General features: G+C 40.6%; 36 protein-coding genes, 1 pseudogene and 1 CRISPR repeat array. Of the genes and pseudogenes, 21 read left to right on the forward strand and 16 right to left on the reverse strand.

Annotated elements, in window-relative coordinates; genetic code table 11:
* Positions 1 to 39: 39 nt before the first annotated feature.
* The 3 genes from AACS98_RS06450 (at position 40) to AACS98_RS06460 (ending at position 3658) form a co-directional block, all read left to right on the forward strand.
* Positions 40 to 1683, forward strand: coding sequence for an ABC1 kinase family protein (locus AACS98_RS06450; RefSeq protein WP_066377577.1), 1644 nt, complete (start codon positions 40 to 42; stop codon positions 1681 to 1683).
* A gap of 175 nt (positions 1684 to 1858) precedes the next feature.
* On the forward strand, positions 1859 to 2839 hold the full coding sequence (locus AACS98_RS06455) for an ABC transporter ATP-binding protein (RefSeq protein ID WP_066377499.1): 981 nt from the start codon (positions 1859 to 1861) through the stop codon (positions 2837 to 2839).
* 30 nt (positions 2840 to 2869) lie between these two features.
* Positions 2870 to 3658 carry an ABC transporter permease gene (locus tag AACS98_RS06460; protein WP_066377502.1) on the forward strand — a complete coding sequence of 263 codons (789 nt, stop codon included), beginning with the start codon at positions 2870 to 2872 and terminating at the stop codon, positions 3656 to 3658.
* 36 nt (positions 3659 to 3694) lie between these two features.
* Here the strand turns inward: AACS98_RS06460 and AACS98_RS06465 are convergent, their stop codons facing one another.
* Positions 3695 to 5371 carry a serine/threonine protein kinase gene (locus AACS98_RS06465; protein ID WP_066377504.1) on the reverse strand — a complete coding sequence of 559 codons (1677 nt, stop codon included), beginning with the start codon at positions 5369 to 5371 and terminating at the stop codon, positions 3695 to 3697.
* 83 nt (positions 5372 to 5454) lie between these two features.
* Entirely contained in the window at positions 5455 to 6291 is an 837-nt protein-coding gene (locus tag AACS98_RS06470) for an alpha/beta fold hydrolase (protein ID WP_066377507.1), read from the reverse strand.
* Positions 6292 to 6652: 361 nt separating this feature from the next.
* Here AACS98_RS06470 and AACS98_RS06475 point away from each other — a divergent pair, with 361 nt between their 5' ends.
* Together AACS98_RS06475 and AACS98_RS06480 are read left to right on the forward strand one after the other, a co-directional pair.
* Positions 6653 to 8473: an ABC transporter ATP-binding protein gene (locus AACS98_RS06475; RefSeq protein ID WP_066377512.1), complete on the forward strand. Its 1821-nt coding sequence runs from the start codon at positions 6653 to 6655 to the stop codon at positions 8471 to 8473.
* A gap of 60 nt (positions 8474 to 8533) precedes the next feature.
* The gene (locus AACS98_RS06480; protein WP_066377513.1) at positions 8534 to 10099 is read left to right on the forward strand and encodes a metallophosphoesterase; all 1566 of its coding nucleotides are present in this window, start codon (positions 8534 to 8536) and stop codon (positions 10097 to 10099) included.
* A 309-nt stretch (positions 10100 to 10408) separates the two neighbouring features.
* Positions 10409 to 12359: a CRISPR direct-repeat array (repeat unit 37 nt; unit sequence GTTGCAACATTAACTAATCCCTATTAGGGATTGAAAC).
* A gap of 966 nt (positions 12360 to 13325) precedes the next feature.
* Here the strand turns inward: AACS98_RS06480 and AACS98_RS06485 are convergent.
* Positions 13326 to 14924, reverse strand: a complete 1599-nt coding sequence (locus tag AACS98_RS06485) for an Hsp70 family protein (protein ID WP_066377515.1) — start codon at positions 14922 to 14924, stop codon at positions 13326 to 13328.
* 58 nt (positions 14925 to 14982) lie between these two features.
* Positions 14983 to 15930 (reverse strand): UV DNA damage repair endonuclease UvsE, encoded by a 948-nt coding sequence (uvsE, locus tag AACS98_RS06490; RefSeq protein ID WP_066377579.1) that lies wholly within the window; start codon positions 15928 to 15930, stop codon positions 14983 to 14985.
* A gap of 487 nt (positions 15931 to 16417) precedes the next feature.
* On the opposite strand from uvsE, the gene AACS98_RS06495 reads away from it, so the two are divergent.
* Positions 16418 to 16636, forward strand: a complete 219-nt coding sequence (locus AACS98_RS06495) for a hypothetical protein (protein WP_066377516.1) — start codon at positions 16418 to 16420, stop codon at positions 16634 to 16636.
* A gap of 193 nt (positions 16637 to 16829) precedes the next feature.
* Positions 16830 to 16985 carry a hypothetical protein gene (locus tag AACS98_RS06500; protein WP_156481552.1) on the forward strand — a complete coding sequence of 52 codons (156 nt, stop codon included), beginning with the start codon at positions 16830 to 16832 and terminating at the stop codon, positions 16983 to 16985.
* Here AACS98_RS06500 and AACS98_RS06505 read toward each other — a convergent pair.
* The 3 genes from AACS98_RS06505 to AACS98_RS06515 form a co-directional block, all read right to left on the reverse strand.
* Positions 16948 to 17220, reverse strand: a complete 273-nt coding sequence (locus AACS98_RS06505; protein ID WP_066377517.1) for a cupin domain-containing protein — start codon at positions 17218 to 17220, stop codon at positions 16948 to 16950. The genes AACS98_RS06500 and AACS98_RS06505 overlap by 38 nt on opposite strands.
* A gap of 22 nt (positions 17221 to 17242) precedes the next feature.
* Positions 17243 to 17557: a Mo-dependent nitrogenase C-terminal domain-containing protein gene (locus AACS98_RS06510; protein WP_369815955.1), complete on the reverse strand. Its 315-nt coding sequence runs from the start codon at positions 17555 to 17557 to the stop codon at positions 17243 to 17245.
* Positions 17558 to 18291: 734 nt separating this feature from the next.
* A complete protein-coding gene (locus AACS98_RS06515; RefSeq protein ID WP_066377520.1) occupies positions 18292 to 20784 on the reverse strand; it encodes a CPBP family glutamic-type intramembrane protease in 2493 nt (830 codons plus the stop codon).
* A gap of 377 nt (positions 20785 to 21161) precedes the next feature.
* Between AACS98_RS06515 and AACS98_RS06520 the strand changes: the two genes are divergently transcribed.
* The gene (locus AACS98_RS06520; RefSeq protein ID WP_066377521.1) at positions 21162 to 21635 is read left to right on the forward strand and encodes a hypothetical protein; all 474 of its coding nucleotides are present in this window, start codon (positions 21162 to 21164) and stop codon (positions 21633 to 21635) included.
* 110 nt (positions 21636 to 21745) lie between these two features.
* Here the strand turns inward: AACS98_RS06520 and AACS98_RS06525 are convergent, their stop codons facing one another.
* The 4 genes from AACS98_RS06525 to AACS98_RS06540 form a co-directional block, all read right to left on the reverse strand.
* Entirely contained in the window at positions 21746 to 24427 is a 2682-nt protein-coding gene (locus tag AACS98_RS06525; protein ID WP_066377523.1) for a hypothetical protein, read from the reverse strand.
* 684 nt (positions 24428 to 25111) lie between these two features.
* Positions 25112 to 26206: a hypothetical protein gene (locus tag AACS98_RS06530; RefSeq protein ID WP_066377526.1), complete on the reverse strand. Its 1095-nt coding sequence runs from the start codon at positions 26204 to 26206 to the stop codon at positions 25112 to 25114.
* Positions 26207 to 26308: 102 nt separating this feature from the next.
* A complete protein-coding gene (locus AACS98_RS06535; RefSeq protein WP_066377527.1) occupies positions 26309 to 29680 on the reverse strand; it encodes a virulence factor SrfB in 3372 nt (1123 codons plus the stop codon).
* Between the two features lie 69 nt (positions 29681 to 29749).
* Complete coding sequence (locus AACS98_RS06540) at positions 29750 to 32287, reverse strand: proteasome protein (RefSeq protein ID WP_066377528.1); 2538 nt, start codon at positions 32285 to 32287, stop codon at positions 29750 to 29752.
* A gap of 546 nt (positions 32288 to 32833) precedes the next feature.
* Between AACS98_RS06540 and AACS98_RS06545 the strand changes: the two genes are divergently transcribed.
* The 3 genes from AACS98_RS06545 to ylqF all read left to right on the forward strand — a co-directional run bounded on the left by AACS98_RS06545 (position 32834) and on the right by ylqF (position 36477).
* Positions 32834 to 35101 (forward strand): PAS domain-containing protein, encoded by a 2268-nt coding sequence (locus AACS98_RS06545; RefSeq protein WP_066377529.1) that lies wholly within the window; start codon positions 32834 to 32836, stop codon positions 35099 to 35101.
* A gap of 1 nt (position 35102) precedes the next feature.
* On the forward strand, positions 35103 to 35480 hold the full coding sequence (locus tag AACS98_RS06550) for a VOC family protein (protein WP_066377530.1): 378 nt from the start codon (positions 35103 to 35105) through the stop codon (positions 35478 to 35480).
* A gap of 109 nt (positions 35481 to 35589) precedes the next feature.
* The gene (gene ylqF / locus AACS98_RS06555) at positions 35590 to 36477 is read left to right on the forward strand and encodes a ribosome biogenesis GTPase YlqF (protein ID WP_066377581.1); all 888 of its coding nucleotides are present in this window, start codon (positions 35590 to 35592) and stop codon (positions 36475 to 36477) included.
* Here the strand turns inward: ylqF and AACS98_RS06560 are convergent.
* Positions 36457 to 37200 carry a hypothetical protein gene (locus tag AACS98_RS06560; RefSeq protein ID WP_066377532.1) on the reverse strand — a complete coding sequence of 248 codons (744 nt, stop codon included), beginning with the start codon at positions 37198 to 37200 and terminating at the stop codon, positions 36457 to 36459. The two genes, ylqF and AACS98_RS06560, sit on opposite strands and share 21 nt — an antisense overlap.
* A 453-nt stretch (positions 37201 to 37653) precedes the next feature.
* On the opposite strand from AACS98_RS06560, the gene AACS98_RS06565 reads away from it, so the two are divergent.
* From AACS98_RS06565 to AACS98_RS06585, 5 genes are all read left to right on the forward strand, one after another.
* A complete protein-coding gene (locus AACS98_RS06565; RefSeq protein WP_066377533.1) occupies positions 37654 to 39300 on the forward strand; it encodes an adenylate/guanylate cyclase domain-containing protein in 1647 nt (548 codons plus the stop codon).
* Positions 39301 to 39436: 136 nt separating this feature from the next.
* A complete protein-coding gene (locus AACS98_RS06570; protein WP_066377534.1) occupies positions 39437 to 39976 on the forward strand; it encodes a DUF1622 domain-containing protein in 540 nt (179 codons plus the stop codon).
* Positions 39977 to 40221: 245 nt separating this feature from the next.
* Complete coding sequence (locus AACS98_RS06575) at positions 40222 to 41589, forward strand: NAD-dependent succinate-semialdehyde dehydrogenase (protein WP_066377536.1); 1368 nt, start codon at positions 40222 to 40224, stop codon at positions 41587 to 41589.
* A gap of 106 nt (positions 41590 to 41695) precedes the next feature.
* Positions 41696 to 43339 carry an acetolactate synthase large subunit gene (locus AACS98_RS06580; protein ID WP_066377537.1) on the forward strand — a complete coding sequence of 548 codons (1644 nt, stop codon included), beginning with the start codon at positions 41696 to 41698 and terminating at the stop codon, positions 43337 to 43339.
* A 224-nt stretch (positions 43340 to 43563) separates the two neighbouring features.
* Entirely contained in the window at positions 43564 to 44514 is a 951-nt protein-coding gene (locus AACS98_RS06585) for a class I SAM-dependent methyltransferase (RefSeq protein WP_066377538.1), read from the forward strand.
* A 25-nt stretch (positions 44515 to 44539) separates the two neighbouring features.
* Here AACS98_RS06585 and AACS98_RS06590 read toward each other — a convergent pair whose 3' ends face one another.
* Positions 44540 to 46096, reverse strand: a complete 1557-nt coding sequence (locus AACS98_RS06590; protein ID WP_066377539.1) for a phytoene desaturase family protein — start codon at positions 46094 to 46096, stop codon at positions 44540 to 44542.
* A 131-nt stretch (positions 46097 to 46227) separates the two neighbouring features.
* Here AACS98_RS06590 and AACS98_RS06595 point away from each other — a divergent pair, with 131 nt between their 5' ends.
* Positions 46228 to 47421, forward strand: a complete 1194-nt coding sequence (locus tag AACS98_RS06595; protein WP_066377541.1) for a serine/threonine protein kinase — start codon at positions 46228 to 46230, stop codon at positions 47419 to 47421.
* Positions 47422 to 47571: 150 nt separating this feature from the next.
* On the opposite strand, the gene msrA is transcribed toward AACS98_RS06595, so the two are convergent.
* Together msrA and AACS98_RS06605 are read right to left on the reverse strand one after the other, a co-directional pair.
* Positions 47572 to 48240 carry a peptide-methionine (S)-S-oxide reductase MsrA gene (msrA, locus tag AACS98_RS06600; protein WP_066377542.1) on the reverse strand — a complete coding sequence of 223 codons (669 nt, stop codon included), beginning with the start codon at positions 48238 to 48240 and terminating at the stop codon, positions 47572 to 47574.
* A gap of 106 nt (positions 48241 to 48346) precedes the next feature.
* The gene (locus AACS98_RS06605; RefSeq protein WP_066377543.1) at positions 48347 to 50500 is read right to left on the reverse strand and encodes a hypothetical protein; all 2154 of its coding nucleotides are present in this window, start codon (positions 50498 to 50500) and stop codon (positions 48347 to 48349) included.
* A gap of 93 nt (positions 50501 to 50593) precedes the next feature.
* Here AACS98_RS06605 and AACS98_RS06610 point away from each other — a divergent pair, with 93 nt between their 5' ends.
* From AACS98_RS06610 to AACS98_RS06620, 3 genes are all read left to right on the forward strand, one after another.
* Positions 50594 to 51985 carry a proton extrusion protein PcxA gene (locus AACS98_RS06610; RefSeq protein WP_066377545.1) on the forward strand — a complete coding sequence of 464 codons (1392 nt, stop codon included), beginning with the start codon at positions 50594 to 50596 and terminating at the stop codon, positions 51983 to 51985.
* 765 nt (positions 51986 to 52750) lie between these two features.
* The gene (locus AACS98_RS06615; RefSeq protein WP_066377583.1) at positions 52751 to 53194 is read left to right on the forward strand and encodes a hypothetical protein; all 444 of its coding nucleotides are present in this window, start codon (positions 52751 to 52753) and stop codon (positions 53192 to 53194) included.
* A gap of 332 nt (positions 53195 to 53526) precedes the next feature.
* The gene (locus AACS98_RS06620) at positions 53527 to 53865 is read left to right on the forward strand and encodes a helix-turn-helix transcriptional regulator (protein WP_066377547.1); all 339 of its coding nucleotides are present in this window, start codon (positions 53527 to 53529) and stop codon (positions 53863 to 53865) included.
* Between the two features lie 70 nt (positions 53866 to 53935).
* Here the strand turns inward: AACS98_RS06620 and AACS98_RS06625 are convergent, their stop codons facing one another.
* Positions 53936 to 54625: a polysaccharide deacetylase family protein gene (locus AACS98_RS06625; RefSeq protein WP_066377548.1), complete on the reverse strand. Its 690-nt coding sequence runs from the start codon at positions 54623 to 54625 to the stop codon at positions 53936 to 53938.
* Positions 54626 to 54943: 318 nt separating this feature from the next.
* On the opposite strand from AACS98_RS06625, the pseudogene AACS98_RS06630 reads away from it, so the two are divergent.
* Positions 54944 to 55959 (forward strand): annotated as a pseudogene (locus tag AACS98_RS06630) (DUF2157 domain-containing protein); the annotation flags it as partial.

The following is a 55959-nucleotide window of genomic DNA, read 5'->3' on the forward strand; positions in this document are numbered from 1 at the left end:
CCCCACTCCCCCCACTCCCCCATCTCCCCACTCACCCCCATGTTCCTGACCCAAACAGTTCCCCGTCAACGAGAAATTATTGAAGTTGTCCTCCGCCACGGTTGGGATTATATGCGGAGACTACTAACAGGTGGCAAAGCTGATGAACCACAGCTACCCACCCCGGCAGTGTTAAAAAATATCCTGGTGGATTTAGGGCCTGTGTATGTCAAACTTGGTCAGTTGATGTCTACCCGTCCAGATTTACTCAGCGCGCCTTACATTGAAGAACTTTCCACACTGCAAGACGAAGTACCGCCTGTTCCTTGGGCAGAAATTGAAATTGTCATTCGCAAACAACTAAAACGTCCTTTAGAAGAAACTTTCAAACAGATTAATCCTATCCCTGTGGCGGCGGGATCAATTGCCCAAATTCATCGCGCTACATTAGCCGATGGACGAGAAGTAGCAATGAAGGTGCAACGACCAGGGATCGATATCACCGTGGCTCAAGATATTGCTTTAATTCAAGGGATTGCCGATTTGGTAGCGCGTACCGATTTCGGGCAGAATTATGAAATTAAATCGATTGCGGAAGAATTTACCAGAGCTTTAGAAGCTGAGTTAGATTTTACACGGGAAGCTAGTTATACAGACCAATTACGGCGTAATTTATCTCACAGTCGTTGGTTTGAACCCCAAAAAATAGTAGTGGCTGAAATTTACTGGCACTTAACTACAGAAAAATTAATGGTGATGGAATGGCTAGAAGGAGTGCCAATACTATCAGCCAATTTCAGCAACAATAACGGTACAGAACCAGTAGCCGAGCGTCAAGCAATCACCACCCTACTATTTCGGGCTTTCTTTCAGCAGTTATATATTGATGGCTTTTTCCATGCTGATCCCCATCCGGGTAATATCTTTTATCTCAACGATGGTCGTGTTGCCCTGATAGATTGTGGCATGGTGGGCAGACTTGATCCCCGGACTCAGCAGATATTAACAGAAATGCTGTTAGCAATTGTCGATTTAGATGCGGGAAGATGCGCCCAATTGACTTTACAACTAGCAGATTCAGCACAACCGGTAATTGTGGCGCGGTTAGAAAGTGATTACGACCGGATGCTGCGGAAGTATTATAACGTCAGCTTGACTGAGATGAATTTTAGTCAAGTATTTTATGAAATTTTGCAAGTCGCCCGGAATAATAAAATTCGCTTACCCAGTAACATGGGCTTGTACGCCAAAACCTTAGCGAATTTGGAAGGGGTAGCGCGGATATTTAACCCAGAAGTAAATTTATTTGAAGAAATCCAACCTTTAATTACAGACTTATTTCGGCGGCAATTATTAGGCGATAATCCCGTGCGATCGCTCCTCAGAACCGCCTTAGATATCAAAAGCCTCTCCTTACAATCGCCCCGACAAATCGAACTCTTATTAGACAGAGTAACATCAGAAACCTTACGCTGGAACTTATCACTACATGGTTTAGACGGTGTACGCCGCACAATGGACGATGCAGCCAACCGCCTCTCATTTAGTATATTAGTAGGTTCGCTGATTATGGGGGCAGCAATTATCACAACTAAGGCACAGACAACCCAACTGTCATTTTTAAGCAGCTTCTTATTTGCGGCGGCGAGTTTGTTGGGATTGTGGCTAATTATCAGTATCTTGCGCTCCGGGCGTTTAAAATAAAACAATTGTTTGTAGTGAGGACTTTAGTCCTCTCATCTCTACCAGAGGCAGGTTTTCGGCAGGCTAGCAAAAAAGAAAGAAACGCATTTAAATTTATTATTCAATAAAAACAGAATTAATCGTGTTTTTACACGAGTAATTAGTTTCTTCCTCTCCCCATGTTTCTTGAGATAATATGTCAATCATCATCGCCGAAAATCTCAGTAAATCCTATCCTGTAGCGGTGAAAGAACCCGGAATTAAAGGCACAATTACCCACTTTTTCCGCCGCACCTACCGCTCAATTAAAGCAGTTCAAGACGTTACTTTTGAAATTGCACCCGGTGAAGTAGTGGGGTTTCTAGGGCCAAATGGTGCTGGTAAAACTACCACACTTAAAATGCTCACAGGACTAATTTATCCTACTAGCGGTGTAGTTAGAGTAGCTGGACATATTCCCTTTAAACGCCAAGAAGCATTTTTGCAAAAAATCACCTTGGTAATGGGACAAAAACAACAATTACTCTGGGATTTACCCGCCCTAGATTCCTTAAAAATTAACGCTGCTGTCTACAACATTTCAGATAAAGAATTTCACCGCCGCGTCGGGGAATTAACAGAAATGCTGTCTTTAGAAGGGAAGCTAAATCAACCAGTGCGGAAACTGTCTTTAGGTGAACGCATGAAGGCGGAACTATTAGCAGCACTGTTACACCGTCCCCAAGTCTTGTTTTTAGATGAACCCACACTAGGGTTAGATGTTAACGCTCAAGTAGCAGTCCGCGATTTTTTGCGTGAGTACAATCAACGTTATCAAGCAACAGTTTTGTTGACTAGCCATTACATGGCAGATATTACAGCTTTATGTCAACGAGTGCTGTTAATTCACCAAGGAAAACTGATGTATGACGGTAGCTTAGATGGGTTGTTAGAACGTTTTGCCCCCTACCGAGAAATTTATGTAGAGTTAGCCCAACCTCTATCAATGGAAACACTCAAACTTTATGGTGATGTGCAACTTTTAGAAGGGCGAGCCGTGCATTTTATAGTCAAGCAAGATTTACTTACCCGCACAGTATCCCAGATTTTAGCTAATTTAGAAGTCATAGATTTAACCGTAACTGAACCACCTGTAGAAGATGTAATTGCACGAGTTTTTCAGGCAGGAGTGGTTTAATAAATTCAAAATTCTCTCATTCAAAAATAAATGAAACGAATTATTAGAAAAACTCTAACTTTACTGACAGTTTACTATGCCTACATGGTGGAGTATCGAGCCGAATTAATTTTATGGGTTTTATCTGGCTCTTTACCAATTATTTTGATGGGGGTTTGGATAAAAGCAGCGCAAGGTGGGCAGTTTGGTTTAACACCTGTAGATTTTGCCCGTTACTTTTTGACAGTTTTTATTGTCAGACAAATATCAACTGTTTGGGTAATATGGGAGTTTGAAAAGGAAGTATTAGAAGGTAAACTATCACCTAAATTATTGCAACCTTTAGATCCAGTATGGCATCATGTGGCATCCCATTTGTCTGAAAGAGTGGCTCGTATACCATTTGCAGTCTTACTTATAGTCTTGTTTTTTGTTCTCTATCCCCAGGCTATGTGGTTGCCCAGTTTGGGACAATTATTATTATTTTCTGTGGCGGTGGTGCTAGCGTTTATTTTGCGGTTTGTAATTCAGTATACCCTTGCCATATTCGCTTTTTGGACAGAAAGGGCTAACGCTTTAGAAAATTTTTGGATGTTGTTTTACTTGTTTTTGTCTGGTTTAATAGCACCATTAGAAGTCTTCCCGGAAGCTGTAAGACAGATAGTTTTATTTACACCTTTCCCCTACTTAATCAATTTCCCTGCTAGTATTTTGGTTGGCTTACCTGTGGATATAACACGAGGGTTTTTGTCCCTACTAGCTTGGATATTAATATTTTTAGGAGCAAATCGTTGGTTATGGCGTGCAGGATTGAAAAAATATTCGGGAATGGGGGCATAAAAAAGAAGATTTTTTTAACTTGTGCTTCAGATTCATTTACGATTGGTTAACTATGGTTCTAAATTGATCGACAGAACCTAAAGAATAATCTTCTAATTTAAAATCAGCAAAAGGTTTATTTGCTAATCTATCTCGTAGTGCTTCATCTAGAATTACACCTGCTGATTGATTTCTTACACCAATAATAATGACGCTACTTTGATATCTGGTAACATCTTGATTTGGTTTACAATCGCGGCGTTGAAATTGCCCAAGATTTAACAAGCGATAACTTTGAACACTGGGGGTATTTTTAAATAATTTTTCTGATAAATTTTGGATGTTTTGGGAACGTTCCAATGCTCTTTGTTGTGCAATGGCTAATTTACTATCACAAGTAGCTATACCTACAGAGATAATCTCATTTGGTTCTTGCATTATTTGTTGTATGCCTGATTGTTCTAAGATTAATTTTAAAACATCTAGACTAATAATTTGATTATTATTAGTAATTTGAAAGTTACTTTCAGCAAGCCATTTGTATTCTACTGATAAAACAGCTATGTTAAATTCAGCTACCCTCCCTTGACTATCCCTGCCTTCTTGATAAGGAAAATAATCAATTTTATCTTTTCTTTGTGGTGATTGATTTGGGGATGGCAATAAACTTGTCAAGGTGGGAACACTTGACATTAAAGATAATACACTGAGTAAACCTAATGAGACTAGCAAGGCTGCAAACAACGCCATTAAAGGTATTTTGGCTGTAGGTTTGGCTGATGGTGATGGAGGAGATGGAATTTTGGGTTGGGCAAATTCTACAGTTTGTGATTTTTTGGCAAGGTGAATATTGGGATTTTCAATAATAGTGAGCCGTTGCCAAATTTCTTGAGCTTTAGCGGGGCGTTGATTTAATTCTGGTGTCATTAACCAGTCAATTAAATCTAATAGTGCAGGTGGAATATGATGAACAGAACTACGCCATTGCAATAAATTATGGCGTGCATCATACATATCTAGAGGATGTTTTCCTGTTAGTAAAAAAGTGAAAGTGCGTCCTAAAGCAAAAAAATCTGATTGTGGTGTAACTTTTTCGTGCATTTGTTCTGGCGCACTGTAACCAGATGACATAGTGGGTGTGGTGCTGCGGTTTTGGTAATTTCTGGCTATTTCTTTGGCTGTACCAAAGTCAATTAAAACTAATTGTTTATCTGGTCTGAGGATGATGTTAGATGGTTTAATATTTAAGTGGAAATATTCCTGGTTATGAACTACGTCTAAAATTTCTAATAATTGTTTTAACCAATTTATAGCTTGTGTTGGGGTGAGAGGTTTTTGTTGCTTTTCTAACCATTGTTCTAAGTTCAAACCGTCAATTTTTTCTTGGACGATGCAGTGCAGAATTAAACTGTTTCTAGTTTGATGCTGAAAATACTCATCTACTTTGGGAATACCGACATGATTTAGTTTTCCCAAGATGACGGCTTCTTGGCGAAATAGTTCTACGGCTTTAGTGTTGCTGCCAAGATTTGCTTGTAGTACCTTGAGAACTTTTACTGTGTCTTTTTCTCTGACTTGATAAACTTTACTAAATCCATTTGTATCACTCAGTAAGCGCATCACCCGATAGCGTCCGATTAATTCTAATTGAGAACCACAACTTTGACAAAAGCGGTTTTTTTCATTGTGGGGATGATTAGGTTTGGGACAAACTGGATTGATACAAAGGGTCATGATATGATGTGAAACGTCAAATTGCAAAAGAGTAAAACTGAGCTTTACTCTTTTGTTGTTGTTGATTAATAATCAGATGGGTTTTAGTTAAATTCTGCTAAGAATTTTGCAACTGTCTGGTTAAATGCGGCTGGTGCTGTCAAGAAAGGCCAATGATTGCCAGGAACTTGACACAGACGCAGGTTTTTCAGATAAGTTTTATAAGGTTTAATTTGCCAATCTAGACGATTTACACCTTTTTCTGGCTGGATGAATAAGGTAGGAGTTTCTAGAGGAACAGTGAAACCAGGTACGCACATCACATCTTCAAAAATGCCATCACGGGCGGCGATAGTGAATTTACTTCCCCAGCTACCATCAGCTTTTTGTTCTAACCCTGCTTGAAAGACTTGCTGTTGTAAGCTACTCCAACCCTGATATTGATTTAATTGCTTTGCTTGTTGTTCGGCAACTTCGTAGCTGGTAAATGGCCCCATGCCTTTGAGAAACGAGAGGTAGCGGTACAATAGGGGGAAAGTCAGTCTTAAGACGCTGGGCATTTTCCAGATAAAGATGGGATCGACTAAAACCATACTCCGCAAACGTTGGGGATTTTTTCTAGCCCAGATGGCGGCTAGTTTACCTGTCCATGAATGGCTGACAATATGAGCAGATTTCCACCCTAAAGAATCCATGAGTGCTTCTAGGTCAGCGATCGCACTTTCAAAAGTATAGTCTGTTTCTGGCTTACTACTCTCACCATGACCGCGCATATCCGGCGCAATTATATGATAATCTGCCTGTAATTCATCTGCTAAACTCGACCACACCAAAGCATGGTCAGCTAAACCATGTAGTAGCAGTAAAGGTTCTGTGCCTTGATTCCACTCCAAATAAGATAACTGGATATCAGGGGTTGATAAAGTGTGACGAATAGGCATCTTTCGTTTTCATCCATCCTGAGAGATAGCTTCGCGCTTCTTATCGTACTGCGAAAGTCTAAAGCTAGATAGCAATTCCAAATTCACGCATAGCCTACAGGAAACAAGGGACAAAATTCAAAATTCCCAAACGGATAAAATACAGACTCATCCGCGTTTATCTGCGTTTATCTGCGTTTATCTGCGTTCAATTATTTTTATTCACATCCTCGAAAAACCCCTCTCCAAACCTCTCCCCTGCAAGGAGAGAGGCTTTAAAAGCTTTATTTTTCGTCGAAAACGCAGCATATTTTAGCCCCTCTCCGTGTCGGAGAGGGGTTGGGGAGAGGTTGATCAAATTCGAGTTAAAATAAAATGAATAATGAAGAGTAAAAAGCAACCTAACCCCCTGCGTCAATCACTGGGTGTTTTCCGTTATAGCGGACGAGCGATAAACTTAGTGTGGACGACTAGCCACAGTTTGACAATGATTCTGGCTAGTTTAACCTTATTGGCTGGTTTATTACCGGCAGCGATCGCCTATATTGGTAAGTTAATAGTTGATGCTGTGGTATTGGCATCACAGACAAATACTAACAGCAACATTTACCAACCATTATTGTATGTCAGCCTAGAGGCGATCGCAGTAGCATTACTCGCTGGCAGTCAACGCGGTTTAACCATCTGTCAGTCACTTCTACGCGCCTTACTTGGTCAACGAGTTAATGTTTTAATCCTCAAAAAAGCCTTAACTCTCAACTTAACCCACTTTGAAAACTCAGAATTCTATGACAAACTAACCAACGCCCGCCGAGAAGCGTCAGTACGTCCCTTATCATTAGTTAATCGTACCTTTGGCTTAGTACAGAATGCCCTCTCCCTAATTACCTATGGGGCTTTACTGGTAAGATTTTCAGTCTGGGCTGTAGTAGTCTTAATCTTAGCAGCCATGCCAGCCTTCATTGCTGAAACTCGGTTTGCTGGCGAAGCTTTTCGGTTATTTAGTTGGCGTGCGCCAGAAACAAGACAACAACATTATATAGAAACACTCCTAGCTAGAGAAGACTATGCAACAGAAGTCAAACTCTACCAACTAGGGGAAATGCTGCTGGGACGCTATTATAACATATTTGAGCAATTATATCAAGAAGACCGAAAATTAACCATCCGCCGGGGAACTTGGGGATATATATTGAGTTTGGTGAGTACCACCGCCTTTTATATTGCCTATGGTTGGATTGTAATAGAAACAGTCATCGGCAAAATTTCGTTAGGCGACATGATCATGTATATTACCGTGTTTCGCCAAGGACAGACGACATTTGCTAACGCCCTGACATCGATAGGGGGAATGTACGAAGATAACCTATATCTTTCCAACCTGTACGAATTTCTCGAAGAAAAAGTCACCCCACCCAGAGGAAAAGTCACCAGAGGAAACAAACCCGAAGACGGTATCCGGTTTGAAAAAGTCAGTTTTACCTATCCAGGTAACACCCAACCGACATTGAGAAACATCACCCTACATTTAAAACCCGGCGAAAAACTCGCCATTGTCGGTGAAAACGGTTCAGGAAAGACGACATTAATCAAACTGCTAACAAGACTCTACACCCCAAACACAGGTAGAATACTGTTAGATGGCGTAGACTTACAAGAATGGGATGTAGACGTACTGCGCCAACGTATCGGCGTAATATTCCAGAACTTTGTGCGTTATCAGTTCACCGTCGGCGAAAACATTGGCGTAGGGGATGTCAACAACATCAACAACAACAACAGATGGCGAACAGCAGCGCAAAAAGGTAAAGCAGATAACTTCATTGAAAACCTACCCCAACAATTTCAAACCCAACTAGGGAAATGGTTCAAAAGCGGACAAGAACTATCTGGGGGACAATGGCAAAAAATAGCCCTAGCCCGTGCATTCATGAGAACACAAGCAGATATTTTAGTATTAGACGAACCCACATCAGCCATAGATGCCCAAGCCGAATATGAGATATTTAATCATTTTCGCACCCTCACCCAAAACCAAATGGTATTTCTAATCTCACACCGCTTCTCAACAGTGAGGATGGCAGACAAAATCATAGTCATCGACAACGGCGAAATAGTCGAACAAGGAACTCATCAACAACTGCTAGCAGCAGACAGACTATATGCCAGACTATTTACCATACAAGCAGCCGGCTATCAATAAACCACAACTTTGCGTACCTCCGTGTTTACCTCCGCGCCCCTCTGCGTTTTTAAACAACCTATGAAACTAATTTCCGATCCATCAATTGCCATCAAAATCCAGAAAATGAAACAAAGGGTACGATGGCAACATCCGAGTATAATAGAAAGAAGCATCGATCAAACCAGAATGGTGATAGACCAGCATGATCACCCAGACTTTTCATTTATCGTACTGGGGGATAGCGGCACAAAATCCCATTATGGATACCATCCCCAAAGACTCGTAGCAGAATTGATGCTCAAACATAAAGACGAATGCAGCTTCGTGCTACACACAGGGGATGTCATCTATGTAGTTGGTTCTCGTGAATATTACCCAGCGAACTTTATCGAACCTTACCGAGAGTTTATCGTCGGTGGAGAACAGCCCGAAAAAATCGCCTATGACAGCATGGTGTTTAACCTACCATTTTTACCAGTGCTAGGCAACCATGATTATTATGACGTACCGTTTTTCTACCGTTTAATTACAGGTAGTACCTTAAGCTTGCGGCGAATGCTGCGGTATAAAGATTTTGAGATTGGTTGGCATGGTTCTAATCAAGGAGATGCCTATGCTAGAGCCTTTATTGATTATCTCACAGGTATTGCTGCACCGCAAGAACTCAACCAACATTTAGACAAACACTACACTGGGAAAACAGACACCGGAAGATGCTTACATTACCTACCGGGAGAATTTACCCGTGTACCGAACCGATATTATAGCTTTCGTTACGGTGGGATAGATTTTTTCGCCCTAGATTCTAACACCTTTAACACACCTGCGCCGTTGCCGCACACTGCCGCCGGAGATGTGTATCGCCGGGAATTACAAAAGCGTCGCCAAGAAATAGATAGAGAAGAAGAATTAATTTTAGCTGAATGCGATAAACTCAATCCAGAAGTAGCTGCCGATGCGGAATTACTGGATGATTTCAGCGCGAAGTTAGACCAAATCAACGAAATCAAACTCGACATCGAGAAACAATTAGCATCAGACGACAGCCCGGTGATAGACTGGGAACAATTAGACTGGTTACGCAGCAGATTAATTGAATCTTGGCACTGTTCCGAAGTGCGGGGAAGAATTTTGTTTTTTCATCATCCCCCCTACGTCACCGAAGCGACAAAATGGGATCAAGCGCAAACATTAGCAGTGCGTCAGCGTTTGCGGTGGGTGTTTAATCAAGTGGCGGAAACCGTGGGGGATGGAGTGAAAGAGCGTCCCATAGTAGATATAATTTTCAACGGACACGCCCACTGTTTAGAATATCTCCGCACCGTGGATACTGGACACGCAGACTCGCACATTAATTGTATTGTATCTGGTGGTAGCGGTCGCCGTCCCCGTCGTCAGCGAGCAGAGGGGACAGTGTTAATGGAGATGTTTCAGGATAATTCTGGTAAATCTATCCGTAAAGTCGCCCATTCCCAGCTTTACGTCGGTCGTAGTGGTCATGGTGTAGAAAAGCAGCTATCATACTCTTGTGTGCGTATTGATGTAAAAGATGGCAATCCACCTAAGTTTATTGTCAGACCTTTGGTAGCGGAACGGGTGGGGGATGAGTGGTTTGAGCGGGAGTTGGATAAGATTGTGATTTAGTAAGCTGTTGATGAGCGCAGTTTTACGCTTATGAGTGATTTAGAGGCTGAAAAGCTTGTGACGCAAGGATTTTTTAGACTGACTGCGCGGAGGGGTAGGTGTACAAAATTGTGTTTGGGGAAAAATGGCTGTATTCCTTATTCCGTCAGCTTTTGCAGATTTTTTTAAAAAAAACCACCCGCGCACCTTGCCCTGTCTGGGTTTCAGCGATTTTGCCCTCTTGCCAGTCACTTTTCTCGTGCTATGATAGACCCATCCGCGAATCTGAACCTTGAAAACCTTATATACATTGGCTTTCGGGCTGCCGCAGTTGCAACATTAACTAATCCCTATTAGGGATTGAAACGCCTGAAGTAGATATACTTTGAAGTTTCCAAGTAGGTAAAGTTGCAACATTAACTAATCCCTATTAGGGATTGAAACATAAGCTGATAGTCTTGCTGTGATTGAGTCAGGTTGCAACATTAACTAATCCCTATTAGGGATTGAAACTACGGATGGTAAAAGCGGTAAGGACTTCCGAAAGGTTGCAACATTAACTAATCCCTATTAGGGATTGAAACCTCTCTTTTATATTCTTTGCACCCTCTCAAAAAGGTGCCGTTGCAACATTAACTAATCCCTATTAGGGATTGAAACAGGTGATACTCGTGGGCAAGTAGGTAGTGCCCTGAGGTTGCAACATTAACTAATCCCTATTAGGGATTGAAACAACACCAACGTTACAGCCTATTTGACTCCATCAGAAAGGGAAGTTGCAACATTAACTAATCCCTATTAGGGATTGAAACTTAAAGCCCCCATAAACAACACATCTTTGTTGAGTTGCAACATTAACTAATCCCTATTAGGGATTGAAACCTTATGCCCTGCATCCCAGTTGAAGTCTGGGAGACCGCCTAGCGTTGCAACATTAACTAATCCCTATTAGGGATTGAAACCTTGTTATTAGAGTGTTAGCTTTTGTCTTTTTTTCAGGTTGCAACATTAACTAATCCCTATTAGGGATTGAAACGGATAGATACCATCTTACCTTTAATTTAACGATATCGTTGCAACATTAACTAATCCCTATTAGGGATTGAAACTTGAAATAACCTCAAACACCGCAACAGAATCTTCGTTGCAACATTAACTAATCCCTATTAGGGATTGAAACTCAGAAGTCTACGCCATCATCGAAGCCTTGAAAAATGAGCGTTGCAACATTAACTAATCCCTATTAGGGATTGAAACTATTTTCATCAGAGAGGATGCCAGTAAAATTCTGGTTGCAACATTAACTAATCCCTATTAGGGATTGAAACTGGTAAATCCATCAGGATTCCTCCTTGAGCCAGCTAAGTTGCAACATTAACTAATCCCTATTAGGGATTGAAACGTGGCTGTCCCGGTTGGGGTGCTGGCCCTAGTAAATGTTGCAACATTAACTAATCCCTATTAGGGATTGAAACATTACTAAAATAAGCTTTTAAATTACTAGCCTTAAGTTGCAACATTAACTAATCCCTATTAGGGATTGAAACTTTAACTATGATGGTAAATGCTTCATCTGTAGGAAGTTGCAACATTAACTAATCCCTATTAGGGATTGAAACTAATTGCGATCGCTGCTTGTTGGGGACAGACTGCGCGGGTTGCAACATTAACTAATCCCTATTAGGGATTGAAACTACAACCGTGATAATGACTTTGGATTTTTCAGTTTGAATTGTTGCAACATTAACTAATCCCTATTAGGGATTGAAACTCTTTTCCCTTCTTATTTCCTTATGCTTACCTATCCGTTGCAACATTAACTAATCCCTATTAGGGATTGAAACAATTATACTACAATCCACAACCGTACAGAATTGTGTTGCAACATTAACTAATCCCTATTAGGGATTGAAACTTCTGCGAAACCGTGCCGAGCAACCCGGTAGACCGTTGCAACATTAACTAATCCCTATTAGGGATTGAAACAAATGGGATTCAAGCGCAATCAGGCGGGGATAAACGAACGTTGCAACATTAACTAATCCCTATTAGGGATTGAAACAGAGAAATTCTGCAAAATAAAACCCTGGGATGAAGAAGGTTGCAACATTAACTAATCCCTATTAGGGATTGAAACCGTTCATGAATGCTGCTAAATCAGCGTCAGTAGCAGTTGCAACATTAACTAATCCCTATTAGGGATTGAAACTTGATTAACCCACTTAAACACTTCCGCTAAGTTGCGTTGCAACATTAACTAATCCCTATTAGGGATTGAAACAGACATTACATCCATGCTCCCGCTTTGTAAATTTGTTGCAACATTAACTAATCCCTATTAACCCAAGTTGCTAGTTATCAAAAAGCACCTTGTTTTAAGTAAAAAATCTAATTTTTAGGTATTTTAAAATACTTAAAGATTAAATTTTAGCATCAAAGAAATACAGTTTAGGGGTACTAACTAGCAACTTACGTTATTAGGGATTGAAACAGGTATCTTTTATCAATTCCAAACTGTATTAAGTAGGTCAACATTAGACCTCTTGCATAAATATTTTTCTGCCTCACACAAAGGCGCAAAGACGCAAAGAAAGACGCTAGAATCATGACTTTTGCAAGAGGTCTATTGAAAAAGGTAAAATAGAGTCTTTGCGATTGCTTCGCTTCACTGCGTTCCGCTCGTAATGACATTTCACATTTAATTAGGTTGAGCTACTTATTTGCTTGGAGTTGCAACATTAACTAATCCCTATTTTCATATCTTGCACCTTTCTCAATAAGCGTCAGCCGATGCACTGCCAATGACGCAAAACTAAGGCTTTCAGGAAGTTGCAAGCAATGCCCACCCTACAAAAATTATTATCAAGGAACAGGTGCAAGATGTGTGTATTAGAGATTGAAACACTACACAGTTATAGAAAATTAGCGTTCTTCTTTGCGCCTTTGCGCCTTTGCGCGAGACAAAAAAAGATATAGTTAACCCACGAAAATACCTGTAAAGAAAGCATTTCCCCACAAGCCCAAAATTGATATAACGGTGCGTTAGGCGCGAAGACAAGACGCAATGAAACATCGAAACAGACGCGCCTAACAAACCCTACTGAACTGACACAGCTAATTTAGTGCATTAGGAAACTCTTGTGGGATGGTCATCTTGACCGTCCCGTGCAGGCATCTTGCCTGCACCACAAGAAATTTTGTATTATGTTTGTGCATCATTTTAGTCGTGTCAGTCCACTACAAGCTATTAACTCAACTGGGCGACGAGTTGATTTTCTAAGAGCGTATCACTGGTTAACAAATCCTCAACGGTGATTCTTAAAAACCGTTGCTCATCTACTTGAAACATTACCTTAATACGATCGCTCCCCGGAAACCCAGGAGGTGTCAATTTAGCGATACTTCTGGCCCCTTCCTGATCATTCAACGGTTTCACGCTAGTTACACCATTATCCAGCCGACGAGTAATTAAGCGATCGCCATCAAAATAAACTTCTGTTCCGCCTGTTTCCGCCCCTAATTCCCCGATAATCAACTCTATACTCGGTTGATTCTCCAAGGAAGCCCCCAAATATAACTCTACAGGCTGATTCATCGGGTAAGCTTGTCCTTCCTTAATTATCGGATGCCAAGAGTGACGCTGATTCCGCCGATCCCAATATCGTACACCGTAACTGTGATAGAGAAAGTCCTTAATTTCTACCCCTTGGGATAGTTGCAATGCACCTTGAGCGATCGCCTCAAATGGACGTTGACAACGAATCTTGTCTGTGGTAAAATAACCTTCAATCCATTTCTGAACTGCTGGTAATTGTACAGTTCCACCGACCAATAACACGGCATTAATATCTGTAACTTCAATACCTTGACGGCGGGCTTGCTGTAAGAGATTCGTCATACACTCATCCAACTGCTGAAAAAATCCCCGTTCGGTGAGGATATTTTCCAGATTGTCCCGATTTAGACTGAGTTCGTAGGTTTCAAAACTTTCGTCATCAAAATAAACTTCACTAGCTTGATTTTGACTTGATAACTGAATCTTGAGTTTTTCCGCCAGTCTCATTGTCAAAGGGCTAACCGCCAACCCTTGATGTTTGGCAAAATAATCAACTAACCAGTTATCAATATCTGTACCGCCTAAATTCTGCCCAGCTTTGGCTAGTACACGGGCGGTTTTGACTTTTTGTTTTGAGTCTTCCGCAAGAGATTTGTTACCCCATTTGAGCAGAAATCCTACAGGTTTATTATTTGCCTGTCCAGTTTTCTGCAACTGCACAAGGGATAAATCTAATGTTCCCCCGCCAAAGTCAACGACTAACAAAATTTCTTGATCAACTAAACCATAACCCAAAGCGGCGGCGGTGGGTTCGTCTAACATCCGCACTTGTTCCACGGGCAGGGCTTGACAAACTTTCCCTAACCAGTGACGATAAGCTTCAAAGCTATCTACAGGTACGGTTAAGACGAGTGAATCTAAGCCGCCTTCTTGGGGTGCTAGTTGTGTGATGATGTGAGACAAATACCATTGTCCGACTTGTTCAAAGCTGATGATTTGTCCGTCGAGTTCTGGTAAAAAGCCTTGAATATCTGCGGCTATTCCCCGTTTAAAGCTGCGGAAAAATCGGCTATCATTTTTTAGGTCAAGGCCGCGATCGCGTACTTGTTGACCGACGATGATTTTACTCTGGTTAGCGTCTTCAACGTACACCAAACTGGGAATTAATGGTGGGTTGAGGCTTTGTTGGATTGATAGGTTTGCTAGGCTGACGGTTTCTGGTTGTTGGGTGACTGGGTTCCAACGGGCTATTACTGTGTTACTTGTACCAAAATCAATTGCGATCGCCATAGTCTGATGATTGTATCGCGCAAAGGCGCAAAGGCGCAAAGTGTTTGTTTGAGTGAGACTATTTTCCCATAAGCCACCAACTACGCAAATGTGCGATCGCTGTTTCTTTGTGTTTGGCTTCTATTTCTATCCAGGGGGCTTGATGGTAAACTTGGGGCATGGCGGTTATCAGGGTGCTGTGTTTGCGGTCGAGAAAAGATTGTTCACCGTTGGAGATGTGGACTAATTGCCAGTCTGGATTTTTCCAGGTTGTTTTGGCTGCTTCAAACATGGATGTGACGCTGGGGTGGTTGTAGCTGTCTAATTTTTCATAGCAAATATGATGATGGGCATCAAATACCATTGGAATTTGTGCTTGTTGACATACTGCTAAAATTTCACTGGCACTATAGGCGTATTCGTCGTTTTCTAGGGTTAAACGGTTTTTGATGGCTGGTGGTAGTTCGGAGATGACTTTGATTAGTTGTTCGCTACGTTGAGATTTGCCACCGTGTATATTCATTAATGACCAAGGTGAACGAGGTAAGCCGAGTAAGTCTAAGTTGAGGGCGTGTCTGGCTAAGATTTTGATGCTGTTTTGTACGACTTCGGGCGAGTCGGAACTGAGGACTACGTATTGATCAGGGTGTAGTACCATTCTAATGTTGAGGGATTGGGAGCGATCGCCAATGGTAGCTAGTTCAGCCTTCATGCTGTTTAATATCTTCGCCCCAATTTCGTCTTCCATATCACTTAAGGGAAACAAGGCTGAAGTCATGCGATACAGTTTAATATTGTTGGCATCGCAAAAGGTTAAGGCATCATGTAGTCGCTGTAAGTTATGCTGGTAAATCTCCCTTAAAGCTGTTTCCCGTTGACTCAGGGAAAGTTGTAAATAACGTGTGCGTGTCATTGTCCGAAACCGCACTGTTTTATCAAAGGTAATGCAAACCAGCCCTAACCTTGGCGGCTCATTTTTTGGTAATTTTGCTGTGTTAGGCAGTGTGTTTAACTGGGTTGCAGTCATGAATTTAGTTTGCTTTGTTTGCCACTCTTTCATTTAACTGAATTTTCTACAAAGCTGTGGAGTATCTAAAGCTTGATTTTTTACGGGTTTCAACACCTACAAGGAAGAGATTTAGAACTTATCAGACATTGTAGAGACGTTGCATGCAACGTCTCTACACACATTTTGCACTATTCTCAATAACCGTGGGGCGATGCACAGCCTACAAGGTAAAAATAAGGGTTTAAGCGAATTTTGAGGAGTGCATCGCCGCCCTGTAATCGCAATCAAGCAGCTGTTGCAAAATGTGAGCCTCCAATGTGGCTCAGAACTAAAGTCTGAATATCAAATTAGGTATATGTACCTTTTGGTAGTGTTGTCAAGTAAATGAAATATTTATTAATATAAGTAGAAATTCAACTTTGGGAGTTCACGCAAATCAAGGTAACAAGAATTTCTTCACAGGGGGGTTCCCAGTTCCCAGTTTTTTAGTAAGGGAGTAGAAGAGATGAAAGACGAGCAAAATAATAACTCTCAGGAATTTATCGACAATCTCAAGAATGGAATTTGGCTATTTGGTTTGTCTTCTTGGGTATTTGGGATTACCGATCGCAGTATTGCATCTTTCGCTGATGGTTATTTATCTGCATTGGATTTAACGCAACTATTTACAGCTGCTACATTCTTTGTGGCATGGCTATTTTTGAAGCCAACATCTAAAGTTTAACCAGGTTGTAGCGTTTCAGGTAGAACCTTTCGATAAAACACGGGGAGTAGGGAGTAGGGGAAGCGGAGGAGGCAGGGGAGCAGGGGAGCAGGGGAGCAGGGGAGAAAAGCTAATGACTAATGACTAATGACTAATGACTAATGACTAATGACTAATGACTTTTTTCTCAAACAATTTAGGGTAATTCTGCGATATGTCAGAATTACCCCTGTTTGGTTGGTATATGACTGATGTAGGTGCAAACCAATTGCGATCGCTGTCTCAAGTTGAATATTCCCTTATTCCCTGTGACTTGGATACGTTACTTTTAGCTAATCAAAAGCATAATGTTTTTTTACGTCGCGTCTAATTTCCCAAGTACAGGACATTCCAGCCGGGAAAATCACTAAATCTCCTTTACCCATTTGTACAGGTTGTCCGCTATCAGGCGTAACAACTACGTCACCTTCTAAGAAATAACAAGTTTCTTGAGTATCATAAGTCCAGGGAAATTTTGAAATTTCTTTTTGCCAAATTCCCCACTGAAACACACCCAACTGCTGTAGTCTTTCTTGACTTGGTTGATGCTCAATTTTAATTTCCATGTCGCCTTGTATCTGTAGTGATTTAGCAGTAAGACTGAATGTCTTCACCACATTCATCTACTAAATAACATAAAGCGCGAAAACGCAAGCCCACAAATTGATCATACAGGGGATTGAGCTTACACATAGGAGGGATGTGTCCTATTTTGCGTCCAAATAGCACAATGTCACGCTCAAAAGGACATTGAGCCGGGATCAATTTGGCGATCAAGCAAGCTAATTTACGATTGTGGATTTCTACTGCATCCAGCTTTTCACGTAAGGGTTGCAACAAATCCAATTTTTTCTGACTACCTGCTTTTTCGGTGATGTCGATAGGTTTGATAAAAGCAGACATGACAATATCTTGGTTATGGCTGTGGATAACACTCATAATCAAATCTTCCTATGTAAACAACCTATTTTGCAGTTGTGCTACTTACCATACAATTTGTTTCTAGATTAGGTGTTATGTGCAAATAAATTAACTTCAGCACAGATATCAGGTAAATCTGAGAAAAATTGTTGGTCAATGTGGGACTAATTGATATATAAACCGACTAGATGTCTTGGAACTGTCCCGTTAAATACAAAATAACAAAGAAAAAGTAAAAATGGTATTTCCTTAACTTATTGATTGCTGATATGGCAAATAGCGATTTCATATATTAAATGTCAAGCTCCGGTTTTTAAACTACACAGTGATTGTAGCCGCATTTTTACCAGTAAAATTACGGTTTTTTTGAGCCTTTAGCTAGATTTACTGGGTTTTCAAATCTACGGATAATTGATTTTAGGCTATTGTGTATCAAATAAATTGTCATATACGCTACATAAGCAGACCTGAATATTATTTAATAAGTTCCCAATGACCCTTTGATAAGGAGAAACTAATCTATGAATGCTAGTGGTTGGATCAAAATTTTGCAGAAGCTTGTCTTCTACCCTAGGTAAAATACCCTTTTTCAGTCAAAAAATATCAAGCAGACATAAGAAAATTTATCTGAAAAGTTTAAAATTTTCGGAAAATTTCATTACCTATGTAGGATGCGTTAGCAAACAGTAGGGTATATAACCGATGAAAAATGTAGTTTACTCAGCAATGAGATGACGCTGGCCGCCGAAAGCCAAAAGCCAAACTACTACTATAATCCAATGGATGAGGAAGATTACCCAAAAAGAACCTGTGAGTGCATAAGCTACTGTGCAGCACAGTCCTAAAAGTCCTGCTAAGGTAAGGAAAATTGGCTGAAAAAATGTTGGATATCCAGTCCGGAAAAAAGTTCTGGCGTTGAGGGGATGATAAATAATAAATAAAACTAAGATGAATCCAGCCCATAATCCCCATTGATACCAGTTGATGACTTCTATGGGATGGGGAAGCGGTAAGACGCGAAAGACTAATTCTTCGGTGAGGGCTGGTGAAATGGCTGATTGTAGTGCAATCTTGAATTGTGAGATTTTTTGAGTAGGGGTAAAACTCCAATACAAAAAGCCAGTTTTTAATCCTAAAGGTAAGGCGATCGCAGTATAAATTAACAGTGTTCCTGCCACAACTAACCAATCTGTACTTTGGGGCAGTACGATAGATGCGAGGAATCGGTTCAGTAAAATGGTGATAGGTGCAATATTTGTTCCGGGAATTGTCAGATAGCCTAATGCCATTGTTGCCGCTAGGGGGGCAATATCTGGATTTAAACCACCAATTTGATTAGTTCTGAGAAACCAGAGTTGAGCGTCATGTCTCAAGAATAGGGCGGCTAGTTCATCCTGTGCTTGTCTAGGTAGCATTGTCCGCCAACTGGTGAGAGCAGCCCATATACTGCGATCGCGAAAAGTTTTTTGTCCTTTCCCAGTCCCCATTAAATAGTCTGCGTGACTTTGCCAGTCTGCACGCACGATACCCAAAGGAGTTAATTGGTTTTCTAAAGCCTCACCCAAACTAACTAATTCTTGAAAGCGCGAAGTTTGGGGATCATTGGGGTGAGTGTTGAGCCATTGCTGAATTGCTGGTTCTTTGGCGACTTGCTCAGTTATGACTTGAATGGCAATATAAAGGGCTTGACTAGAATCCTGCACACAGGAAGTTGCTGGGGAAACCGTCGCGCCACCAGTTCCGTCACCTGTGCGATATCGCGCCATCATCACCTGCAATTGTTGCTGAAATTCTGTCACAGGAGAGAGTTTGATTCCCCCAAAATTATAGTTTTGTGTCACAGGTGCAAACTTCATCAGCACATCGGAAATTGGACGAGTCGCCGCCCATCCCCACTGTAAGTTACCCATGTAGTCAGCCCAGGTATGTGTACCGGAGATAATGCCATCAGAGTTGTTAGCGTAAATTTGCAGATAGTCAATGGCGAATTGTAATTCTTGGGTGATGGGTTCACGGACTACCTGCGCCAATCCAAAAGCAAAATGTCCGGTGACTGTAAACGCTGGGAAGTTTTCCGCTTTTTTACCGCCAATTCCGCCGAAATTGTGTAAAAGAATCGCTTTGTCGCCTTCTTGCCAATGGGATGATGTGGCGGTGGGGTTTAACAAGACCTTGCCAATTGTACCTTGATCTTGGGGTGTAATCTGCCAATTTTCATTTTTGATGTAATTTAATCCGGCGGCTTTTCCCGAAATTATTTTATCTGGCTGGAGTTGTAGAAGCGATCGCGGGACTAATCCCTGCACCACAAACACCCCGGCTGCATTTTTGCCGCCGTAAATATACCAACCCGCTTTTCCGGCTGGTGAATTTTCCAGTTGATTGGGGGTAGATGGTGGGATATTGCGTCTGTCTACTACCTGTTGGGGAATGCGGATAATTTCTTCGACACCATCGAATTGGCGAGAAGTGCGATTATAATGACGCACCTGAAACAAATCATTGGCACAAGTAGTATTTTCAGGACAGACTTTTGCTGCTGGAGATAAGATTTTAACTAAGCCGTAGAATCTACCAGTGGCTAAGACAGGCTCATGGGCAATTTGCAACCGTGGTTGTCCTGAGTTGGATTCTAGGAGTTTAACATCATCTAAGGTGACAATCAGATCATCATTTGGTCTAGCACCAGCCAGGGATTGCAAAGGCCCGACTTTTAGACGACCATCAAGGCGTGAGGGATGGATAATACCTGTAGCTGCGCTGTTTTTCGTTTCTTGTGTAAACTTGATATCTTGTTGTACAGCTTGCACATAAGATTTTAACTCTGGTTGATCTTGCCATTCCAGGCGGACAACTTGACCTACTAATTGCTGTAACTCTGTGGGTGCGTGTTGTACTTCCATCCATACCCAGTCTTCTCCCGGTGGGATTTGTTGTGGCGTTGGTAAAATTAACCTGCCTACCCACTCAGCCACAGGTTGATATAAATCAGGGTTAACAGTTTGATTAAGGGGATAAAACTGTGTTTGATTAAAGTCTTGGCGTTTGTGGATGGCGTAATTACTGCCTTGGGTAATGATGGGCTGGGGGCGTGGGTAAAATAGCCAGAGTGCGATCGCAATCAGTACCACCCAGAAAATGAAAAATGGCGATCGCCATCTGTTTGGGCGACGCAACTGCCAACTGCTAGATGATTTTTCATTCTGCATTGCTGTTCTGGCTCTGATTTTCTTTTGTATATAGCATAAAATCACTACTTTAATAAATATTGGCCAAATTTCTGTTTCAATTAGACATTTTTCAGGTTTTTAAGTCTAAAAAAATCACGATTTATGTCCATTTAATTGAAGATTTTACCGCGAATTTATTCCTATTTTTTTATATATTTGTTATAAATTAATTGAGGATAATTGCTGAGTATTATTCGCAAGTTTTCCAAAAATAAAGACTTAATTTATCAATATATCTATGTATTGAATCAAAACTAATAACTTCTAGTTTTTGGTTGATAAATCCAGTTTATCTCAGCTATATAGACAACATCTAGCAAACAAAACTCAAGTCCTACAACAAAGGCTTACCTAACATGAATATACGTTATCATTCTGCTGGCATTTTTTTAAAAGTTAGTCTTGCTCTCACAAGTTTGATTGGCTGTTTAACCTTGAAATCAACTCCAGCATCAGCCCAAGCATTAATAGAAAACCCTATTTCTGATTTTAGTTCTGGAGAACCTGCCGTCTTTGCCGGTGCAGCAGTGTATCTTACCCCTGGTAATTATTTATCAAGCATTGCTGCTGAAGCAGTCGCACCTAAAGGCACTTACTTCGCAGGATTCAATGGTGCATACACAGTTACAGCAATTTCATATATAGATCCCATTACTCATGTTGCCTATCCAAGCATCACACTGCACACGGGTGGATTATTAGCACTTCCGTATAATGTAGCGGGATCTATTAGAGGAGCTATAGTTGATAGACTGAGATACGGCAATCTCACATTAGATGAATATACAGCATTGGTAAGAGCGGCTGTTGGTAATGATGGTTTAGATTAAGTCGTGGTGATTGAGAATTAACATCCATCCCTTCCCCATCATGGAAGGGATGTGTGTTAATTAATTAGTTTAATTATTTGAGATATATAAAATAAGATATCTTACAAATATTAAAACCTAAAACCACCTTGAAAAAGTGCTTCAAAGTTGTCTCCACTCATCCCAATACGAGACTGCCAAAAATTACCACTACCAGGAATATTACGCCGCAGCAATAATCCATAGGTAAAATCAGCAACTCGATTTCCTGTATCTCGTTCAGTATTTTTAAAATTCTGTAGATAAGCACCAAAAGCCCACTGAGGACTAACTTGTTGTAAACCTTCCAAGGTATAGAATAAATCCCCTCTAATTTCTAGAGAATTACTAAATTCTAAACCTGTATTAAAACCTAATTTTCCTTGAAATAATCCTACTGGTGTAATACTGAATTGATTATCTAAAAATAGAATTGCTGTAGATAAAGAATAATTTAAATTTCTATTTTGATGAGAAAACAAGTAACTCATATTCAGATAAGCAGGATTTAAAAAATTAACTTCACTATTCCAATACAATTGTAATGATGGAATATGGTTAGTAATAGATTCAGTTCGTCCTTCTGCATCCACTGCTACATGAGTGCTGATATAATTCAAGACTCCGTTAAAATAAATGCCTAGTGTTGGCTCTAAAATTCCCAAATTATTTGTAATATTAAATGCAGTATCTGTATTCAAGTTCAACCACATACCTGAACTAATACCGTAATTCCAGTTACCAGAAGCAGCAGCCCACAAAGCTTCTATAGTAGGTAAATATAAATATCCATCAAAAGCTTGAAAATAATTAGTAATTTTGCCATCTTGACTTAACTCGATCCGATCAAAAGCCATATCAAAGGCACGAACATTAATTGGAAATGATGTCAGATTCGCCGAACTTAAATTCTGAATAAACTGTTGCCCATTAGGAGCAGTTAAAGTCACTTGTACAGCCGATGAACGGTTAGGTGTTTGTTGGGAGGGTATAGGTATACTAACAGATGATAAAGGGCCAAAACTTTGATTAGAAACATCAGCTTTAGAAATAAAAGTTTCTCCTGCTCTCCAGGTGCGATTACCATCAAAAACCTGAACTAAACGCCGATGATTACCAGTACGAATTTGAAAAATACTGGAACTATTGAGGGTAATGGTACTGGGAAAGCTGAGAATTCCAGAAACTTGCTCTAATCCACTATTCTGATTACCTAAATATAGGGTTCTGTTAAGTATTTGATTAATTTGTCTTCTTTGTTCTGGGGTTGCCTTTGAATCTAAAACCGCAAAATTATCTTGTCGGGAATATCGCTCTTTAGCCTCATGTAAACTTGCTTCTAGCTCAGAAAAATCTATTAATTCCAAAATACTACCTAGCAACATTCCTAATGTAGATTTAGCAGTTTGTGATTTATCTATTTGTCTTTCAGAAAAGGATAAAGATAAAGAAACACCAGGATTAGTAGCAATATTAGTATAAGTGGCTTTAGCTTCTAAAGGGTCATACTCTAATAGAGTTCTATTATGAGAATAGCTCAGATAAAATCTATGCCAATCATGTTGTTCTATTTTATCTCTAATTCCTAACAGACTTTGGCTTTCACCTAAAGTCACCCAATAGAGAGAGTTTAAATAATAAGAACTGCGTTGATTTGTACTAATAGATTGATTTAGTAAGATGTTATATAAATCAACATTACCAAATTCTTCTCTATTGCCAACCTTAATCCCAGGATAGGATGTGATTTCAGCTTGAAATTGAGTTTTTTGCCCAGTAACAGGATTACCCCAAGTAAATCCGGCTTGTTGTAAAGTCTCTGGAGAAATTATTTCTCCACGAGTCAAAGTTACTTCTCCTAATAATGGTTGTAAATTACTGGTAGGAAAATTTTGCAAGATTAACGGATATTGATCTGTACTCAATGATGAAACATTAGGTACAACTGAAGATATCGAATTATTGGGATTACCTCTAGAATTAATCACAACGGGGGCAGTCTCAACCCCCACTGGATTAATTACTTCCGCCGCAATTGATTCGATAGTAAATTGGTTAGTACCAATTGCTTGTGTTAGTTCTTGAACACCTTGCGGTAGAGATGAAACTGCCTGCATTCCCCAAAGTCTTTGAGTTAATCTAATCGACTCTCTACGTTGAGTGTTTGTAGTTGCTCCTTGGTACGTAACTCCACTTTGCCATCCCTTGGTTTCTATGACAACCCGATTACCAGGTAGCACCCAATAAAATTGGTCTTGTTTAGGAAAATTGGCAAATGTAAAACGGTTAAATACAGGATCTTCCGTCGAAAATTTCAGAGAATATTCAATATATTTTGTATTTGCTATAGGATTAAATGGCGCAGAATAAAAAGTAAAGTTATCTCTAGGATCAATTATCCAAGGATACCTAATAGCACTATTAGTCAGTGCATTTAATATAAATATTTCTAAATCTTTTTTTTGCAGAATAGGTTTTTCATTCTGCTCAGTTGGAGTATCAGATTCCTCATCATTAATATCTGGTTTTTGTAATGGTATAATTGGGGTGGGAATATTCGTATCTTGAAGATTAGGAATATCTCTAGTCGGTTTTAAAGGGAAACTTTGTGTAAAAACTGTGTTTTTTTTATCAGTAAAGTTATTAGATACTCTCAATTCTATATCTGACTGATGTTCTGCATTCACTCTATCTGCAATCAGATTAGTTGCTAATACAAAGGTGAACAGAGCTATATTAATAAGTCTCTGGCAATCAATTAAGTAATTAAACATTATAACCCATACATGATTAATCTAAACTATGCTCATCGTCTAGATATTAAAAAGCTAAATATCTTTTCACTAAACTCCATTCTCAATTAATGGAATATGTGCAACATAATGCTATAAAAAAAATTATTAACTAATGACAGTTGCAATTAATACTTAAACTTTATTACTCTATGACTGATGTTTCATAAAGATATTGAATCTGAGCATTAACCATCTGGGATTTAAAGTGTGGGCTAGCTCTACATACATTACACATCTTCCTGAAAATAATAAACCAGTAAATCACTTAATTCTATTTAACTAAAGACAGAATTAACTTGAATACAAAAAAGTTATACTGGAAATTTTTCGGCAGGTTCTCAAAAAAATATCAGGATTAATGTCTTTTTATTTATGTTTTTGATTTGATATTTTATGAAAAATATTATAAAATTATCAAGTCATTGAGTGATATTTTGTGTGTTTTCTATAGGTAATATCAAATTAATAAATTATTATTAATGATTTGAATATTGTAAAGTAACTATAATCATATCTTGCACCATTCTCAATAAGCTCCAGGCGATGCACATCCAACAACCTAAAACTAAGGGTTTGAACAACTTGCAAGCAATGCCCACCCTTCTAGCAAGTCGCAAACATGGATAACCAACCATGCCGAATCTTCACCTATGCTATTGAATTCTATCTTGAGGAACGAAATATCACGCGTCCGGGAATTTCCTCATGGTTAATTTTGGCATAGACTCGCAAACAGGCTAAAACTTCTCCAGGGATACCGCCGCAGTCGAGTTGTAAATCATCTTTAGTTAACGCACAAATATCAGCGTAAATTCCCGTTAATTGCCGAATTCGCACATCGTAACCGGCATTATTAGCACTGACAACCACTTTTTTTAAAGCGCGCCGTGATTCTTGTTGTAGTTTACCCCACCAAGAATAACGTTCGGCTGGGGGGACAAAAATTAACGAGTGTATGGCTTCATCTATATCCAGCCAAGCGCGTACAATTAACAAAGGGTCTGCTGTTTCTTCAGCTTTTTGGATACGGTGAAAACGGTCTGTTAACGCTTCAATATATTGATTTCTTTGTTCTGGCTGCAAGTCTAAAGGAATGATATCAAAACTAAACACACTTTTTAAAGCATGATGTAAGTCTGAATCAATCTCAATGAATTTAATTAATAAACCTAAAAAACCTGCTAATAAAGTGATTTCCTCAGCAGCATATCCTGGGATAATTCTACTTTGCTCAAACGCTGCTTGAGATAAACCCAAACCAGGGCAAATTACAGTACCTCTGAGTCCGGGGTAGATAATTTCATCGCGGATGAAAGGTAAATGATAGACTTGAGAATAATCTGCGATCGCACCCACAGCTTCAGCAAAATCTAAAGCCTTTTGTCGCCAAAACTGCGCCAAATCTTCAGGAACTCGCAACAACTTGCGATGAATTTCATTCCATAAATCCCCATCAGTTTCACTTGTTAAATGACAATCACCTAAATATAACCTCAATTCCGAGTCAGACTCAAAAGCTAAACGCAAATCATGTAATTTAGAAACAGTAGAATTAACTACGTTAGCGTTCCCCTCCTTTTCTACTTCTAACAAAACCTGAATTTCTTGCAGCACCTCATCACAAATTTTAACACCAGGGTCATGGGGATACTCAGCTTGAGCCTTTCGCAAACAAACGTCTAACCCATACAAACCATACCGTAATAACTCAGCCAATCTTGAGTTTTCTACTGCCAATAAATGCTTGAGATGCTGCATAAAACTTACCTATGATATCTCATGCAAAGCCGCCAAGAAAGCCTTTGCGTCTTTGCGCCTACCGCAAGCGGAACGCCTCAAGGCGAATGCGCGAAATAATTCCTAATGTATACCGCAAAAAGGATCACGTTCCTTATCAACCTCATTCGGTTGTAAATCCAACTCACCACGGTAAACACAACCCTCTTCCATCAGACATTCTAAATTAGTAGATGTCCAATAAGGAACATCCCCAGCGTGAATGCGAAGAATCCCCAAATTATCAATCGTCACCCGATATTGACAAGGATAATCTGTACTCACATCAGGTTTACTTAAAGCACCAATGCGTATCCATTTTTTACTATTAGTTTCCACATCAGTTTGATACATATAAAAAGTATGCTGATTAGTGTGAGGAAACGGAGGTAAAGGATTACTAATTAAACCATAACCTGATTTGGGTGTACCATCCCGCAAATAATGGAATTCTTGCAGAGGTTTGCTACCATCTTTATCAACTTCAAATACTAAATGATAAGCATCAGGTTGATCTACCGTCGCTGATTCAATCACATTAACAGCAATATCACCATCAATTAAATCTTTATCAGCACGTTCAACTGCAATATTCCACTGTAATTTACCATCAGTAAATAACCCTGTACTAATCTCAATACCGGGGACATCGATTAAATAATGGGGATTTCCTTGACACAACAACACACTAAATTGTAGAGTTTGGTCAATCTCAAACTGAACTTTAATTTTTTTCAAAAACTCCGCTTCGTCCATCCCCAATTTTTGCATGAGGTTTTTACCGTCGAAACTACCCCACAGGCGTAAATCTCCAGCTTCGTAGTCTTGGCGATAAATAATGTTAGTTAACTGTATCCCTACCCAATTTGTTCGGACTTTAGCGACATTTTCCGAGGGTGAAAGTTGATATAATTCTTGTCCAGCGTTAAAGACTGGGAGGAGTTCATGACTTTGGGTTTTGCGCTTAAAATTGCAGGGTAAATAATAAAAGAGGTTTTTAACGTCTATTTCTAATTGATTTGCACCTTTGCGTAATAAACCTTTTGATTCTTCGGGATCAAATCTCAATCTTCGCAGTTTCTCTGCATAGCAAGCACCTGCGGAGGTGGCGAGTTTAGTGTACTCTAAAACAAAAGTGATGCGTTCAGGATTCCAAACAAAATAGGGTGATTTGCTAAACTCTTGATAAATTTGACGTTGTACTAAGTCGAGATTGCAGGTTTTACCGGAGAGAATTAACCAGTCAACTTTGCGAGTGTTCCACGCATCTATATTATTGTTGTCAGCACTGAGACGACTTTCCATTAAACCTTTAGCTATCCCAATTGCTTCTTTGATAGCGGAGGAAGCGACACGTTCAAATTGTTGACTATCTATAGTAACGGCGAGATTTTCTGAGTTTCTAACTTGGAATTTAATCGCGCTTTGGGTGAGGAGTTCTGCAATTTGCTGTTCGGAAATTGTAAAACTTAATCGGCATTCATCGTTGGGTAATTTCTGTCCTAGTTTAAGTTTAGCAGTTTCGGCATGATCCCAAAGTGTGTAAAATGTTTGTAGGCGTTGCGGTGCTTGTTGCCAACGGGTAGGGATGACTTTCTCGGCGGTGTCTAACGCATCTTTATAAGCTGCGTCACCTTCAGGATTTTCTTTATCGATACATTTTAACAAACTGCCACTTTTAAATTTACCTTGTTCTAAAAAGCGTTCATTTAATTCGGCGTTGATTAAGTCTTCGAGTTTATCGCTTTCGATATCTCCTCTAGTTACTGCTGTTAATAAACAGTCGGCGATCGCAACTTTTAATAGTCTAAACACTTTTAAGGTAATTAACTCACCACCTAACTGTAAATGTCCAGATGAACCTAACAATTTTGGAGTCAGTTTATAATAACGTCCGCCTAAACCTCTATCTTCATGATTGGCAAAAAATGGTGTACTATCTTCTAAGGTCAATTCAATTAATGCTAAGTCTGTAGTCCCCCCACCAATATCTAACACTAAAACATTTTGTGACCATTTATTTTTCTCTTGGCGACAACGGGTTTTAAAAGATTCTATTCCGATGTTGAGATTGCCGCCAAATTCTCGCCATAAAAAGAAGATAGCAACAGATACAGCTTCATCATAAGCTGTTTGTACATCATCAATTCCCAACTGTTCAACTAATTCCTTAACTTCTTTCCGCACTACAGGGGGTGCAACGGTGGGATAGGTGACGACTGCTGTTAAAAAATCCCCTTCGGAAAACCTGCGTCTAGCGCGTTGACGATAATCTTCAGTTAATGTAATTAAATGCGCCCAAGCTGCTTGAATAAGTTGGTTAACATTAATTATATCTTCTTTGCCATCCCACAGCACAGAAAATTTTTTATCTTGTCCAAAATAACGTTTGGGTGAATGGTGAAATCTGCTGATAATTTCTGTTAAGGAACTGCTGCTTCCTTGTGCTATGGCTTTCTTGCGATTATCTCTAGCTTCTCTCCCCATCCGCAATTTTAAACCGTCTAAATTCACCACTTCTAACTCACTGGGAATCTCGGTGTCACGGCGGTCAATATCTAAAACCACTGGGATTAAATTCTGTGATTCTAAAGTCGGGACGCGGAAGACTTCATGATATATTTGATAAAGTTTCTTGCTGACGGCGCGACGAAATCTATCACTGTTACCTAAACATAATTCTATTTGGCGAATTGCTTCTAAAAATCTGGTTTTATTATCACTGCTAAACACCTCACTTAAGTGACTGGGTTCAATTTCCAGACTTTTACTAATATCAATGATAAACTTTTCCCATTCAGTTTCATTTACTTCTGGTAAGGCAAGAGAAGCGGGAGAACTTAACCATTGTGACAGGCGATCGCGCAATCTTAACTCTTGTTCTCGTGGTAAAATTTCCGCAATGGGGACTTCTATCGGGTCGAAAAGTGTAACTGTAGAATTCGACGTTCCAAAATCTACAGCTAACCAACCCGGAAATCTTTTTTTCGGTTTACCGTTACTAGGTTCGGCACTGTAGTTAGGAATTTCAAACGGATTTTTTCCTGATTGATTTGGTGTTTTTGGTTGCATAGGTAGTGACCACAGATGACAATAAGCTGCTACTTTTTGCCGTACAGATAACAGTGGATTTCCGGTATCATCAGAATCAAAATATTCCACCATTACCCGTAAATGACAGTTGATTGCTTGGGTTAGCGGTTTCTCTAATTTACAAGGATATTGTTCTAATTGTCCAAGTTGGGAAATTTTCGGAATATCAGAATCAAACTTTTTATAAGCCTGTTGAATTTTACTGGCTAATTCACTTGGTACGCCTTTGACGGTGCAGGTAATACTAGAAATATGAGGGATATTGTTTCCAGAAGCCAGCAGTTGAATGCTAGGCAATTCTAAATACTTCCGATAATTAACCCGCAGTTGAAAGCGTGGCACAAGTTGAATTTCTACAGGCATTTTTGCAGCTTCCTTAAAGGCACAATTAAATCAGCAATAGCTATCTACTTACTGATTACTGTTAGCCATTCAGGAATCAGAAATATTAGCAATTTCTGTGAGATTCTGTAGCCAGTTGGGAACTTCTCCCCCCGTTGGGGAGTCACCCAGGGAAATAAATCTCAGCAACGCATCTCTTTTGGAGAGGTTTTGTAAAGTGGGAACAATTTGATCCAAAATTCCCTCTAGTTCGGCGTTGACTTGTTGATTCACTTCGCTGACATACTGTACAAGATGCAAGCTGGCACTGGCGGTAATTTCATCCCGCAATCTTAAGACGAATAATTGATGATTAGCTGACCTAGGTATACCATAATTTTTTTCAGGCGACCAATCAAAGATTTGACCAATATTGTGTTTTTCATCCTGACGCGCTAGGGGAAAGATAACTTCAGGAATCAAAGATTTATCTTGTTGTTCAATTTCTTCTAAAATCACATCTTGCCATTTATTCGGGTCACATCCTAACAGCAATTGATAAAATAAATCAGCTTCTTCCGGGCCAAATTTGGCTTCAATTGCTTGTTCCATGTCTGGGGTAAGCATTTCTAAAAGACGGTCGCGCTCTGGGGCGATGTGGTGCGATAATTTATTGAGTAAGTCTACTACAGCTTGACGGATGCGATCGCGCGCAAATTCTTCTAGTTCTTTGACTGTCTTGGCAAAGGCTGGATAAAAATCATCGCTCTTAGTAGGTATACTATTATTAGTGCGATTACCCCGATCAAATAACTTCCCGGCTGCACCTTTCGATTCTGTTAACGTAATCGTACCATTATTGACTTTGTTAAATAATAAAGTCCACTGACTCCAATTAATTACTCTAAAAGTCAATTCATCTTTAACCACATCACTAACAACTGTTCCCTGACGGTCTTTAAGTGGTTCTGTACCTAAATCTCTTTGAAAATTACGATAGGTTTTATCTAAATTATCAATCGCATTTTTCAAGTCTAGAAAAGCTTGACCGTCCCCAGTGGGAATACCTTGGGCGTGAATTTCAGCAATAATGTTTTTGAGGTGTTCTTGTTGTAAACGTAAATTTTCAGCCGCGCGTCGGGTATCTTCATATAATTGTTTTAAACCGTGGGTATTGACATGATTTTGAATTAATTCCCGCAGTTTGGCGATACCCCCATCTTGAGCAAAGTAACCCAACTTACGCCCTAAATCATGGCGTGGATCTGATTCTAACAGGCGATCGCTCAAACTTCGCCATTTTTGTTGTAGTCGTTTCGGTCTTTCTAAATATTCAGGATAATCTAAGTTTGCTAAAAACTCCGGTGAACCAGCTTTGAGACTACTCGACCGTTTAGCTAACTCCGCTAATCCCAACAACGGCGATAGTAAAACCATCCGGTCTTTATTAATAGTAAACGCACTTGCACCATCGATAGTAGTTTGTAAAACTTTGAGTTTTTGTAACACCATCTCTGCTGTCAGGTGGGGAGTGTGACGTTGATCAATGAGAAAGTCTAATTCTCGTTCACCGCCTTCACTTTCTAAAGGTAACTGATCAAATCTTCCCACCCCGACTAAAATTAAATCTTTTAAATCTTGTCCGGGACGCTGTTGTTGCATCATCGTGAAAATTTTATTGGCGCGATCGCTTCCCGGTGACTTACCATTCAGGAGTACCAAAATCGTCTGCACTTCCGCCAATTCTCGCAGAGATAAAAACGTATCCCTCGCGCCAGAATTCGCCGCCCCCAAACCCGGAAAATCTAAGAGAATAAAATTATTAGCACCTGTAACATCCCAAATTTCTGGAGAAATTTTAACTTCAATATCAATCCGGCGAATTAAGGGGAAACTATTTTGTAAAAGCTTAGTTGCTAACTTTTGCGGTGGACTTGGTAAACGAATATGCGCTGGGGGTAACTCTTCAAAACTGAGGGTTTGAATAGCCATTGGTTGGTCTGCCAATTGTAACCCTTCACGAGCGATCGCCGCATCAATCACGTAACGTCTACCACACAAAGCATCCCCATAGGAACTGTAAGCGCGGACAAACAATACCAACTCCCGCAGCAAATAACGTAACTCTAAATTATTGCTGCTATTCCAAGTTTCTGCACACCAATTGAGAATTTCTTGTCCAGAACTGAGTTTAGCGGCAGGGATGGGAGAAAGTCCAGCCGCTATTGTGCGCCGGTTAGCTTCCCCTAGCATAAACCGCAAACACTCATTCACCCCCTCCCGCGTCAAATACTCCACAGTAAAGTTACCCACCTGTGTAGTTGAGAAGCCTTCTTGGGGGATGAGATGAATAGCCGTGACATTCCCGGTGGTAGGATTTTCACTAATCGGTAACGCATCGCCATAACCGATTAAGCTGCCTAAAAGTAAAGTTTTACCGCTACTAAACTCACCCATCACACCAATTTTTACAGGCGAAGTAGCCAGTTCTACAGTTTTCTCCGCAGCTTCCCGGAGACGCAAAATACAATCATCTAAGCTTGTGGGAATCCAATCTTCTTGTTTAGAAGGGGTTTGCGGAACAGAATCTATTTTTCCGAGAATAAGTTCGCCGTACTCTTTAAAACGTCCAATTTTTTCTAGTTCCATAGAGTAGCCTTACAATAACATGATTTTCTGTGAGCTTTATAACACACAAAAAGCCAGTAACTTTTATCTTTACAAGGTGTTAAGGCTATCTTACGGATGATTTGCCGAGAATTTATCTATTTTGGGATAACTTCAGATGATTATTTTTGCCAAGCAGTGCCGCTTACGGTATGCGTCAAGCTAATTTATCCCATCTTTGACATTCCTCAGCGTCAATTTTTGGTATTCCCTTACAAGTCAAGAGTGAATTTTCGCAGCCAGATTCAATATATTTAGATATTTTTGCCTTTTTTTCCTCAGTTTGTGCTGTTAACTTTCAGTAATCATACTAATTGTTTTTGCAACAAAATGAATTAGTATATGTAGCAAACACAAGTCAAAGCATATAAATTCTGCTTCATAGGAATTGTCTATATATATGATAAGTAATGACAAGGTACTATGTGACAATAAAATTTTTTAAAAAACTAGAGAACATTTTTGTAGATAAATCCTAAAATTTCCCATCAAATAAAAACTTATCCATAACATCAGGAATATCAAGCGGTGTTAGAATCAAAAAAAGAATTTATAGGGGCAAAAAATATTTTAGAAGAACTACAAGGTGAAATTGCAGAACACGATATTAACAAACAGCAGTTATGCCAAAGAAATTCAGAATTGGCAGCGATTTTAACATTAATACCAGACACATATTTCCGGCTGGATGCTGAGGGTAATATTTTAGATTATAAACCAGGGCAATCCGAATATACAGAGAGATTAGCAGAGATAATTCCCGGTAAACCTCTATTAGAATACCTACCACCACATATTAGAGGCAATTTTCACCAGGCGATCGCCCAAGTTATACAAACAAAATTACCAGTCAATTTTACTTATAATTTTGCATTATCCCACAGAATTTGTACCTGTGAAGCTAGATTACTATCCTTACAATCACAAGAAATTATAGTTTTAATTCGGGAAGTTAAACAAGCTATAGAAACAGAATTTTTACACGGTAACATTAACTTCCAAACAATTTTACAAAATGACAATAATATTATTTACATCTTCACCAATGAAGGGAGATTTTCCTATGTTTCACCCAATTGGACTAAAATTTTAGGACATGATTTATCTGAGGTAATTGGTCAATCTTTTGTCCCCTTTATCCATCCTGATGATGTGCCACATTGTGTAGAATATTTGTCAAAAATTGTTAACACAGGTGAAAACCAAGAAGATGTAGAATATAGAGTAAAACATAAAGATGGCAGTTGGCGTTGGCATACAAGTAATGCCACAACTATTAAAGATGCCAATGGCAAAGTTTTGTACTGTCTTGGTATTGGTCATGATATTACCGCCCGCAAACTCACAGAAGAAGCACTAGCAGAGAGAGTCAAGTTAGCAAACTTTCGGGCTGAAGTTGATAGTTTCCTGGCGCAAAGTTCCAGTTTACAGGAAATGATGCAGGGTTGCACCGAAGCCATAGTCAAACATCTCAATGCAGCCTTTGCCCGCATCTGGACATTGAACAAAGAAGAAAATATTCTAGAGTTGCAAGTCAGTTCTGGAATGTACACCCACATTAATGGCCCCCATAGATTTGTACCAGTAGGAAAATTTAAAATTGGTTTAATCGCCGAAGAAGGAAAACCCCACCTCACCAACTCCGTACAAACAGATCCCCGCGTGGGTAACAAAGAATGGGCTAAACAAGAGGGTATGGTAGCATTTGCGGGTTATCCCTTAATTGTGGAAGGAGAAACCCTAGGGGTAATAGCAATGTTTTCTCGCCAAACACTCAGCGATTCTACCTTTGAAAGTTTGGCAATTGTCGCCCATGAAATTGCTATTGGCATTAAGCGCAAACAAACAGAAGAAGCATTACGGCTATCTGAAGCTAAATTTAAAGAAGTGGCGAAAACTGCCCAAGAAAAAGCCCAGCAATTAGAAGCCACTTTATTAGAATTGCAGCAAACCCAAGTGCAATTAATTCACACTGAAAAAATGTCCAGCTTGGGACAATTAGTAGCAGGTATTGCCCACGAAATCAATAACCCGGTTAATTTTATTTACGGTAATATTAACCATGCCCGTGAATATGTTAGCGATTTGTTGGAGTTGGTAGAACTATATCAACAGCATTACTGCCCACCAGTGCCAGAAATTCATGAACACATCTACGAGATAGATTTAGATTTTCTCAGTCAAGATTTGCCCAAACTCCTAGATTCTATAAATTTAGGGGCTGAACGTATCCGGCAGATAGTTCTGTCTTTACGAAATTTCTCGCGCATAGATGAAGATGGCATGAAGTCTGTAGATATTCATGAAGGTATTGATAGCACTTTATTACTACTACAAAACCGTCTGAAACCTAAAACGGGATATAGCGACATTAAAATCATTAAACAGTATGGCAATTTACCAAAAATAGCCTGTCACGCCGGGCAGATCAATCAGGTGTTTATGAATTTGTTAGCTAATGCCATTGATGCTTTAGAAGAAGGCTTAGACAATATTCAACAGTCAACAGTTAACCATCCTCAAGTGTTGACTCAACCGCAAATTCTCATACATACTGAACTTACTGCCGATCAACAAGCCCGGATTCGCATTGTAGATAATGGCCCCGGTATGACGGAAGAAGTACGCACTCACTTATTTGATCCGTTTTTCACCACAAAACCTATAGGAAAAGGTACGGGGATGGGTTTGTCAATTAGCTATCAAATTATTGTCAACAAACACCAAGGTAAATTAGAGTGTATTTCAACCCCAGGAAAGGGTGCAGAGTTTATCATTACAATTCCATCTGGATGATATGAGTTTTCAATGTACAGGTGCAATTGTCACAATAGCCACCTTTAATCTCGATCAATTAGTAAATTTTTATAGTAATTTGTTGACAGAAAACCCAATAAATGTTATTCCTAACGTCTATGCTGAGTTTCAGATGGCTGGTTTGAAATTAGGGATTTTTCGCCCGAAAAACCGAGATAATGCAGAATTTCAAAACGCAGCAGCCAGCAAAATGAGTTTATGTTTAGAGGTGAGTGACTTAGAAGCAGCGATCGCCCATCTGGTAAATTTAGGTTATCCACCACCAGGAGAAATTGCGATCGCCTCCCACGGCAGAGAAATTTACGCCTACGATCCTGATGGCAATCGTTTGATTTTACATCAAAGCCATAGGGGATAATAAAGGGAACAAGGCAGCAGGGTGCAGGGGAGAATAGTAAAATAAGTTGTTCCCCAATCCCCAATCCCCAATTCCCAATCCCCAATTCCCAATCCCCAATCCCCAAACTATGGGCTTAACAGATAACTATAAATTAAACCTGATTCAGTGGTATCCTGGTCATATTGCCAAGGCGGAAAAGAATCTTAAACAACAGCTATCCCTGGTAGATGTAGTATTTGAGGTACGAGACGCGCGGATTCCTTTAGCTACACACCACCCGCAAATCGATGAGTGGGTAGGAAATAAACCGCGAGTTTTGGTATTAAATAGGTTAGATATGATACCAGTCCAGGTGCGATCGCTGTGGACAGATTACTTTAACAATCGGGATGTAGTTCCCTATTTTACCAATGCACAACATGGTCAAGGCGTGGCAGCCGTTGCCAAAGCCGCCCAAGCCGCAGGGGTAGCAGTCAATCAAAGAAGACGCGATCGCGGGATGTTACCTCGTCGTGTCCGGGCTGTAGTGATTGGTTTTCCCAACGTCGGTAAATCAGCCTTAATCAATCGGTTATTAGGCAAGCGTGTAGTCGAAAGTGCAGCCCGTCCAGGGGTGACGCGTCAATTGCGCTGGGTACGCATTTCTGATCAGTTGGAATTATTAGATGCACCCGGAGTCATTCCCGCTAAATTGGGAAATCAAGAAGCAGCAGTCAAACTAGCAATTTGTGATGATATCGGTCAAGCATCTTATGATAACCAGTTAGTAGCGGCTGCATTCGTAGATATACTTAACTCTTTGTTAGAACAAGCCGGTGAGTTACTACCGAAATCACCCTTGTATTCGCGTTACGAACTCGACCCCATACCCTACACAGGAGAATCGTACTTACACGCATTAGCAGAACATCGCTATCAAGGTGATGTAGAGAGAACAGCTAGACAACTGTTAACAGATTACCGCAAAGGTTTATTAGGCACTCTCCCCTTAGAATTACCTACAGTTAACAGCTGAAGCCGAATCTACCCTTTTTAAGTCACCACTAAATACCACCGTATATTGAAAAGGTGATGAACCAGAACAAGTCATGGAACTTCGATCACGGCGACGGGGAGACCACCAAGACTGTGCATTCACAGTCAAAGCTTTCCCATTCCATGACAAACCAGTAACAACTAAAGAATTAGTTTTACCATCACTAGGTTTTCTAGCAGATAAAAAACTTGCCCTGGTAATATTACCATTGCCGGGATCGATCCGGGTGAGAACCGCGACTTTTGCACCACCGCCGCTACCATAAGAAGTTAGCCAACCTTGAGTAGCAAAACGACGAAAATCATTACCATTCTGGGTGCCGGTGGCACTAAACACACCATACATATTTTTGCCACCATCCCAATATAATCCGTAGCCTGTACCATCATCGAGTGTAGTTTCGTAGTCAGTACGGCACCATCTTCTGCGTCCATTGTCAAAACGGATGAGGATGGGATTTTGGTTGATAGATGATACTTGCTGATAACCGATATAGATAGTAGTCAGTCCATTGACAACCTTGGGGCCATTTTTTAATTTGATGGTTGTCTCATTGTCCTGACAGGAGAATGTCACAGCTTTACCGACAGAAGATTTAATTCTAGTTTGAGCAACTGCTGAAGGACTGACTAAATCAGCTGTTAACACTACTGATAAACATAAAACACCGAGATATTTTGCCAATTGGTGATATTTGATCATGGAACCTGTCCGAAATTCATCTCAACAAAAAATGCAGGAGTCAGGAAAGTCATGTATATAGTCTGCTACGGCAGGCTATTCTGACTCAAGAATATCAGTAATAAAAATTACAATTTGCTAATAAGCTGCAATTAGCTATTTGAAATTACAATTATTATTCTAAAAGCTTTTTTGAGGATTACGAAAAATTGTCTTACGTAAAAATACTTAATCTTGTTTAAAAATTCTATGAATATTTTTCTGTAAGTATTTTCACGAGTTAGTATTATTTAATACGGAGAAGAAGAAACTGGGGTGATCCTCACTGCATCTCACGGAATACAGGGTTAAAGTGATGTTTACTACAAATAGTTGTCGTTCGCTATGAACAGTGCCATAAAGAAATGGTAAAAGGGATAACCCTGACTGAAATCTGTTTGCGCCCCCAACCCCCAGGATAAACACATCACACTCATGACTGAACTGACTTTACGCTTACACCAGGGAGATACGGAAACAAATGTGACTGTGAATCAAGATGTATTCACAATTGGTAGGTTGCCAGAATGTAACTTATACTTACCTTTCGGGGGAGTTTCCCGCAAACACGCCCAAATCGTCAAACAGGCTGATGGTACATGGGTAATTGAGGATTTGGGTAGTAAAAACGGGACACAGGTTAATCAAAGTTTTATTAGCAACGCTCAAAAGCTCAAACACGGTGATGTCATTTGGTTAGGGAATGTGAATTTAATTGTGCTGTTTGAAATTCCTGCCACACCGACATCACCAACGAAGCTAGTAACCGTTGCGGAGACTGCGGAACAAAGAACAATTTTTCGGAACGCCAAAGAACTACAACAGCAATGGATAGAAGCTGATAGTCAAGATAGTGATATTGGCAATAAGAATAAAACTATAGCCCGGCTCAAAGATTTAGTAGATATAGCCAAAAATCTTTGTGCAGCAGCATCTATAGAAGAGATTTTTTCACAAGTTGAACAAGTTGTATTTCGTTATCTTAGCAGTATTGACCGCCTGGCTTTATTAATTGATGTGAATGGTTGTGGTGATTTAGAGTTAATCAATGCTGCTACGAGAAACAAAACTGAACAGCATTATTTATTAGCTGATGCTAGTTGGATTAGTCGGAGTATTTGTCAAAAAGTATTTGCAGAAAAAGTAGTGATTCAAACTGCTGATACTCAAAAAGATGAAAGATTTTCAGGAGAATATAGCATTTTACTTAAAGGTATTCGTAGTGCTATGGCTGTACCTTTATGGGATGAAAATAAAGTAGTAGGTGTGCTTTATGCGGATGCTCATCTTTCTTCTTACCATTGGGAAAATGAAGGAGAGGAAGAACTCAGCTTTTTTTCAGCGTTAGCTAATCTTGTGGCTTCCAGTGTACAACGTTGGTTACTAGCAGAAAAACTCAAAACCGAAGAAGTAATTCGCCATCGCTTAGAAAGATATCATTCTCCGGCGGTAGTACAGCAGTTGATTTCTGTCGGTGGTTTACCTGATGGACGTTTACCGCCGGCGGAGAGTGAAATTAGTATTTTGTTTGCAGATTTAGTAGGTTTTACGGCTATTTCTGAAAGGTTAACACCAACTGCGATCGCTCAATTATTAAATAACTTATTTGAAGAAATGCTACAAGAAGTGTTTGCTTGTGGCGGTACGTTAGATAAATATATCGGTGATTGTATCATGGCATTTTTTGGCGCACCCGAACCGCAAGCCGACCATGCCGAGCGCGCCACAGCCGCCGCTAAAGGTATGCTAACTCGTTTAAAACATCTCAATGCCAACGGTTTTTGGCAAGAACCCCTACAATTACGCATTGCGATTAATACTGGTAAGGCGGTTGTGGGAGATGTGGGTAGTTCCCAAAGAGTAGAATACACAGCATTAGGTGCTACTATTAACCTAGCCGCACGTATGGAAGGAATTTGTCCTCCTGGTGAATGTGTAATTAGTGAAGTCACTTATCAATTACTTTCACAACCTTCTGACTTCCAAGCTATGGGAGATTATCGCTTTAAAGGTATTGATAGATTAGTCAAAGTTTATCAAACAAACTTACAACAAGCGACAACAATTATTAGTCATTTGTAAAGACGCGATTCATCGCGTCTCTACAATAGCCATTAAATAATATCCTAACTAATTGTCTGGGCTTTCTTCAAATAGAAAGATGCCATTGTCACACTTATCAGTTTAAAAGATAATTGGACATACCCAGATAATCACGATGAAAAAAGATTCATTGCTGGAGTCGTTAGTCAATCTTCTGCTACCTCTAGCATTAATTTTGGGGTTAGTTTTACTGTTAGGGATTAACGTTGGAGACGTTGAGACAACAACAGACTCTACAAGTCCTTTGGAATTATGGCTCAAGCTGATAGTTGACTACTTAGCAGCAGCAGCAGAAATCGCCGCCGCCGTAGTTATCGGATTGGCTGTATTTCGCAGTATTGCTATTTATTTTCGCCAAATATTTTATCGTTATAAACAACATATTGATGCTACTGAAGTAGTGCGTCTGCAATTAGGCAGGGCATTAGCGTTAGGTTTAGAATTTACTGTTGCTAGTGATATTTTGCAGACAGCAGTTGCACCCACACGCCAAGATATTCTCAATCTGGGGGCTATTGTACTGTTAAGAACTCTGCTGAACTACTTCTTAGAAAGGGAGATTAGGCAGGTGGAACAAGCTAATTTTACCAGTAGAGAAAACTATCGTCAGTCATCTTTAGATAAATCTGAATTGCATCAAAATGAAAATAAATAGTTATTTATTGTTTATCTGTATGGAAAAGATGATTTTTTCACCACAGAGGCATGGGGACAACCGGGACTATTTCGTGATTATTACTGAAGCATTTAGTGTAATTTTATGCAAAATTGATTGCAATATTTTAAGATTGAGCAACTGAGTCCAAATTCAAAGACTACAATTTGTGTGGTAGCCCCCTTAAAAAATATGTGTAACACTAAGAAGCTACCTCAAGCTATTTTAAACCGGGAGGTCAGGGAATGGCGATCGCCACTATCAATCCCGCTACTGGGGAGACGCTCAAAACCTTTGAGCCACTCAACGATGTAGAAATTGCCGCTAAATTAGATACGGCACAACAGGCTTTTGAAAAGTACCGTCATACAAGTTTTGCAGAGCGATCGCAGTGTTTAATGGCGGCTGCGTCCATTTTAGAGCAAGAAAAGGCTGATTTTGCCAAAATCATGACTCTAGAAATGGGCAAGCCTTACAAAGCTGCGATCGCAGAAGTGGAAAAATGCGCTGTGGTTTGTCGCTACTACGCCGAACACGCCGCCGATTTCTTAGCTGATGTGACAGTGAAAACTGATGCTAGCCATAGTTTTGTACGCTATCAACCTCTAGGCGTAATTCTCGCCGTCATGCCGTGGAATTTCCCCTTCTGGCAGGTGTTTAGGTTCGCAGCACCCGCATTAATGGCGGGTAACGTCGGCTTACTCAAACACGCTTCTAATGTGCCACAGTGCGCTTTGGCAATAGAAGAAATAATTCGCCAGGCGGGTTTTCCTGAAGGTGCATTTCAAACCCTGTTAATTGGTGCGGCGAAAGTTGCTGATTTAATCGCCGATGACAGAGTAAAAGCCGCTACCTTAACCGGAAGCGAACCAGCCGGTGCATCCCTAGCGGCGGCGGCGGGAAAACAAATTAAAAAAACTGTGTTGGAATTGGGCGGAAGTGACCCATTTATTGTTTTAGAAACTGCGGATTTAGCAGCAGCCGTGGCGACAGCAACCACAGCACGGATGTTAAATAATGGTCAATCTTGTATAGCAGCGAAACGCTTTATAGTAGCAGAAGCGATCGCAGATCAATTTGAGAAGTTGCTATTAGAAAAATTCACAGCCTTGAAGATTGGTGATCCCATGCTTCCCGACACCGATTTAGGCCCATTAGCAACACCTGATATTCTGCAAGATTTAGACCAACAAGTAAAAACTGCGGTTAAAAGTGGGGGAAAAATCCTCACAGGTGGACAACCTTTATCAGACATTTCTGGAAACTTTTACCCGCCAACAATTATCATAGATATTCCGATAGACGCGCCCATTGCCCAAGAAGAATTTTTTGGCCCAGTGGCGTTGTTATTCCGTGTGCCAGATATAGATGCTGCAATTAAACTAGCAAATGCTACACCCTTTGGTTTAGGTGCAAGTGCTTGGACAAATAACGACCAAGAACGCGATCGCTTAATTACAGAAATTGATGCCGGTGCAGTATTTATTAACGGCTTAGTGAAATCTGACCCCCGACTACCGTTTGGTGGTATCAAACGTTCTGGATATGGCAGAGAACTCAGTATTCAAGGGATACATGAGTTTGTCAATGTGAAAACTGTTTGGGTGAAATAGGAATTGGGAATAGGGCATAGGGCATAGGGCATGAGATAAAGTATTAGTTTTTCCCAGTCCCTTCCAGTCCCTTCCAGTTCCCCAGATATTTAGTGAGGAATTTAAAATGAATACCGCAGAATTGTTAGTTAAGTGTTTAGAAAATGAAGGGGTAGAATATGTTTTTGGACTTCCAGGTGAGGAGAATTTACACGTTTTAGAAGCCATCAAACATTCATCAATTCAATTTATTACAACTCGTCATGAACAGGGTGCAGCTTTCATGGCGGATGTTTACGGACGTTTAACCGGAAAAGCCGGGGTGTGTCTTTCTACCCTTGGCCCTGGGGCGACAAACTTAATGACTGGTGTAGCAGATGCTAACTTGGACGGTGCGCCATTAGTGGCAATTACGGGACAGGTGGGAACAGATAGAATGCACATTGAATCACACCAATATTTAGATTTAGTGGCAATGTTTGCCCCTGTAACTAAGTGGAATAAACAGATAGTTAGACCGAGTATTACACCAGAAGTAGTGCGGAAAGCCTTCAAGCGATCGCAAACAGAAAAACCCGGTGCAGTCCATATAGATTTACCAGAAAATATTGCCGCCATGCCCGTAGAGGGCAAACCATTGCATAAAGATAATATCGAAAAAACCTACGCTTCTTTTGCCAGCATTCGGGCAGCCGCCGCCGCTATTTCTCAAGCAGTTAACCCCATAATATTAGTCGGGAATGGAGCAATTCGCGCCCAAGCTAGTGATGCAGTCACGCAATTTGCCACCCAGATGAATATCCCTGTCGTTAATACCTTCATGGGTAAAGGTGTAATTCCCTATACTCATCCTTTAGCATTATGGTCAGTAGGATTACAACAGCGAGATTTTATCACCTGCGGGTTTGATAATACAGATTTAGTAATTGCCATTGGCTATGATTTAATTGAATTTTCCCCCAAAAAATGGAATCCTGAAGGTAAAATTCCCATTGTGCATATTGCCGCCAATTCTGCGGAAATCGATAGTAGTTATATTCCCAATGTAGAAGTAATCGGAGATATTTCCGATTCGCTCATGGAAATATTAAGAGTAGCAGACCGACAAGGAAAACCCAACCCCTACGCCATTAGTTTACGAACAAATATTCGGGCTGATTATGAACAATATGCCAATGATGAAGGTTATCCCATTAAACCGCAAAAGTTAATTTATGACTTGCGGCAAGTCATGGGGCCAGATGATATTGTAATTTCTGATGTAGGCGCACATAAAATGTGGATTGCCCGCCATTATCATTGTCATAGTCCCAATACTTGCATTATTTCTAATGGCTTCGCCGCAATGGGTATAGCTATTCCTGGTGCGTTAGCTGCCAAACTTGTCTATCCTAACCGCAAAGTTGTAGCCGCTACCGGCGACGGTGGTTTTATGATGAATTGCCAAGAATTAGAAACAGCTTTGCGAGTGGGTACACCATTTGTCACCTTAATTTTTAATGATGGTGGCTACGGTTTAATTGAGTGGAAACAAGAAAATCATTTTGGTAAAGGACATTCATCTTTTGTGCATTTTGGCAATCCTGATTTTGTCAAACTAGCCGAAAGTATGGGCTTAAAAGGTTATCGAGTTGAATCAACTTTAGATTTAATTCCTGTACTCAAAGAAGCCTTAGCTCAAGATGTCCCTGCTGTAATTGATTGTCCTGTAGACTACAGGGAAAACCGTAGGTTTACTCAAAAAGCCGGAGAGTTAAATTGTAGCGTGTAAACAATTCAACTCTTTTTTAGGGTGCGTCAGAAGAGATAATTTGGTCAAGATGAACAGATTTTCGACATCTGACGCACCCTACTAATGTGCCAGTTGTGTAAGCCCTAAAGAAATTACATTTCTCAGTAACTAAATGCCAATTTAGAATAAATGAATGTTGCTGTACGTCGCTTCAACTCTAAAATATAGTCAGTTGCAATTATCGCTTCATTAAATTCACGCTGATGAACACAAAGAGCAAACCAGACTGGGCTGGTGAAAGTTTACTCTCCAACTTCGTTAATTTGTTAATTCAAACCAAACCCATTTATGGGGTGATGAAACAGCAAGCCAGACAAGTCCTGATTAAAACGGCTGAAAAAAATGGCATTCCCTGGCGGAAAAATTATCAGGCGTTGCAAACATCGGGAGCAAAAAAACTGTTATCAGCAGTGACTAACCCCCGTGTTGTCTATCCCGACTACTACAAAGTCCCCTTTCATGCTTACTCTGAGGGGAATTTGTGCTGGGAAGCTGCTTTTGAAACCGAGTCAGCGACTTATGCGATGGCGTTACGGGTATGGCCGCAAGAAAACCTAACTTGGGAAGATGCCCATGCTAGACTCAGAGGTACTTTTCATGATGCCTTAGAGACTTACGGGCCGAAACAAGTCAGGGATATTTTAGATATTGGTTGTTCTGTCGGTGTCTCCACTTTAGCACTACACCGTTATTACCAACGCCGGGAAAGATACCCAGTTCGCACCGTCGGCTTAGACTTGTCACCCTATATGCTGGCTGTAGCTAGAACTAGAGATGTTAATAGTGAAATAGCCGAGTGGATTCATGGCAGAGCCGAAAATACAGGCTTACCAGACAACTCCTTTGATTTAGTAACACTCCAGTTTATCACCCATGAACTACCCAGTTACGCCAGCGAGGAAATTTTCGCCGAAGCTAAAAGATTACTCAGACCGGGTGGTTATATAGCCATAGTAGATAATAACCCGCGATCGCCCGTCATCCAAAACCTACCCCCCGTCCTCTTCACCCTCATGAAAAGCACCGAGCCGTGGAGTGACCAATACTACAGCTTTGACATCGAAGCAGCCCTACAAAAAGTCGGTTTTCTAGAACCACTGACCGTCCCCACCGACCCCCGACACCGGGCAATTATCGCCAAAAAACCAGACTAAACAAAAACTCCGCGCTCCTCTGCGTTTACCTCTGCGCTCCTTTGCGTTTCAAAACACCAACATCCTCAAGCATCCCCAAATGCTGACCCACCGAAGCAAGACTATTAGCCACAATCATCCCACTAGCAGCGACCGCAGGTAAACCGATACCCGGAAAAGTCGAATCACCACAGCACATCAACCCAGCCAAAGGTGTGCTGTGTCCCGGAAATAAACCCTCGGCGGCGGAAATCGCAGGCCCGTAAGAACCACGATGACGACGTAAAAATCTAGCATGAGTAAGTGGCGTACCTACCAAAGTAATGTCACAACGGCAGCGAATATCGGGAATAATTCTTTCTAAAGCTTGCCACATCACTTCAGAGCGCGATCGCTTTTGTTGTGCATATTCCTGACTGCTCCTGTCTATCCCCTCCCAAAGCTTGTAAGGTTCATTACCAGGAGTATAAACGTGAATTACGTGTTTTCCCTGTGGTGCTAGGGATGGGTCAAGAATGGAAGGTATAGATACCAACACCACATTTTGCGGCGCAGTCATCCCCAATTCCCAATCATTAACTACAATATAATGACAAGCCAAATCTGCTGGTAAACCTTGAGCATCAATACCAAGATGCAGGTGCATGAAACTATCACACTCAGGTATAGCTTGGCGTTGACTGCGAAACTTTGCTGGTACTGCTCCTTCTGGTAATAACTTCAGCGTATCCCACACCGAAGCATTAGAAACAACTGCTCGCCGCGCCCGAATTTCTACACCATTTCGCAGCTTCACACCTACCGCCCGTTTACCTTCTACCAAAATTTGCTCAACATGAGAGCCTAAGATTAATTTCCCGCCATGTTTTTCTAGTCCTTGCACCAGGGCATTGACTAAAGCACCACTACCACCGACAGGATAATCTAACATTACTCCCGGTTTGTACCAGTCGGCGAACATAAAAGCGACTTCGGCAGCGTTAGTACCTGATGCTGGTAGTCCAGAGAGGAGAAAACACAGCAAGTTGAGCCAATTTTTAATAAACGGGTCACGAACTACACCGTTCATTATCCGGTCAAAAGACCCCGTTAACTTGAGAACATTAACAGAATGTTTAGCTAAAGATGGGGCAAATTTACCCACAGTCAAAGCTGCACCTATATCTAAGCGTAAAGCAGATGGAGGCAGAGCGATCGCAGCTTGGGCGAGTGGGGACATCACCTTTTGTAACTCTCGCCATTCTTTGACAGCATCCTGTCCCCGCAGTCTCGCTAAAACCTCACAAAATTGGTCGCCTCCGACTGCGGTATCAAAATCACCTTCTGGTAAACGACAGCCCCAGGTATCATAGTTAACACAAGGTAAATCAACGCCAACTGCATCAAGAACTTGGCGCAAGGGGTTAACAGAAGGACTATAAGACAACCCAGAGTAGAGAGAAGGGCCACAGTCAAATTTAAACCCCTGACGTTCAAAACTGTGCGCCGCCCCACCGGGAATAGAATGACTCTCGCAGACCGTCACCTCAAACCCATAGCGAGCCAAAATAGCCGCACAACTCAAACCACCAATACCGCTACCAATTACAACTACGTCAGTCATTAGTTATTAGTCATTAGTCATTAGTTTTTCTGCCCCCACTCCCTCATCTCCCTCATCTCCCTCATCTCCTAAATTTTTTGTCTATCCTAATAATAGGGGAATTCTTTATGTAAATTGCCAGCAGGTGCAAAATGCTGCAAGTAGAACAAATATTGCATGACCGTTATCAAGTCTTACGACAATTGGGTAACAATGGCATTCGTCAAACTTGGTTAGCTAAAGATTTACAAGCTCATGATACAGAAAATTCACAGGTTGTAGTTAAGCTTTTGGCTTTTGGTGGTGCGGTGCAGTGGGACGACTTGAAACTATTTGAACGGGAAGCGCAAATTCTCAAACAGCTAAATCATCCCCGCATTCCCCAATATATTGATTATTTTTGTGTTGATGACCGCACACTTTGGTTTGGTTTAGTTCAAGAATATATTCCCGGCGAATCACTCAAAGAAAAACTCACTGCTGGCAAAAGATTTACGGAAAAACAAGCAAAGAAAATTGCAACTGAGGTACTAAAAATTCTCATGTATTTGCATGAGTTAAATCCTGGAGTTTTGCATCGTGATATTAAGCCTAGTAATTTAATTTTGGGTGAGGATAAACATATTTATTTAGTAGATTTTGGCGCGGTTCAAGATAAGGCTGCTAAAGAAGGTGTGACTTTTACTGTTGTGGGAACTTATGGTTATGCACCGATGGAACAATATGGCGGTCGGGCTGTTCCAGCATCGGATTTATACGCACTTGGGGCTACTTTAATTTATCTGTTAACTGGTGTTTCTCCGGCGGAATTACCTCAGAAAGATTTACGGATACAATTTAGTAATTTAGTTAATCTGAGTCCGGGTTTTGTCAAATGGTTGCAAAAGCTGACAGAACCAGCACCAGAACAACGTTTTACTACTGCGAGTCAAGCTCTAGATGCGCTGAGAAATGGTTTAGCGGTGAAATCTGCAACCTTGACCCCACTACCACCGAGAAAACCGTTTATTAATAATTCTGGGTGTGGAATTAATAACACCACAGAGCAAGTACCGGAGGAAATTCAAGGATGGAATTGGGGGGCTTTTTTATTACCTTGGTTTTGGTTGTGGAGTAATCAAGTTTGGGTAGGATTATTTTGTTTTGTACCCCAAATTGGTTGGATAATGACGATCGGACTCGGTGCAAAAGGTAATGAATGGGCTTGGAAAAGTAGACGCTGGCGCAGTATTGAACAATTCAAAGACCATCAACGAGGTTGGGCGATCGCAGGTCTTTTAATCGGCGCACCCATCAGTATTGTACTATGGGCGGGTGCGATCGCTTTACTCAAATCAGTGTTCTGAGTAGTTAGTAGCAACTAGCACACACAGCTATAATCTTGTTCGCCTGTATTTTTTGGCAGTTACCATTAGATACAATCCTCTAAGCGGTAATCTCTAGAGAGCAAGGAAAAATAGGGAAAGTCCTCCCCTGAAATTCCCTTGCTGCTTCAACTACCCATTAACTGGAGATTCCAACACCCCTATAGGACAAGCTACATTTGTGCCGCCTAAACCACAATAACCATTAGGATTTTTCGCTAGGTACTGCTGATGATAGGCTTCTGCGTAGTAAAATTCAGGAGCATCCAGAATTTCTGTAGTAATTTTCCCATATCCAGCCTTACTCAGAGCTTCTTGATAAGCATCCCGTGAAACTTCAGCTAGCTGTCTTTGCGTTGGGGAATAAACATAAATTCCTGAACGGTATTGAGTACCGACATCATTACCTTGACGCATACCTTGAGTGGGGTTGTGACTTTCCCAAAACACTTTGAGTAATTCCGCGTAACTAATCACCTGGGGATCAAACACCACAAATACTACTTCATTGTGTCCAGTCAAACCAGAACAAACTTCTTCATAGGTAGGGTTAGGAGTGAAACCAGCAGCGTAACCCACCGCAGTTGTATAAACCCCTTGCTTTTGCCAGAACTTCCGTTCTGCACCCCAAAAACAACCCAAACCAAACAAAGCCATTTCCATACCTTCAGGAAAAGGCGGCTTGAGAGGGTTGTTATTCACATAATGAGTAGCTGGTACAGGCATCATTTGAGTTCTTCCCGGTAAAGCTTGCTCACGAGAGGGCATCACCAACTTTTTACCAAATCCAAATAATCCCATTGATTTCCCCACTAAATTCTTATACACATTTTTACTTTACTTAATATTGTAATTCTTAAAATCAGACACACAACCCAATTCCAACTTTGCGCCCCTGGAGCGTTTCCTACCCCGCACTCTGTACACAAGCATGAACCAACGGTAACAAAGGCCCCAATTGCTCTTGCCCATTCACCGCTAACTCACTGTGACATAAATAAACTCTCCCAGACACACGGGATAACAAATCTTGCAAAATCCTTTGTAAACGTTCAGCGTCTAACTGCTGTTCATCTTCTGCTGTCCAAGGTTGCCCTAATCTATCTTGCAAGAAAAACGGCGCACCAAACAAAGTAGCTGCCCCACCTTTAGCCCAGAGGGGTGAACCTGCATCTAGCCAAAAATGCCAACGGTGAAATCTTCGACTCACACGGTATTGAAAGATAGTTGCTAAGGTGACTGCTTTTTTAGTTTTGCCGATAGAACGTATAGGATAAGGATTAGCGGTAATAGTCCCCTGGCGCAGTAGTTGAATAAACTCGGCGATGGTATTGGTATATGTCGTCTGGAGATGATCAATTTGTCGCAGTCTGGTGTCAATTTCCCAATAGTGTTGAGCAGTTTCTAGTAATTCGCGCAGTGCTGCTAGTTGTTCGTAGGGAAGGTTACTACCATTCCATAAAAAGCGTTGAATGGCTCTATCTAACAGGGCAATGGGGCTAGGAATGAAATGCTGTTCTTTTTGCGATCGCTGTTGTTCTAACCACTCTAAAATCTCAGTATAAGCTGTAGTAGCAGCGTAACCAATCCGATCCCAACGTTCAAAGGTTTTCACAGGTAACAAATTCGGGTGTTCTGGATGGGGGACAAAACAGTAATCTGCTATTAATCCCGCCCTTACCGGATCGATATTAGTCGAGAGTGCGGCAGGCATTTCTGATGCTTCTGGTTTTTTACTCAAAACCACCAACATCTCGGCGACAGCATCCCGGTCTACCAAACGTCCCAAACCGGGGTAGACTAAAGCCAGCATGGTGAGTAACGCTCGAATCACAGGGGAACTAACCAGGGGACGTTGCTCATTGAGAGACTCGACGGCGATATTTTGCTTGGTGAGGATTTCTACTAGAGCATAACGAGCGATCGCATCTAAACCAGGGGCAATAATTACTACCTCTTCTGCCGCCACTTGTCCCGACTTGATAGCAGAAGCAATCACTTGGGCTGTTTTCCGCAATAACTCAGAACGGGATGTAGTTTGAATTGAATGCACCACCCTGGGTAAATCTGACAATACCATTTGTGTAGTCACTGATTCCACCATTGGTGTAGCTAGTCTATCGGCTAACGAGTCTACAACCGAATTGCTCAAAAGTTCTATTTGACAAAGCCTTCCTAACCCTGCCATATAATCAGGATCAGCCCCTAATCCCAATCGCACCCCACCATCAGGATTATAGCTAAACGCACCTACAACCCCTTGATTTAATAGCAACTCGAACAAATCACGCGCCACACCTGGATATTCATCTACATCATCCGCCAAGACAGCTTGATAACGGCTAATTAGTTGCTGTTGATAATCCTGATGAGGTAGTAAATGCTGAGTGTAGAGTTCGGTAATAATTCCATAGGTAAGAAATCCCCTCTCTAAGCACCAATTACGCCAATTTAGCAGCAAAGATGCCAAAAATTCCGGTTCTAGATCAAGGGACTGTTCATTTAAAGCTGTTTGCAAAATCTCAGCGATATCCTCACAAGCTTTACCACTATAAGCAGCTAACTGCATCAAGTCCAGAATGCGCCTGACTAAGCGGTACTCATTCACTCCCACACGGCGTAAAGTTGCTTCATCTAACTGCGCCCTCCAAAGTTTAGTGGCTAGTTCTTGCTCAGTTTCAGGGCGCAAACGCACAGGAAACTGTGCCTTAAGATTCAACAATTCAATCAGTAAAGGCCAAAATAAGATAACATCATCTTGAAAAAAACCTAATGGAGTTTTCGCCCGCACAGGATATTTTCCTAGGGTTTTGGTAACAATTTTGTCGCCTAATTCCCGACGATTATCACCATTAGCAGCCAATACCAAAACCCCCGGTTTGGCTTGCTGAATCAATACAGATGGTGGGGTGTCACTGCTTGCATTCAGTAGAGCTTTTTTAGTATAAAATAACTCGTAAATCTGTTTTTCGTTTTGTACCCAAGCACAAAATTTTTCGATCAAGCGAGTAGTCTTACCACTGCGACTACTACCAACAATCCAAACAGAATTAGAAACCACTCACCCTCTCCTAAGCAGATTTATATTTATACTTTGCGTTAATTTAAAAATAATAATCACCACGCAATCAACAATCTTGGATGATTACTCCCGATGAAAATTTCTGTCTTTGAACACCAAATTTATCCGTTTTTGTTGTCCGCTTACCGATGGTACTTACGTACTCCAGAACGTTCTTTAGATGAAGCTTACAAGGCAGCTTTGAAGATTCAAGCCATAGAAGATGAATATTTTCAAGGTAATAAAATAGACTTCGACTCAGCCATTTACAGTAGTAGTGTGATGGATTATTTTGAGTCAGATTTAAACAAACAATTAAAATTAGTCAGAATGCGTCTGACAGAATTTAAGTTTAGTCGGTGGTTTGCTAACGAATCTAATCAAAAAGCTGCTCATAAAGCTGGTATAGAGTATCCTAGTCCTGCGGTAATTCTGGAAAAATTAAAGTTTATTGATGAAGTCACCTCAAAATACACCAATTTTGAGCCAGAAGCAACGTCTTCGCCTATTGTCAACCAATCGTCAAGCATTCCCCATGAATCAGTGCCGCATCACAACAAATCACTCACCACTCCTTCCGGGATAACTCCAGCCCAAAAGAATAATTTGGTAGAACGCATATACGCGCCAACATCACCACCAACACCTAGACAAAATATACAAGCAAATAATAAAATCCGCCGCAAAGCCGATTCAACTGGTATTCTCCCTCGTTCTATTTTAAGCACTATTGGCCGTCTGCAAATTGAATTAGACCCCAACTCAGAACAAGATGTGGTGCAGAATTTCCGCCAAGCTCAAAAAAGAACCATCATATCTATTAGATTTATTTTATTACTTATTATAGTACCTCTGTTAACCCATCAGTTATCAAAAGCATTAGTGGTAGGGCCGTTAGTTGATCGCTTGAGAACTTCCCAAGCCGAGCAAATATTTCTTAATGAAGAAATGGAGGAAGAAGCTTTAGTCACTCTGCAACGATTTGAAGAACGAATTAAGTTTGAGAACCTGATTAGTAATGCTCCTCCGCTTTCCCCCGCAGAACTAGAAACTCAAATGCAAGAGAAAGCGCGTGAGGTTGCTAATGAGTTTCGTGGTGAAAGTGCGAATGCGATTAAAAATGTTTTTGCGGACATTTTTTCTGTAGGCACATTTATTTGGTTGTTACTGATTAGCAAGTCTTCGATTATGGTGCTGAAAGATTTCTTTGATAATGTTGTCTATGGTTTAAGTGACAGTGCCAAAGCTTTTATCATTATCTTATTTACCGATATCTTTGTCGGATTTCACTCTCCTCACGGCTGGGAAGTAATTTTGGAAGGCGTATCTCGTCACTGGGGTTTACCAGCCAATCGAGACTTTATCTTCTTATTTATTGCTACTTTTCCAGTGATTTTAGATACCATTTTTAAATACTGGATTTTCCGTTATCTCAATCGTATATCACCTTCCGCAGTTGCTACGTACCACAATATGAATGAGTAATCATCATCAGATTTTCCGGATTTTCCAGCAACATAAGCAGTAGGGGAGTATCTTTTAGGGTGCGTCAGCAGCAATGATTGGGTGAAAACTCAAAAAGTTTCCACATCTGACGCACCCTCATAATGTGCCATAGCTGTACCGGTTTGTAGGGTGGGCATTGCTTGGCAGTTGCCCAAAGCTTTAGTTTTACGTTGTTAGCTGTGCATCGCCTGAAGCTGATTGAGAATGGTGCAAGATGTGACATAACGAAACTGGTGCAAGATATGAGCATAGCTGTACCAGTTTCGTCAGTCCTGAACGGCTAAAATTATATAATCAATGATATAATATTAAGATTTTATTAAAAATTATAAAAATACTGGTTTGCATTTGGAACTCTCAACAATTATCTATCGTCATCTCTAAAATGTTAATCTATTGCTAGTCTGTGTCAAACCATGTAAGTAGTTAGGTGGTTAAGTTCCTCTATTAAGAAAATAAACAGAGGAATTAATTTAGGTCTGATTATTGACATCGATGCTGTTATGATATTTTTCTAAGAATTTGGCGTTTTATCCGGAAGTTTATTGTTTTAGGTTGTATCTACTGATTTACTTGCCTTAGAAAAGACAAGTTGATATTTCTATATTTTCTGTTACCAATTTTTGTGTGTATTGGCTAACAGAAAAACTACTAATTAATGACAAAAGATGTTTAGTGATGCTGAAACCATTGAGCTTTCAGAGTTCGTATCACTCAATTGAGGATGGAAAATGGGGGTTAAAAGTGTTCAAAATTTTAATTGATGCTGATTTAATACTAGAAGCTTTGATGAATCGCACTGCATTGACCACAGATGTGAGACAATTACTAGAAAGAGTACATCCATCAATTCAGATGTACTTAACGGATGTGGGATTGCAGAAAATTTATGCTTATGCTGCTTGTTTAAAAACTCCTCAGATTGCTGATATAGTAATTAATTGGTTGTTAGAGCAAGTGCAAATTTGTCTGGTTGACCAAAATCTGCTACAAACAGCACGAGTGTCACCTGTGAAGGATTTTGAATCTGCTGTGGAGTTGGTTTGTTGGCAACATTATCAACTCAATGCGATTATTACTAATAAACCCGAAGATTTTCTAGAAGCTGCTGACGAGTGTTGTGTTTGGTCGTTTGCTGACTTGTGGTTGCGTGTTAATCTAGAAAATCAGTTACAAGTCCCTATTTAACCGGTTTTTACCGATTTTCTCGCTCACTAGCAATCTTGTTGCAGCATTTAGAAATGCAACAAAACTAAATTTTAATTAATTTATCTTGACATTTGGCTAAATTTGCAAATATTAACTACTTTTTTTGAAGTAGCGTACATACCATAAGTGCGAAGTTTGTTTCTGTATTGGCTTAGACATGACAACCATTTTTGATCGGGGTGAGTATGGTATGTAAACAATTTTATCAATTTACCCAAAGTTTTTTAGCAATTTTATGGGCGTAGGTTTTCTTTGATGATAGGATATACGACTATAGATAGATACTATAGTTAAATAAAAGTGCTGTAGCTGTGAAACAAAAGCCAAAATCAAGGATTGCTTTGCTTCGGGAAAAAGCAGGACTAACCCAGCTTGAACTTTCCCGGCTTGTCGGCGTGACTGAAAGCACTATCCAAAACTGGGAAAGTGGCCGAACTGGAACTGATCATATTGAAAGAATTGTGAGGTTTTGTAAAGCTTTGAATTGCCAAGTACAAGACCTGATTGAGTATGTGAATGAGCCTACAGAAGAAGCTGTGATTAAACCAAGCTCATTAAATGAAATCCATGAACTTTTGGGTAATCAGGAAGCTGCGGCTACTACTCCTGAGTCTGAAGTTGTTGAACAGCCGTCAGCTAAAACTACCTGACAAATATCTTAAAATCAACATCCTAGAGACGTTATGTGTAACGTCTCTATGGTATCTTGTGAGAATTGTATCAGGTTGTGAATTCTGTATGATGAGTTTGCTGCCATAGCGCATCAACAGTAACAAACTCATAACCTTGTTGCAACAGTTGGGGTATGAGCATTTGGATTGTGGCAGCTACATCTTGTCCACCACAAGCCCCATCATGTAGTACAATCAAAGAGCCATTTTGGACTTGATTGAGAACTCGCTGTACAACTTTAGTCACTCCTGGTCTAACCCAATCTTCTGGGACAACACTCCACATGACTGGGCGGTATTGCCATTGTCGGAATAGGTGGAGAGTTTGGGGTGTAAATAAACCGTTGGGTGGTCTAACGTCGCGGACTTGTGTAGGTAAGATATTACAAGCATGATAAATAGCGGTTTGGGTTTTATGTAAACTTTCTTTGAGGTCGTTGGGTGAAAGCATGGGAAAAGAGCGATGATCATAACCATGTAATCCGATCCAATGACTGCGATCGCTTATGGCTTTGGCGATTTCTGGGTAACGGTTGACACACACACCCAACCAAAAAAAGCTAGCTGGGATATTGTAACGGTCTAACACTGCTAGCACTTGGGGAGTATATTCAGGATGGGGGCCATCATCAAAAGTCAAAGCTATAGTTTTAGTGTGACAATTACCACTCCACAGACAGGTGGGAAAACTAGGTTTAAGAAGCCGGTAAGCAATTGGTAAGAAGGGCGCAATTTGCATTTTGAGATGATTTGTCAGGTGGTGCTAACCCTAGGTTAACCAGTTAGCTAAGGTTTAGGCGCAAAGTTTGACAGGATTTCTCGGCTAATGAAACCAAAATGTAGAGACGTTTCATAAACATCTGTACAAGGTTTTGAAAATTGCTTTTGTATCTGTGAGAACTTTGGTTTTTCCAAACATCTACGGTTCTGGCAAGGTTAAGTAATGCGAATTTACATGAATAATTAGTAGCAGTCAGTAGAATAACTGGCATAGCGATCGCATAAATATACTGTTACCAAATGATGATTGAGGTATCTAGTTAACCTCCTGCGGCTTATGTCATCACCTTTTGAGCATCCGCCCACACAAATTAATTTCAAAATATCATCTCACCATCCTGAGTTATTGGCAGGGTTGGATATATGGTTGCACTTGGGTTTAATTTCTGATACCCAAGTCAAGCAAATATGTAGAGAATATCTTTCCTGTAGAGTGGAGTTGCAAACCCAGGTAAAACCTGAACCACAAGCAGTATTAACACCGTCGTTAATTGCATATCTACCGGAAGCACCAAAACAACCAGCAAAACCTAACGTTTTTAACCAAATGTTGCAGTCTTTAGGCGCAGAGTTAAGCGTGCGTTGGCTGCTGTTTTTGGGTGTATTTTTAGTTGTGTTGTCTTCTGGAGTCTTAGCGGCGAGTCAATGGGAAAGGTTTCCGGCGGCAGGACAGTATGGAGTATTATTTGCTTATACTTTGAGTTTTTGGGGTTTAAGCTTTTGGGCGGGAAGACAAAATAACCTGAGATTGACAGCACAGACATTAATGATTGTCACACTGTTATTAGTGCCTGTCAATTTTTGGGCAATGGATAGCTTTGGGTTGTGGCGTAATCCTGTAGACTGGTTGACAGTAGCGATCGCCTCCCCGATACTGACAATAGTCACAGTTTTATTATGTAATCATCGCGCAGTCATCACCAACGCACCCAGAGGCAAACTACCGATAATCAATCTTCTGGGTTTAAGTTTTCTACATTGGGGTTGGCAATTACCATTGTTGCCCGTGGCAGCGATATATGTGGCAATGGTAGGTACAACTATCATCACTATAACAGGCGATCGCTCTCACTATTCCCCACCTCCAACCACTGAAGATGAACCGCGTCATAGTTTAGGCATTAACTTATATGCGTCTGTCATTATTTATGCTTTATTACTCCTACTAGGGCGAGGAATCTTTGTTGCTGGTGTTGATATCACTCAATTAGGTTTAGCCATTGGTATCTGTGGCTGGTTAGCAACTTGGCTAGCACAGCAAACCATTAACAACACTTCCCCCTCATCCCCCTC

The organism is Anabaena sp. CA = ATCC 33047 (genome assembly GCF_963870205.1).
Taxonomy (GTDB): Bacteria; Cyanobacteriota; Cyanobacteriia; order Cyanobacteriales; family Nostocaceae; genus Trichormus.

Coding starts and splice junctions, on each gene's coding strand:
- AACS98_RS06450 (WP_066377577.1), top strand. CDS start 40: ATGTTCCTGACCCAAACAGTTCCCCGTCAACGAGAAATTATTGAAGTT.
- AACS98_RS06455 (WP_066377499.1), top strand. CDS start 1,859: ATGTCAATCATCATCGCCGAAAATCTCAGTAAATCCTATCCTGTAGCG.
- AACS98_RS06460 (WP_066377502.1), top strand. CDS start 2,870: ATGAAACGAATTATTAGAAAAACTCTAACTTTACTGACAGTTTACTAT.
- AACS98_RS06465 (WP_066377504.1), bottom strand. CDS start 5,371: ATGACCCTTTGTATCAATCCAGTTTGTCCCAAACCTAATCATCCCCAC.
- AACS98_RS06470 (WP_066377507.1), bottom strand. CDS start 6,291: ATGCCTATTCGTCACACTTTATCAACCCCTGATATCCAGTTATCTTAT.
- AACS98_RS06475 (WP_066377512.1), top strand. CDS start 6,653: ATGAAGAGTAAAAAGCAACCTAACCCCCTGCGTCAATCACTGGGTGTT.
- AACS98_RS06480 (WP_066377513.1), top strand. CDS start 8,534: ATGAAACTAATTTCCGATCCATCAATTGCCATCAAAATCCAGAAAATG.
- AACS98_RS06485 (WP_066377515.1), bottom strand. CDS start 14,924: ATGGCGATCGCAATTGATTTTGGTACAAGTAACACAGTAATAGCCCGT.
- uvsE (WP_066377579.1), bottom strand. CDS start 15,930: ATGACTGCAACCCAGTTAAACACACTGCCTAACACAGCAAAATTACCA.
- AACS98_RS06495 (WP_066377516.1), top strand. CDS start 16,418: ATGAAAGACGAGCAAAATAATAACTCTCAGGAATTTATCGACAATCTC.
- AACS98_RS06500 (WP_156481552.1), top strand. CDS start 16,830: ATGTCAGAATTACCCCTGTTTGGTTGGTATATGACTGATGTAGGTGCA.
- AACS98_RS06505 (WP_066377517.1), bottom strand. CDS start 17,220: ATGGAAATTAAAATTGAGCATCAACCAAGTCAAGAAAGACTACAGCAG.
- AACS98_RS06510 (WP_369815955.1), bottom strand. CDS start 17,557: ATGTCTGCTTTTATCAAACCTATCGACATCACCGAAAAAGCAGGTAGT.
- AACS98_RS06515 (WP_066377520.1), bottom strand. CDS start 20,784: ATGCAGAATGAAAAATCATCTAGCAGTTGGCAGTTGCGTCGCCCAAAC.
- AACS98_RS06520 (WP_066377521.1), top strand. CDS start 21,162: ATGAATATACGTTATCATTCTGCTGGCATTTTTTTAAAAGTTAGTCTT.
- AACS98_RS06525 (WP_066377523.1), bottom strand. CDS start 24,427: ATGTTTAATTACTTAATTGATTGCCAGAGACTTATTAATATAGCTCTG.
- AACS98_RS06530 (WP_066377526.1), bottom strand. CDS start 26,206: ATGCAGCATCTCAAGCATTTATTGGCAGTAGAAAACTCAAGATTGGCT.
- AACS98_RS06535 (WP_066377527.1), bottom strand. CDS start 29,680: ATGCCTGTAGAAATTCAACTTGTGCCACGCTTTCAACTGCGGGTTAAT.
- AACS98_RS06540 (WP_066377528.1), bottom strand. CDS start 32,287: ATGGAACTAGAAAAAATTGGACGTTTTAAAGAGTACGGCGAACTTATT.
- AACS98_RS06550 (WP_066377530.1), top strand. CDS start 35,103: ATGAGTTTTCAATGTACAGGTGCAATTGTCACAATAGCCACCTTTAAT.
- ylqF (WP_066377581.1), top strand. CDS start 35,590: ATGGGCTTAACAGATAACTATAAATTAAACCTGATTCAGTGGTATCCT.
- AACS98_RS06560 (WP_066377532.1), bottom strand. CDS start 37,200: ATGATCAAATATCACCAATTGGCAAAATATCTCGGTGTTTTATGTTTA.
- AACS98_RS06565 (WP_066377533.1), top strand. CDS start 37,654: ATGACTGAACTGACTTTACGCTTACACCAGGGAGATACGGAAACAAAT.
- AACS98_RS06570 (WP_066377534.1), top strand. CDS start 39,437: ATGAAAAAAGATTCATTGCTGGAGTCGTTAGTCAATCTTCTGCTACCT.
- AACS98_RS06575 (WP_066377536.1), top strand. CDS start 40,222: ATGGCGATCGCCACTATCAATCCCGCTACTGGGGAGACGCTCAAAACC.
- AACS98_RS06580 (WP_066377537.1), top strand. CDS start 41,696: ATGAATACCGCAGAATTGTTAGTTAAGTGTTTAGAAAATGAAGGGGTA.
- AACS98_RS06585 (WP_066377538.1), top strand. CDS start 43,564: ATGAACACAAAGAGCAAACCAGACTGGGCTGGTGAAAGTTTACTCTCC.
- AACS98_RS06590 (WP_066377539.1), bottom strand. CDS start 46,096: ATGACTGACGTAGTTGTAATTGGTAGCGGTATTGGTGGTTTGAGTTGT.
- AACS98_RS06595 (WP_066377541.1), top strand. CDS start 46,228: ATGCTGCAAGTAGAACAAATATTGCATGACCGTTATCAAGTCTTACGA.
- msrA (WP_066377542.1), bottom strand. CDS start 48,240: ATGGGATTATTTGGATTTGGTAAAAAGTTGGTGATGCCCTCTCGTGAG.
- AACS98_RS06610 (WP_066377545.1), top strand. CDS start 50,594: ATGAAAATTTCTGTCTTTGAACACCAAATTTATCCGTTTTTGTTGTCC.
- AACS98_RS06625 (WP_066377548.1), bottom strand. CDS start 54,625: ATGCAAATTGCGCCCTTCTTACCAATTGCTTACCGGCTTCTTAAACCT.